The organism is Citrobacter sp. Igbk 14, from assembly GCF_028069825.1.
Lineage (GTDB): Bacteria > Pseudomonadota > Gammaproteobacteria > Enterobacterales > Enterobacteriaceae > Citrobacter.
This window is the reverse complement of record NZ_JANEWM010000024.1, coordinates 1-56,736: the sequence shown is the minus strand read 5'-3', so window position 1 is coordinate 56,736 and position 56,736 is coordinate 1. Positions and strand designations below refer to the sequence as shown.

The window sequence follows — 56,736 nt, the reverse complement described above, 5'->3', positions numbered from 1 at the left end:
CGCAATTATGCGCTCAGGTATTAACCAATATCGGTGCGCATAATACAATTCACCCACTCACAAAACAAAAAATTAACATTCAGATACAACTATAATTTCCCCAACACGCTAAACCACAGATAATCCAGCGGCAGCAGTATCAGATACGTTGCCGCCGCCAGCGTGATACACAGCAGCATTCCAGCTCTTGCCGGTACTTTTCCTAACGCCATTGCCACCACAATCGGTGATGCCTGATACGGCAATAGCGGTGTGGAATAGCCCAATACCTGAATCATAATCACCGAGAGTAGCGGGAAGCCGGTCGCATCTGAAAAACTTTGTGCCAGTGTGGTATACAGTGCCGGAACGCCGTTCGCCGTCATGATGAAATTAAGTGCGGTGGTAATGCCGGTCAATGCAAGGAAGCTGGTAAACGGTTTGTCCGCATCCAGCGGCATCACCTGTAACAGCGCCTCGCCTACCGCGCTACCGATACCGGTCTGCGTCACGGTGATGGCCAGTCCCAGGATACCCGCCACGTAAATGCAGGTACGGATATTCACCCCACTGGAAAATTCTTCGCCATTAATAAATCCTACGCGCGGCAACAGCGTAATCACCGCCGCCACCAGCCCGGTCCATGCCGGCCCCACGCCATGCCAGCTTTCGCTGACCCACAGAAACAGCACCACCGCTAACATCCAGGCCAGACGTTTTTCATCACGACTCATTGGTTCAGGCGGCGTCAGATCGCGCGGCGCATGAGGTTGGCCGGGAAACAGCCAGCAGATAAGACCAATGAGCACCGCACCTTTTAGCCAACCCAACACGGGTGTATGCAGCAGCAAATAGGGAAGATAATTCAAGTGGATACCCCAGGAACCTTCCGCTGCGCCACTCATCACCAGGTTTGGTACGTTAGCAGGTAAGATCGTGGCGGAAAGCTGGAAGGTACCAAAACCGACGGCAAGCGCCAGACCATACCAGGCGCGCGTGCCGTCGTGAATTCCAGCCCGTTTCGCCATCGCCGCCACAATCGGCATCAGCAGCGCAATACGTCCCATGTTGGACGGCATGACGAACGCCAGCGCGTAACTCAATAGCACCACGCTCGCGACCATTAATGGCCAGGAGTCCGTCAGCCTTGACGACAATGCCCTCGCTGCCCGGTCCGCCAGCCCCGTTTTACGAATCGCGATGCCCAGCACAAAACCACTGAAGACCAGCCAGAACGCCGATGAGGCAAAGCCACCAAAGATGACATCCGGTGGCGCGATTTTGGCCACCATCGCCACGGCAAAGAAAAGCAGCGCCGTGATAAATTCCGGCAACAGCGACGTCGCCCAAAGCAAAATGGTGACGCCGACCACCAGAGAGGGAATAAACAGAGGGTGTGAAAGCCAGAGCGACATGCCTGTCTCCTGTTGTTTTTTTCAACAAGAATACGGGGACAGGCAAAGAGAGTAAACGCCAGATTAAGGGGGGCTAACGCAGAATATCACATTGATGATCCTGGATTTCCTCAGAGGAGGCGAGATTCAGCGACAGCAGGTCACGCTGAGTCGCCAGCAGGACAAAGGATTCGTCGCTTTGACGCACCATCGCCAGCGCATAGCTTCCCATCCGCTCACGCGCATCCGGCACCTCTTCAGCCAGCATCATAAACGGGCCGCGCTGCGCCAGTTCGTTTTCCGTCACACGACGCGCCAGATATTCATGCCCGCGCAATCCGCCGGGCAATGGCAACCAGCGAGTGCTGATTTTCGCCATATTGTCATCCAGTTGCGTTCTGACGTCGGGTCGCAGGCAGGAGATATGAATGTGAAAGTGATTTTGCGTACGCCCGGTACGTGAGTTAATTGTCAGCGATACCGCCTTATCAGGGATCTCCTGACCGTATTTTTGACTCATAAAACTACGTGCCTGCCAGGCTAGCCAGAAAAAATTCGGTGTTCCAGATTCCAACAGCAACGGGCTCTCCGTGCCATTGATACGGTAGGTTGGCATCAACAGATATTGCAGCGGACCGTTACGGTCTTTTAACACCACATATCCGGCATCGGGTTTAACTTCAGTACACGGCGCGGGATTGTGCTGCTGCAACTGATGTGGCAGGCATTGCTCAAGGACTATCTGGCGTAACGCGTCCGGGTTACCGCTGAATTTCCAGTACCCTATGCCCGCAGCGGCGGCGACCACAATAACCGCCAGTAAAAGATAACCTGCTTTTTTCATTACGCGTTCCCTGTATCCCATTGAGGCGCAAGAGTAACGCAAAACGATGACAAATAAAAAACCCGGTCGCGCTATGCCACCGGGTTCTGCCGTGACCTCAACCTTTAGCGTTTGCTTATCTGGTCAAAGGTACCGCCGTTAGAAAAATGCGTTTTCTGCGCTTTCGTCCAGCCGCCAAACTCTTCATCAATGGTGAACAGTTTCAGTTTCGGAAATGCGCTTTCGTATTTCTTCGCGACGTCAGCATCACGCGGGCGATAGTAGTTTTTCGCCGCAATCTCCTGACCTTCCGGGGAATAGAGATACTTCAGGTAAGCTTCTGCCACCGCTTTGGTATCTTTCTTTTCCACGACTTTGTCGACAACGGAAACAGTCGGCTCAGCGAGGATAGATTCACTTGGGGTGACTATCTCGAATTTATCTTTGCCCAACTCATTCGTTGCCAGCAACGCTTCGTTTTCCCAGGCGATCAGCACATCGCCAATCCCTCGTTCAACAAACGTATTGGTTGAGCCCCGCGCACCGGAATCCAGTACTTCAACGTTTTTAAACAGTGCCTTGACGAAGTCCTGCGCTTTGGCCTGATCGTTGTTGTTGTTGTGCAGAGCGTAGCCCCATGCCGCCAGATAGTTCCAGCGTGCGCCGCCTGAGCTTTTCGGGTTTGGAGTAATCACTGACACACCCGGTTTGACCAGATCGTTCCAGTCATGAATTTGCTTTGGGTTGCCTTTGCGTACCAGGAAGACAATGGTGGAGGTGTAAGGCGCAGAATTGTCCGGCAGGCGTGTAATCCAGTTTTTATCGATACGGCCACGTTCAGCAATGGCATCCACATCGTAAGCCAGCGCCAGCGTCACGACATCGGCTTCGATACCGTTGATGACAGAGGTCGCCTGCTTACCAGAGCCGCCGTGCGACTGGCGGATAACGACGTTATCGCCTGTTTCCTGCTTCCAGTGTGCGCTGAATGCTTTGTTGTACTGTTCGTACAGTTCACGTGTTGGATCGTACGATACGTTAAGTAACTGAATATCCTTTGCCAGAACGCTGGTCGATGCCAGCAATAATGTTAACCCTACGCCCCATTTGTTCATCGCCCAGCTCTCTTATGTGGTGTTGTGATGAGCAAAGCGTGCCAGAAAGAGATCCAAACATTAAAGAATAAAAAAAGATTTGCTATAACTTCGAGGAATAAATCTGAGGGATTGCCGGATGGCGGCTAACGCCTTATCGGCCTATAAGTTTCTGCAACCTGTAGGCCTGATTAGCGTAGCGCCATCTGGCGCGCAAAAAATACAATCAGTACAGTTTTTTCGCGCAGTCCAGCCAGTCACCTTTGAACGGACGCTTCATGTTTTCGATAGCGTCGATAATGTCGTGGTGAACCAGTTGCTCGTTCTGAATACCGACGCAGCGACCGCCATGACCTGCCAGCAGCAGTTCAATAGCATATGCGCCCATTCGGGACGCCAGAATACGGTCGTAAGGAACCGGAGAACCACCACGCTGGATGTGACCCAGTACGGTAGAGCGCGTTTCACGGCCCGTTTCTTTTTCAATGTAATGTGCCAGTTCATCAACGTCACACATGTGCTCAGTGATCGCTACGATGGCGTGTTTTTTACCTTTTGCGATACCGGCTTTGATTTCAGCAACCAGATCGTCACGGCTAAATTCAACTTCCGGAACCACGACAAATTCACAGCCACCGGCAATTGCTGCAGCCAGGGTCAGGTCGCCGCAGTAACGGCCCATCACTTCAACGATGGAGATACGCTGGTGAGAAGAAGAAGTATCACGCAGACGGTCAATCGCTTCGACGACGGTACCCAATGCGGTGAAATAACCGATGGTGTAGTCGGTGCCTTTAATATCGTTGTCGATAGTGCCCGGCAAGCCGATGCACGGGAAGCCCATTTCAGTCAGGCGTTTTGCACCCATGTAAGAACCGTCACCACCGATAACAACCAATGCGTCGATGCCACGTTTCTTCAGATTTTCGATAGCCACTGCACGCACATTTTCGTCGCGGAATTCCGGGAAGCGAGCAGAACCGAGGAAAGTACCACCACGGTTGATCATATCGGACACGCTGTAGCGGTCAAGCTGGACCATACGGTCTTCATACAAACCCAGGTAGCCATCATGGATCCCCATGACTTCCAGTCCTTCCGTTAACGCTGCACGTACAACACCACGGATTGCTGCGTTCATGCCCGGCGCATCACCGCCGCTTGTCAACACACCGATTTTCTTAATCATGACTACCTCTGAACTTTGGAATGCAAAATGAAATCTGCTGCCGGAAGTCGATTCCGCATATCGAAACGATCCAACGAATATGCAGATAGTATAACAATCACTTCCTGCTGAATTGATTCAGGTCAGGCCAAATGGTGGTAATTTATACACAAAATGCTGGCCCGGCTCACTTTTTACAACGAATTATGAAAGCTCAAACATCTTGCCTTCCTTGGGTACGACTGAACAGGGATCCTGGTGAATAATCACATCCGATCCCGGGAAACGCCGTAAAATTGCCTGCTCCACCTGCTCAGCCACTAAATGCGCCTGAACGAGCGGCAGATTATCTTCCATTTCCAAATGAATCTGAATAAAGCGGGTCGGCCCTGACTGCCGCGTGCGAAGATCGTGAGCGCCGCTGACACCTGGCCATGACGTCACTATATCAATAATTTCCTGACGTTCCTCATCGGGTAAGGCGCGATCCAGCAAGGATTGCACTGCCTCATACCCCATGCGTAATGCACTATATAAAATATAGATGCCAATCCCGAGCGCAAACAAGGCATCCGCACGATGCCAACCATACCAGGCCAGTCCAAGCGCAACGAGAATCGCACCGTTCATCATAACATCAGACTGATAATGAAGCATATCTGCCCGTACAGCCTGACTTTGCGTACGTTTCACCACCCAGCGCTGAAACGTGACCAGAATGATAGTACAAATTAACGCAATAACGGTGACAACTACCCCGACACCCGGATCTTTCATCGGCGTCGGTTGGATGAGATGCTGAATCCCGGTCAGGAATAAAAACAACGCCGAACCGGAAATAAACATACTTTGCGCCAGCGCCGCCAGAGATTCAGCTTTCCCGTGCCCAAACGTGTGCTCATCATCTGCTGGCTGCAACGAATAACGCACCACCAACAGATTGGTTAGCGACGCAGCGATATCGACCAGGGAATCCACCAATGCCGCCAGAATACTGACCGATCCGGTGTACCACCACGCAAAAATTTTGATCAAAAGTAACAGAGAAGCCATCACGGTCGCAGCGATTGCCGCCCGACTGACCAGTCGCCCATAGGTTTGATTCATAAACACTCCTGCCAGGATATGCCGCTAGTATAACGGATGAAGTAAAACAGTCAGGCAATAACCGAGTGACAAATTTTGGGCAAAAAAAACCCCCACATCATGTGGGGGAAGACAGGGATGGTGTCTATGGCAAGGAAAACAGGGTTACTACTGGGAACGTGAGTTGCTACTACTCAATAAATTCAACGATGAGCTTTTTTGCCATTGCGTTACATCACGCAGTTGCTCCATTCGTTGTTCATGTTTCTCATTTAAAACCGCTTGCTGCTCGGGCGTTAACAGGCGATACATCTGGTTGCGGACCCTGGCTATTTCAACCTGGCGGGCAACCTGTTCTTGTGCCATTTTTTCTGCCTGAGCGCGCACAGCGCTTTCATCAAATTTCTCTGCGGTGACAAGACGATGCATTGTCTCCATTTCGCTAACATTTACAGGAGGCTGTTCGTGTCTTGCCTGCTGCATTAAATCTCGCATCTGTTGACGTTGATGTTCGGTTAAACTGATACCGTCAAACATGTGGCTCTGTACGCTGCGCTGCGATGAGCCTTCACCCAGGTGCCAGTGATCGCCTGTGACGACTTCAGCTGCATGGCTTAAAGTACTGAGTGCCAGCGTTGAGGCCATGACGGCAGCGGTAACTTTGCCCATCACTTGCTCCCAAAATCTTTTCTGTCGCGATTCAACGAGAGACAGTTTACGATTCGGGCTGCAAACATGCGTCAGGGGGTGTAAAACAACGTAAAGTCATAGATTAGCGACGCCTGATGACGTAATTTCTGCCTCGGAGGTACGTAAACAATGAATAAAATCCTGTTAGTTGATGATGACCGAGAGCTGACTTCCCTGTTAAAGGAGTTGCTCGAAATGGAAGGTTTCGATGTGCTGGTTGCCCATGATGGGGAGCAGGCACTTGAGCTTCTGGATGACAGCATCGATTTACTTTTGCTCGACGTCATGATGCCGAAGAAAAACGGCATCGATACACTGAAAGCGCTTCGCCAGACACACCAGACGCCCGTAATCATGCTGACCGCTCGCGGCAGCGAATTGGATCGCGTACTCGGCCTTGAGCTGGGTGCAGACGACTATTTACCCAAACCCTTTAACGACCGCGAACTGGTTGCGCGTATCCGCGCTATTCTGCGCCGCTCTCACTGGAGCGAACAACAGCAGACCAGCGATAATGGCTCGCCGACGCTGGAAGTGGATGCGTTAAGCCTGAATCCGGGTCGCCAGGAAGCCAGCTTTGATGGGCAAACCCTGGAGTTAACCGGCACCGAATTCACCCTGCTTTATTTACTGGCACAGCATCTCGGCCAGGTCGTTTCTCGTGAACACCTGAGTCAGGAAGTCCTGGGCAAACGCCTGACGCCGTTTGACCGCGCTATCGACATGCACATCTCGAACCTACGTCGTAAGCTGCCAGAGCGAAAAGACGGGCACCCGTGGTTTAAAACCTTGCGTGGTCGCGGCTACCTGATGGTCTCCGCTTCATGATAGGAAGCTTAACCGCACGCATCTTTGCCATTTTCTGGTTAACGCTGGCGCTGGTGTTGATGTTGGTACTGATGCTGCCCAAGCTCGACTCACGTCAGATGACCGAGCTACTGGACAGCGAGCAGCGCCAGGGGTTGATGATCGAGCAACACGTGGAAGCTGAGCTGGCAAACGACCCACCCAACGATCTGATGTGGTGGCGTCGCTTGTTCCGTGCTATCGACAAGTGGGCACCGCCAGGACAGCGGTTATTGCTTGTCACTACAGAAGGACGTGTAATCGGCGCAGAACGCAACGAAATGCAGATCATTCGTAACTTTATTGGTCAGGCTGATAACGCTGACCATCCGCAGAAGAAAAAATATGGTCGCGTTGAGATGGTCGGGCCCTTCTCCGTCAGAGATGGTGAAGATAACTACCAGTTGTATCTCATTCGACCTGCCAGCAGTTCACAGTCTGATTTCATCAACCTGTTGTTTGACCGGCCCCTGTTGCTGCTGATCGTCACCATGCTCGTCAGCTCGCCGCTGCTGCTTTGGCTGGCATGGAGCCTGGCAAAACCAGCGCGTAAACTGAAAAATGCGGCGGATGAAGTGGCACAGGGTAACCTGCGTCAGCATCCGGAACTGGAAGCCGGCCCGCAGGAATTTCTGGCGGCAGGTGCCAGTTTTAACCAGATGGTGACCGCGCTGGAACGCATGATGACCACGCAGCAACGCCTGCTGTCGGACATCTCTCACGAGTTGAGAACGCCACTAACACGTTTGCAACTGGGGACTGCGCTGCTGCGCCGTCGTAGCGGTGAGAGCAAAGAGCTGGAGCGCATTGAAACAGAAGCGCATCGGTTGGACAGCATGATCAACGACCTGCTGGTGATGTCGCGTAATCAGCAGAAGAACGCGCTGGTCAGTGAAACCGTGAAGGCTAATCAGCTATGGGGCGACGTGTTGGATAACGCCGCCTTTGAAGCCGAGCAGATGGGCAAATCGCTTACCGTGAATTTCCCGCCGGGACCGTGGCCGCTGTATGGCAACCCGAACGCACTGGAAAGCGCATTGGAAAACATTGTGCGTAATGCCCTGCGCTATTCACATACGAAGATTGAAGTTGGCTTCGCGGTGGATATTGACGGGATTACCATCACCGTAGACGACGATGGTCCAGGCGTGAGTCCTGAAGACAGAGAGCAGATTTTCCGTCCATTCTATCGCACCGATGAAGCGCGCGATCGTGAGTCCGGTGGGACAGGTCTGGGTCTGGCGATTGTTGAAACCGCTATTCAGCAGCATCGAGGCTGGGTGAAGGCAGAGGACAGTCCGCTGGGAGGTCTACGTCTGGTGCTTTGGCTACCGCTGTACAAACGTACCTAATCAATTTCGGCCTACATCGTGTAGGCCGATTTTTTATACACCATCACAGGTTTACGCCAGGCGGGAAATTTCTGGCGCGAGGATCCACTCTGCGCTGTCATTCCACACATCCATATGGGTAATTTTTCCCTCGCGGACTTCAAAGCGATCGATATAACGGTTGCCCGCAAACGCACGACCATCAGGCCATTCGCCATACAGCGTACCGTTCGAATAAACCACTACGCAGTCTTCGTGCGCTACCGCATCAAACTCACCCAGCGCTTTTTTTACCCACTTATAGCGTTCGCTATTAAAGCGGGCAATATCCGCTGCACCGGCCATTTCTCGCCGTCCGGTAAAGGTAATCTTCACCTCAGGATGCGTAAACGTCGCTGCACGCTCAGCATCGGGGATCATCGAGGCAACCAGAAACGCTTTAACAATTGCCACCGCATTTTCAGATTCAGTCATTACACTTCCGTCCTTTCCTGAGGGGGATGACTGCCCCATAACCGTCGGGCATTGTCTTCAATTTTGCCACTCAGGCGACGTTTCTGCATTGTCCTGGTCCAGCTTTTCGATAATCCTGCCGCTGACAGCAGGCGGTGATACTGGTCATCGTCAAACGGCATATGCCACGCAATGGCAATGGCCTCCCGCAGACTGACATCGCTCACACGCGACACCAGTTCCAGCGGCGCATCCGCGGACACTTGCCCCGGCGCGATAACACTGTACAACCAGCCTATCTTCCCCGAAGCCTGCATCTGACTGGCCATATCGCTAATGCCAAAATGGAAATTCAGCTTAAAACACGGTGAACGCGGCTGTGTGACCTGAATCAGCGCCTCGCCCCACTGGAAAATATCGCCGATATAGACATTCTCTTCTGTCAGCCCAAGCGTCGAGAGATTCTCCCCAAAGGCGGGGGCGACAAATAACTCCGCCTGTTCGGGGAATTCTTGTATCCAGTGCTGATAGTGTTCACGCGGATAGTGGCACAGCGCGCGATCCGGCCCGCCATGAATTTTAGTCTCCGCCTGTTCATCGCCCGTGAGCCCCAGATCGGTCAGCATCAACTCGCCATCGACCTGAACTTTAGCAATCGCGCTGGGACGGCTTCCCGTGTAGTCCCGAATCTTGCCTGTAAAAACATCGACCGGATATCGCATCTGTTCCCTCTCCCGATAAATTTCTCCCATTACACCATATTTATTTTACCCCAGTCGCTCAAAATGAGAGCACGGTTCACATGAAACTTAGGGACACATGCTATCAATGTAATCTTGTTTTGAAACATCATTTCAATTAAGGAGTCGACAACGTGACTGGTCAATCGCAATTTGCTGGCGTCTGGTGTCCTTCCATTACGCCAATGGACAATGATGGCAAGATCGATCTCAATGGTCTGAGCCAGCATCTCAAACGCCTTACTGAGGCAAAAATCGACGTTATTTTGTTGATGGGCAGCATTGGGGAATTTGCTTCCTTTACGCTCGAAGAAAGGCTGTTGCTGATCCGTGAAGCCCGTACGATGAGCTCGCTGAAGATGGTCGCGAACGTCTCATCCACCTGCCAGAATGATGTTTTGTTGATGGCCCAGGAGGCGCATCGCGCCGGTTACGATGCCGTCATGATCCTGCCGCCATACTACTACGGTCAAACGTCGAAGCAGCTACTAAGCTACTTTCGCCAGTTGGGACAGAAGCTCAGCGGCAAATGGTTTGCCTATAACTTCCCGGCGCGAACTGGCTGCGATTTAACCCCTGAACTGGTTGCCACGCTGGCAGCGGAATTCCCGAACTTTGCTGGCATTAAAGACACCGTGGACTGCCAGTCCCACACCCGCAGCATGATCCAGACAACCCGTGCCGTGCGGGAAGATTTTGCAGTGCTGTCGGGTTATGACGAATACTACATTCCTAACCTGCTGGCTGGCGGCGCGGGGATCATCTCAGGCCTCAACAACGTTATGCCTGAGCTGTTTGTCAGCGCACGCGAGGCGTTTAAGCAGGGCGATCTGGCGGCGCTGCGTGAGATTCAGGATAAGATTGGCACCTACATGTCCATCTACGCCATCGGCGAGGATTTTGTCACTACCATCAAGACCGTTGTGTCACGGAAGTTTGGCTATTGCACCGGAGTATCACGAAACGCGGGTGGAGAGTTGAACGAGAGTGAGTGTCGGACTATTGATGAGGTGTTCGTCGTCAAAGGTTAACGCATTAAGCCGGATGGTGCAGACCATCCGGCAAAAGAGGCTTACTTCACGGTACCGCGAAGATCAATTTCCGCCGCTCTGGCTTTGGCTCTTTTCGACCAGATGGACGTGATAATCGGTACGAGGATCGAGGTTACAATCACCGAGGTCGCCACCAGGGAGGTGGCCGCTGGTGCCATCGGTTTGAACGCCGGAACCATTTCAGCAATCAGCACCGGTGTGGCAACGGCCGCGCCAGCAGAACTGGACGCCGCAATCCCCGCAGTACCATCCCCACCACCAATCAGTTTATCGGCAATAATCAACGGAATACCGGTAATGATAATGACCGCTACGCCCAACAGAATACCCAGAACGCCAGTCTGCGCAATGACGCTCAAATCAATAGTGTTACCCAATGCGAAGGCAAAGAAAGGGATCAGCGTCTGCACGGCTTTACTGAAGAATTCCCGCAGCTCAGGATCCAGATTACCCAGCGCAAAACCAATCAGGAACGGCAATACCGCCCCCACAAATACATGCGGTTCAAACGACGCAATCCCGGCGGTTCCCAGAATGACCATGGTCATCAGTGGACCTGACTCCAGCGACATCAGGACAAACGCCCCAGCCTCTTCTTTGGTGCCGTATTGCTGCATGATCGAAGCATACAGCCCGCCGTTAGTCATATCCATTGCGGCCACCAGCGCCAGCGTGGACAACCCGGCGAAGAACCCCACTTCCACACCATGTTCAGGAAGAATGCGCGATGCGATCGCCGCTACCACCCATGCGACCAGGATCTTGGTTATCACTAGCGTGCCGGATTTACGCAGTACGGTTCCGGTAGCGCTCAGCTTAATCGACGCCCCCATGCAAAAGAACCAGACGGCCAGAATCGGCACCGTACCGGTGATCATGCCGTTGGTAAATGAGCCGAAGTATTTCCCGGCGCCGGGTGAAAAGGTGTGACATAACGCGCCCAGAAAAAGTGGTACCAACATCATACCGCCTGGGATTTTCTCTATCGTACGTTTGATCTGCATTTCCATCACCTGTAGACATAAAAATGGGGCAATTTTTATGGGCGACTGCATCTTGCTTTTGAGATGCGCCCGTCTTGATGAAAAGAAGATAGACATTCAGAGAAACTATAAAAGTGATCCCACTCGCATAATAAAACCTTGTTTCAATTTAAATGGATCAATGTTCCTATGTTGATTTTGATCACAAAAAAGCCCCCACAGGCATCGCTTGCAGGGGCTGTATCACGTCATCAGATCCCGACCCGATCAGCATAACGCTCTCAGGTTTCAGGCATCATTAAACTTATTTTTTTGCGGCAAAACGCGCTGCGGCTTCGTCCCAGTTCACTACGTTCCAGAACTCTTTGATGTAGTCCGGGCGACGGTTCTGGAATTTCAGGTAGTAAGCGTGTTCCCAGACGTCCAGGCCCACAATTGGGAAGCCGGAAGCACCAGAGATAGCTTCACCCATCAGCGGGGAATCCTGGTTAGCGGTGGAAACAACAGCCAGTTTGTCACCTTTCAGAACCAGCCACGCCCAGCCGGAACCGAAACGAGTGGCTGCTGCTTTTTCAAATTCAGCTTTGAAGTTGTCAACGGAACCGAAGTCACGTTCGATAGCCGCTTTCAGGTCGCCCTGCAGCGTGGTACCGGTTTTCAGGCCTTTCCAGAACAGGCTGTGGTTAGCGTGACCGCCAGCGTTGTTACGCAGAACGGTTTTCTTATCCGCAGGCAGCTGATCCAGTTTGGTAATCAGCTCTTCAGCAGACAGGCTCGCGAATTCAGGCAGGCTTTCCAGCGCAGCATTAGCGTTGTTTACGTAAGCCTGGTGGTGTTTGGTATGGTGGATTTCCATCGTCTGCTTATCGAAGTGCGGTTCAAGGGCATCATAAGCGTACGGCAGGGATGGCAGTGTATAACTCATAATCATCTCCAGTATTGTCGGGCGGCCAGTGTTAACGCCGCGTAAGCAGTTGGGTCATTATAGTTAATTAAATGATATTGAAAATGATTATCAATGCCGTACTTTTTACAGGGTCTTAATTATTCATCACCATTACTGAAGATGTGAGCCAAATCACCCAGTTAACGTGATGATTGCCAACAAGAGGACAAAGGCGGCAATCGTCAAAAGGTTAATCATCTGCGTAATTTTTAAACTCGTTGTGTCGGAGGGGTTATGACCGACGATAAAAAATAACGAGGATTCAGTCATGAGTAACGCGATTACGATGGGTATTCTTTGGCATTTGATAGGCGCAGCCAGTGCAGCCTGTTTCTATGCCCCGTTCAAACAAGTTAAACATTGGTCATGGGAAACAATGTGGTCGGTGGGCGGGATCGTCTCCTGGCTTATCCTGCCATGGACCATCAGCGCCATGTTACTTCCCAATTTCTGGGCCTACTTCAGCTCTTTTAGCCTCTCCACGCTGGCACCGGTATTCCTGTTTGGCGCGATGTGGGGGATCGGTAATATCAACTATGGCCTGACCATGCGCTATCTCGGCATGTCGATGGGGATTGGTATTGCGATTGGTATTACCCTGATTGTCGGCACGCTGATGACCCCTATCATCAACGGTAACTTTGATGTGCTGATCAACACCAATGGCGGACGCATGACGCTACTGGGCGTATTGGTCGCGCTGATCGGCGTGGGCATTGTGACCCGCGCAGGGCAGTTGAAAGAACGTAAAATGGGCATCAAAGCAGAAGAGTTCAACCTGAAGAAGGGGCTGGTACTGGCGGTAATGTGCGGCATTTTCTCTGCCGGGATGTCCTTTGCGATGAACGCGGCGAAACCCATGCACGATGCTGCTGCCGCGCTGGGCGTCGATCCGCTGTACGTCGCGCTGCCAAGCTATGTCGTCATCATGGGCGGCGGTGCTTTAGTCAACCTGGGCTTCTGTTTTATTCGTCTGGCAAAAGTGAAAGATCTTTCGATAAAAGCCGACTTCTCGTTAGCCAAACCGCTGATCATCACCAACGTGCTGCTGTCCGCGCTCGGTGGTCTGATGTGGTATCTACAATTCTTCTTCTACGCCTGGGGCCACGCTCGCATTCCGGCGCAGTATGATTATGTCAGCTGGATGCTGCACATGAGCTTCTATGTCCTGTGCGGTGGTATTGTTGGTCTGGTGCTGAAAGAGTGGAAAAACGCGGGCCGCCGCCCGGTCAGCGTACTGAGCCTCGGCTGCGTGGTCATTATTCTCGCGGCAAATATTGTCGGTCTGGGGATGGCCAGTTAATCATTCGGGCTACTGAGATGACGCCACTGGCTCGGCGTCATCCCGGTTTCTCGCGTGAATACCACCGAAAAGTAATTACTGTCTTCAAAGCCACAGCGCATAGAAATTTCACCGATCATCAGTCTGCTGTGCTTGAGCAGATACTGAGCATGGCAAACCCGCACCTGGCGGAGATACTGGTTGATGGTCATTCCGGTCTGGCTGCGAAACTGCTGACGCAAAACTCGCTCACTGCACTGTTCCTGCTCGCAGAATTTATCCAGCGCAAAGGCATGTTCATGACTCCCGGCCAACGCGGTAATCAACTTATCCAACAACGTTTCACTTGATGTCGCTGGCAGCGTATCCGTGGCATAGCGATGCCGTTTGAAATGAGTCACCAGTTGCCCAAACAGCAATTCAGCCATTTCAAAAGCCAGCGGGTCACGCTGATTACTCTCGTGTTCAAGCTGACTAATTATCTGCCGGGCCTGGGACATACCAGCGCTGCCGAGCCGCCAGTGAGGCTGTCGCGGCGAGCCGTTAAATCCTGGGATCGCGCTTTCCCAGCCGACATTCAGCGTCAGCCGTTCCGGGCAGTAAATGATATTTTGCAGGACGAGATCGTTAACTGAGGTGTAGGAGTGTTTGTCTTCGGCACGGATATAAAACAGATCGCCACGGGTTATCCGGTACGGGCGATCGTTGAGAACATGCAGGCCATTGCCGCGCCACACCATCACCAGCTCGCAAAACTCATGAGTATGTTCGGCAAACACATCCTGCGGGTAACGATCGGCCACCGCGACGGCCTGGTGGTCATTCGCAAAAAAGTCTGATTTCAGAAGGACCAGATGATTCACCATCACATCACCTCAACCTGAACGCTTGTCGGATGCGCTACGTTTATCCGGTCTACAGGGCATCCACGTAGGCCGGATAAGGCACAGCCGCCATCCGGCATAAAAGGGTATGATTATCAGCAAACGGACGGAAAAAAACGTTGATAGCTTTCGCGTTACTGGAGGCTGCTTCCAGTAATGACATCGCGCCCCTGTCTGATATCGCGCGGCGACCAGTTAAACTCCCGGCGAAACAGTGTCGAAAAATGGTTACTGTCACCAAACCCGCAGCGATAAGCGATGTCCGTCACGCTGTCATCACTGTGACGTAGCAAATGGCGGGCTTTGATAAGCCGTAGGCGGTTAAGATAGCGCTGTGGCGTCAGCCCGGTCTGTTGTTTAAGCTGGCGATGTAAAGTACGTAAAGAGAGCGAAAACTGCTCGGCTACGGCTTCCCAGCACACTTCGTCGGCAAAGTTGTCCTCCAGCCATGCCAGTAGTTGGTTCAGTCGCGCATCATTATCTGTTGCCGCTTCCATCAGGCTACTTTTACGCAACAGCACCAGCAACTGCATGAACAAGATCTCACGATTTGCCGCCGTTGGGGTATCCATTGCCTCACCAAGATTTTCCATTTGTCCCACCAGATGCCGAACCTGCTGCAGCACGCTCTGATTCACCCGCCAGTGCGATGGATATTGCCCATTCAGCTCCTGGGGTAACAACTGATTCAGCCCGGCCAAAAACTGAAACGCATCCGGGGAACGATACAGAATATTGGTCAGACACAGGTTGTCAGTATGTTCATATAAGTGTCTGTCATGATCGCGGACAAAACACACCGTTCCCCCGCTAATGGTATAAGGCTGTCCATTGAATACATGGATTCCCGTACCATGCTCAACCACTACAATTTCATGAAAATCATGATGATGCTCTGGAAAAGCAGGCTGAGGAAGCCGGGGTTCAATCGCCACGGGCGCTTTACCTGTCGGAAAAAAATCCACGCAATGCAATACGGTCATGATGACATCCACCCCGATCAAATGAACATGGCTGAATAGTAATTAAGGGTTATCACCCTCACCTTAAATTTTTGACGCCAAAGTGCGTAAACACGGTCAATTCTTCAAGAAATAGCGGGAAAGATCGGGAATTGCGAAAGGGCTCACATCAGAAGAAACCATCCCTATTAGTAGAAACTGTGAACGCTATCACGTTCACCTTTGCCATGCTGCCAGCCGCCTATTGTCGTTGTCATTAACAAGAAGGTACGCCATTTCACGGGTTCTTAGACTGAGTGCAATGAAACTCAGAAGGACCTCGCTATGACTCTTCGCCATTGTGTCGCTGTTGATCTCGGTGCATCCAGTGGACGCGTAATGTTGGCGCGTTACGACAGTGAACACCGTACCCTGACACTGCGTGAAATCCACCGCTTTGTTAACTGCCTGCAAAAAACAGACGGTTTTGACACCTGGGACATCGACAGCCTGGAAAACGACATTCGCCTCGGTCTGCAGAAAGTCTGCGATCAAGGCATTCGGATCGACAGCATCGGCATTGATACCTGGGGCGTGGATTATGTCCTGATCGATAAAAACGGTCAGCGTGTCGGATTGCCAGTCTCTTATCGCGATAGCCGCACCAACGGCATTATGTCGCGGGCCATGACGCAGCCAGGTAAAAGTGAAATCTATCGCCGTAGCGGCATTCAGTTTCTGCCCTTTAATACCCTGTATCAGTTCCGCGCGCTGGTCGAACAGCAACCGGAACTGATCCCCCAGGTGGCGCATGCCCTGCTGATCCCCGATTACTTCAGCTATCGCCTGACCGGAGAAATGAACTGGGAATACACCAACGCCACCACCACCCAGTTAGTCAATATCAACACCGACGACTGGGACGAAACCCTACTGGCCTGGAGCGGTGCCGACAAAGCGTGGTTTGGCCGCCCCACGCATCCGGGGAACGTAATTGGTCACTGGATTTGCCCGCAGAAAAATCAAATCCCGGTGGTTGCCGTCGCCAGCCATGACACCGCCAGTGCGGTGATCGCTTCACCGCTGGCCGATAAACACAGCGCATACCTCTCTTCAGGCACCTGGTCACTGATGGGTTTTGAAAGCCGAACCCCATATGCCAACGATGCGGCACTGGCGGCGAATATCACCAACGAAGGCGGCGCGGAAGGACGCTACCGCGTGCTGAAAAACATCATGGGGCTGTGGCTACTCCAGCGCGTGTTAAAAGAGCGGCAGATAACCGACCTGCCTGCGCTTATCGCCCAAACCCAGGCGCTGCCGGCCTGCCAGTTTCTGATTAACCCCAACGACGAGCGCTTTATCAATCCTGACGACATGAGCGCGGAAATTCAGGCAGCCTGCCGCGAATCTGGCCTGCCAGTGCCGATGCAGGATGCCGAACTGGCGCGCTGCATTTTCGACAGTCTGGCGTTGCTGTACGCCGATATCCTGCAGGAACTGGCTGAGCTTCGCGGCGAAGCATTTCACCAACTGCACATCGTCGGTGGTGGGTGCCAGAACGCATTACTCAACCAACTTTGCGCGGATGCCTGCGGTATTCGCGTCATATCCGGGCCTATTGAGGCCTCCACGCTCGGCAATATTGGCGTCCAGTTGATGACGCTGGATGAGCTAAACAACGTCGATGATTTCCGCCAGGTGGTACGCGCTAACTACGACCTGACAACCTTCATCCCCAATCCTGAAAGTGAAATTGCCCGCCACAAAGCGCAGTTTCAACCATTACGACAGACAAAGGAGCTTTGCGCATGACCACTCAACTTGAACAAGCCTGGGAACTGGCAAAACTGCGTTTCGCAGCGGTAGGTATTGATGTCGAGGAAGCATTACGCCAGCTCGATCGTCTGCCGGTCTCCATGCACTGCTGGCAGGGCGACGACGTAGCCGGATTCGAAAACCCGGAAGGTTCGCTCACGGGTGGAATTCAGGCAACCGGTAACTATCCGGGCAAAGCGCGTAACGCCAGCGAACTGCGTGCCGATCTGGAGCAGGCACTCAGTCTGATCCCTGGCCCTAAACGTCTGAATCTGCATGCCATTTATCTGGAATCAGAGACGCCGGTTGCCCGCGACCAAATCAAACCTGAACACTTCAAAAACTGGGTGGAATGGGCAAAAGTGAACCGCTTAGGGCTGGATTTCAACCCATCTTGCTTCTCACACCCGCTGAGTGCCGACGGTTTCACGCTGGCGCACGCCGACGACCATATCCGCCAGTTCTGGATTGACCACTGTAAAGCCAGCCGCCGCGTTTCTGCGTATTTCGGCGAGCAACTGGGTACGCCGTCGGTGATGAACATCTGGATCCCCGATGGCATGAAAGACATCACTGTTGACCGTTTAGCGCCGCGCCAGCGTCTGCTGGAAGCGCTGGATGACGTGATCAGCGAGAAGTTCGACCCGGCGCACCATATTGATGCCGTCGAGAGCAAGCTATTTGGTATCGGCGCTGAAAGCTACACCGTCGGCTCTAACGAGTTCTATATGGGTTATGCCACCAGCCGCCAGACAGCATTGTGCCTGGATGCAGGTCACTTCCATCCGACTGAAGTCATTTCCGACAAGATCTCCGCCGCCATGCTGTACGTGCCGCGCCTGCTGCTGCATGTCAGTCGTCCGGTTCGTTGGGACAGCGACCACGTGGTGCTGCTGGATGATGAAACTCAGGCGATTGCCAGTGAGATCGTGCGCCACAACCTGTTCGACCGCGTACACATTGGCCTCGACTTCTTCGACGCCTCAATCAATCGCATTGCCGCATGGGTTATCGGTACCCGCAACATGAAAAAAGCGCTGTTACGTGCGCTGTTAGAACCAACCGAACAGTTGCGTCAGCTCGAAGCCAGCAGCGACTACACCGCCCGTCTGGCCCTGCTGGAAGAACAAAAATCGCTGCCGTGGCAGGCCGTCTGGGAGATGTACTGCCAGCGTCACGACACCCCAGCCGGTAGCCAGTGGCTGGAAAGTGTGCGCGCTTATGAAAAAGAGATTCTGAGCAAACGTAGCTAAGCGTGACGCCAGGCTTGTAGGCCGGATAAGACGCCCTGCGTCGCCATCCGGCAGTGAATGAAACACGATTGCCGGATGGCGCTGCGCTTATCCGGCCAGCGTAAGACCCGATAACGTTCGGGCAATAAACAGGAACACCGACATGCAAAACATTACCACGTCCTGGTTCGTCCAGGGGATGATCAAAGCGACTTCTGATGCCTGGCTGAAAGGCTGGGATGAACGCAACGGCGGTAACCTGACGTTACGTCTTGATGAAGCAGATATTGCGCCATTTAGCGCCGATTTCCACGAAAAACCGCGCTATATTGCGCTGAGTCAGCCTATGCCGATGCTGGCGAACACATCATTTATCGTCACGGGTTCCGGCAAGTTCTTCCGTAATGTTCAGCTCGACCCGGCCGCCAATTTAGGCGTGGTGAAAATTGACAGCGACGGCGCGGGTTATCACATCCTGTGGGGTCTGACCCATGAAGCCGTACCGACTTCAGAACTGCCGGCCCATTTCCTCTCTCACTGTGAACGCATTAAAGCCACCAACGGCAAAGACCGCGTCATCATGCACTGCCACGCCACCAATCTGATCGCACTGACCTACGTACTGGAAAACAACACGGCACTGATTACCCGTAAGCTGTGGGAAGGCAGCACCGAATGTCTGGTCGTGTTCCCGGATGGCGTCGGCATTCTACCGTGGATGGTACCGGGTACCGATGAGATCGGTCAGGCTACCGCGCAGGAAATGCAGCAACACTCGCTGGTACTGTGGCCGTTCCACGGCGTATTCGGCAGTGGGCCAACGCTTGACGAAGCGTTCGGCTTGATCGACACCGCAGAAAAATCCGCTGAGGTGTTAGTCAAAATTTATTCGATGGGCGGTATGAAGCAAACCATCACACGTGAAGAGCTGATCGCACTCGGCAAACGTTTTGGCGTGACCCCGCTGACCAGTGCAATAGAGCTGTACTGATACCTCCCCACTCAACGCCGGATGCGGCTTCGCCTTATCCGGCCTACAGGATTTTATTGTTAAGGAGAATAGTGATGAGCTTTATGTTGGCATTACCAAAAATCAGTCTGCATGGCGCAGGGGCAATCCGCGATATGGTGAGCCTTGTGGCGAACAAACAATGGGGCAAAGCGCTGATCGTCACCGATGGCCAACTGGTGAAGCTGGGTTTGCTGGATAGCCTGTTTGCCGCGCTGGATGAACATCAGATGTCTTACCACCTGTTTGATGAGGTGTTCCCGAACCCGACAGAGGAGCTGGTGCAGCAGGGTTTTGCAGCATATCAGGCCGCAGAATGTGACTACATTATCGCATTCGGCGGTGGCAGCCCGATCGATACCGCTAAGGCAGTGAAGATCCTGACCGCTAACCCGGGTCCCTCCACGGCGTACTCCGGGGTGGGAAAAGTGAAAAATGCGGGCGTACCGCTGGTTGCCATTAACACCACCGCAGGTACGGCGGCGGAAATGACCAGCAATGCAGTCATTATTGATTCCGCGCGTAAGGTCAAAGAGGTCATTATCGACCCGAACATCATTCCGGATATCGCCGTGGATGATGCCAGCGTGATGCTGGAGATACCGGCGTCCGTGACTGCCGCGACCGGTATGGATGCCCTGACCCACGCTATTGAAGCCTATGTCTCCGTCGGCGCACATCCATTGACCGATGCCAACGCGTTAGAAGCGATTCGCCTGATTAATCTGTGGTTGCCAAAAGCTGTCGACGATGGGCATAACCTTGATGCCCGTGAGCAGATGGCGTTTGGCCAGTATCTCGCGGGCATGGCGTTCAACAGTGCCGGTCTTGGCCTGGTGCATGCGCTGGCGCACCAGCCGGGCGCGACACACAACCTGCCGCACGGCGTTTGCAATGCCATCCTGCTGCCAATAATCGAGAATTTTAATCGCCCCAACGCCGTGGCACGCTTTGCCCGCGTGGCGCAGGCAATGGGTGTCGATACCCGCGACATGACCGATGAGGCAGCAAGTATGGAAGCCATCAACGCGATCCGCGCATTGAGCAAACGCGTAGGTATTCCTGTCGGCTTTAGTTCGCTTGGGGTAACCAAAGAAGATATCGAAGGTTGGCTGGACAAAGCATTGGCCGATCCGTGTGCGCCTTGTAACCCACGCACAGCCAGCCGCGATGAAGTCCGCGAGCTGTATCTGGAGGCGTTATGATCCGCAAAGCCTTTGTGATGCAGGTGAATGCCGATGCACACATTGAGTATCAACGTCGTCATAACCCCATCTGGCCCGAGCTGGAAGCAGTGCTGAAAGCCCACGGCGCACATCACTACGCGATTTATCTCGATGAGACGCGCAACCTGCTGTTTGCCACAGTCGAGATCGAGTCCGAAGCGCGCTGGAATGCCGTCGCCGAGACTGAGGTTTGCCAGCGCTGGTGGAAGTATATGCGTGACGTAATGCCCACCAATGCAGACAACAGCCCGGTCAGCTCAGCGCTAAAAGACGTATTTTATCTGCCGTAAGTTAAATGCCCGGTAGCGCAAGCTTACCGGGCCTACAGTTTTATTTTTTGTAGGTCGGATAAGCGATAGCGCCATCCGACAATTCAATTTTGCTCAGTCTTATAGGCCGGATAAGGCGCTAACGCGCCGCATCCGGCACAACGCAACATAACAGTTAGTTCTGCTCAGAAACCAGAATCGCCTGGGTATCCGGCTCCAGTGCTTTAAAGATATGGGCTTGATCGGCGGGATAACAGATATAGTCTCCCTCACCCAACTCTTCCGGTGCCTCAGTCAACCCGACCAGCGCCTTCCCCTGCGTCACAATAATATGCTCCACCGATCCCGGTGGATGTGGCTGTGAAATGCGGTCTGCACCGGGTTGCGTCAGCAGCAGGTAGATATCCCGTCGAGCGCCTGGAGGGCAAGCTGCCAATAAAATCGCCTGATAATGGGCCTGTTCCGCCACCACTTTTGTCCCTTCACCGCGGCGAATCACCTGCGTTTTTTGCTCCTGCGGTTCCAGTAATCGGGCAAAGGGGATATCCAGCGCCACACACAGTGACCACAGCGTTTCCAGGCTAGGATTTCCATTACCGGCTTCCAACTGGGAAAGCGTAGATTTTGCAATCCCCGCACGACGTGCAATCTCTGCCAACGACAAACCGGTACGCTGACGTTCGCGCACCAGACTTTTGGCAATCATACTGATGGGTTGGGTCATATTCGACTCTGTGTTTTTTATATCGAACGAATCGTTCGACTTGTAAAGCGATTCTGTTCCGTTCATTATAATGGAAATTCGTTCGATATGGCTAAAACAGTATGAAACATTATTTCTCCAGCCTCAAAGGCGACACGATAAAAGCAATTTTTTTAGTGTGCCTGGCCGTCGGTGTGGTGGGCATGTCCTACGGCTCGCTGGCAATGGCTTACGGCTTCCCGATTTGGGTGCCCTTTGTACTCTCGATTACCGTGCTGGCCGGGGCTTCTGAATTTATGTTCATCGGTATTATCGCCAGCGGCGGAAATCCGTTGGCGGCAGCGGCGGCCGGGTTACTGGTGAATGCCCGACATGTGCCGTTTGGCGTGACGGTACGCGATCTGGTCGGTACTCGCGCCGCCAGCTTTCTCGGCTGCCATATCATGAACGATGAAAGCGTGGTGTTCGGCCTGTCGCAGAAGACACCGGAACAACGTAAAGCTGCCTACTGGTTATGCGGTCTGGGCGTCGCCATTTTCTGGCCAATTGGCACACTGATCGGTGCCGGTGTCGGTAAGCTGCTCCCGGCACCTGAAACCATTGGGCTGGATGCCGTTTTCCCTGCCATTCTGCTGGCCTTAGTGGTTCCGGCCTTTAAAAACCGCACCACGCTCATCCGTGCCTGTAGCGGGGCCGCATTGTCACTCGCGTCCGTACCTTTCGCACCGGTAGGCTTGCCGGTACTGCTCTCACTGTTTGGCTTACTGGCGAGGAAAAAATAATGGGTAATATGACGCTGTTTATCGTCGGAATTGCCGTGCTGTCTTTGGGTACATATTTAATGCGCTTAGGGGGAGCAAAACTGGGAGGGCGTTTAGCCTTTTCTGAACGTTCACAGGCGTTGCTTTCTGATGCTGCAACGGTATTACTGTTCTCCGTCGCGCTGGCAACCACCTTTTATGAAGGCGAACACTTTGCCGGCATGGCGCGCGTACTCGGTGTGGGTTTCGCGGTCTTTCTCGCCTGGCGCAAAACGCCATTGATTGTGGTGATTATCGCTGCAGCAGTGGTAACCGCACTGCTGAGAATGGCGGGTATAAACTAAAAAAGCGCCCCTGGGGCGCTCTTTCTACCGTACTGAGATAACTTATTTCAGCAGTTCAGCGGTCATATGCACACGGTTACCGGTGTAAGCCTGAGTGATTTTATAATCGCTGGCACCCGCACGTTCAGCCTGAGCGGCAATTTTAGCTTCAGCGCTTTCCAGTGTGGAGCCGGTCGCTGTAACAGTCTGGGCAGCGAAAGAACCGAAAGAAGTAGCGAGAGCGATAACTGCGACAAAAGTTTTGATGCTTTTCATGATATAAACCCTTTCACTTAGTTGTTTGAGTAAGGCACTGTGCCTTGATGTGATAAATAGTAGCCTTCATATCACACAACTAAAAGCGGAAGGATTTGCCAGTCTTATTCAAATTATTTGAGAGATAAGATGTCACATAATCGGGAATCACAGTGGCTTGCAGGCAGCCGAAGAAAAACGCAACCGGCGGGAAGTTGGTTACTGCGTCAGGGTGAACCGCAAAGTAAAATTCATCTTTTACATCATGGCGTTGCACGTGCGGTGTATCACGCAGACAGCGGCGTTGAAAGGGTTAAAGAGTTCTACTTTGCCGGGGAGTACTGCTTTCTGTACCTGAACTGGCTAACCAACACGCCTGCTGATTACAGTCTGCAAATGATCGCCGCTGGTGAAACCACTGAAATCCCCTTGGCGTTGCTGGATGCGCCGGAAAATCAGGATATTAAGACCCAGCTACTGGTCCAGCAGTTGATCTACAAAGAGAAAAAAGAACAAATGCTGCTGCTCAATACCCCAGAACAGCGCTACCAGTATGTACAAACACACTTCCCGGACTGGGAGTCGCAACTCACTCAGCGCGATCTCGCCAACTATATCGGCATTACCCCCGTTAGCCTGTCTCGTATTCGCCAGCGTCTTAACAAAGGTTAACGCCTTACGCTGATGCGTCGATTATTGTCCCGTCACTCTTTCATAGATGGCGACCACAATGAACGCATTTCTTCTCTCTCAGATGCTGGCTGGCATCAGCTTCTTACTGGATATTTCCGCTTTTCATTTTCAGCGCCGGGCTATCACTTTATCTCTGCTCACCAGCTCCACTTCCCTGTTGGCTATCCATTTCTATCTTTTGGATCAACACGCTGCGGCTGGGTTAATGATCATTGCCGCATGCCGCTACGCGACGGCCATCGTCACGTTTCACCGCTGGGCGATGTGGGGATTTATGCTGGGATCGCTGCTGTGTAGCGTTTATCTTTGGCAAAATCTGTCGAGTATTTTGCCGCTGATGGGAAGCCTGCTGATGACCTTTGCGTCGTTTCAAAAACACAGCGGAAAACTACGGAGTTACACATTGTGCGGTAGCCTGTGTTGGCTACTGAACAATGTGATTGTCGGCTCGCCAGTTGCCGTAATCATGGAGCTGGCATTTTCAGGCAGCATTCTGGCCGCCTGGTGGCGTCACAGCGCGATCAGACGTTGCGGATGCGTGTAGACCGTCGCCCTGCCCGGTTTGCAAAAACCCACCAGCGTCAGGTTACAACGTTCGGCAACTTCCACGGCAAGCGTCGTGGCGGCTGAAACAGCAAACAGGATCTCCACGCCACACATCGCCGACTTTTGCACCATCTCGTAGCTGGCGCGGCTGGAAACTAGCACCGCGCCCTGTTGCCAGCTTTCCCCTTCCACTGCGCGTCGTCCCAGCAGTTTATCCAGCGCAACGTGGCGACCCACGTCTTCATGGCCCCCCGTCAAATGGCCTGATGGCTGTACCCAGGCCGCAGCGTGCGTACAGCCTGTGAGCTGTCCCACGGGCTGATAATCGTGCAAATGCCGTAATGCGGTATCGAGGTTCGCCAGGTTAAATGTCTGGGTAAACGGCAGAGGCTGGACCGGTTTGCCAATGTCATTGAGCTGCTCCACGCCACAAACGCCGCAACCGGTACGTCCGGCCAGCGCGCGACGACGCTCCTTCAGCCCCATAAAACGACGGCTGGACAGTTCAACCTGGACTTCCAATCCATTGCAGGAAGGCACCACATCCATGCCAAAAATATCCTGCGGGGATTCAATAATGCCTTCAGACAGCGAAAAACCCATCGCAAAGTGCTCAAGATCTTTCGGTGATGCCATCATCACCACGTGCGAAATTCCGTTGTAAACCAACGCAACGGGCACTTCTTCAGCGACTTCATCTGGCTGAGGATGTTGCAAATCCTCACGCTTCCAGAGGGTCAACTGACGCGATCCTGCACAATTCATCACATTTTTGACTTCTTCTTGATGGATTTTATTCACTTTCTTTTAACCATATTGGAACACACATACCAACATTGTGGTATTCTTTACAAACCCCTCCTGGACGGAGGGAAATTCACCCAATTCTGGACCTTTGCGGTCCCGTCCGCAAAGAAAAATAACAACCACTTCCCTCGCGTTCGCGTTAAAGAAAAGCGAAGGGAATGTGACAATGTCGAAACAAGGAGCGAACCATGCAGGTCAGCAGAAGGCAGTTCTTTAAGATCTGCGCTGGCGGTATGGCAGGCACCACGGCAGCGGCACTGGGCTTTGCGCCCGGCGTAGCGCTCGCGGAAACACGGCAATATAAATTGCTGCGCACCCGCGAAACCCGTAACACCTGCACTTACTGTTCCGTTGGCTGTGGACTGTTGATGTACAGCCTCGGTGACGGCGCAAAAAATGCCAAAGCATCCATCTTCCATATCGAAGGGGACCCGGATCACCCGGTCAACCGTGGCGCGCTCTGCCCTAAAGGGGCCGGTCTGGTGGATTTCATCCACTCCGAAAGCCGCCTGAAATTCCCGGAATACCGCGCACCAGGCTCTGATAAGTGGCAACAAATTAGCTGGGATGAGGCATTTGACCGCATCGCGAAGCTAATGAAAGAAGACCGCGACGCTAACTACGTTGCGCAGAACGCTGAAGGCGTGACCGTTAACCGCTGGCTTTCCACCGGGATGTTGTGTGCTTCCGCGTCCAGTAACGAAACCGGCTATTTAACACAAAAATTCTCCCGCGCGCTGGGTATGCTCGCGGTCGACAACCAGGCACGCGTCTGACACGGACCAACGGTAGCAAGTCTTGCTCCAACATTTGGTCGCGGTGCGATGACCAACCACTGGGTCGACATTAAAAACGCCAACCTCGTTGTGGTGATGGGCGGTAACGCCGCTGAAGCTCACCCGGTCGGGTTCCGCTGGGCGATGGAGGCCAAAATTCACAACGGCGCGAAGCTGATTGTGATCGATCCTCGCTTTACGCGAACCGCAGCGGTGGCTGATTTCTATGCTCCTATTCGCTCTGGTACTGACATTGCCTTCCTGTCAGGCGTCTTGCTGTACCTGCTAAATAACGAAAAATTCAACCGCGAATATACCGAAGCCTACACCAACGCCAGCCTGATCGTGCGTGAGGATTATGGCTTCGAAGATGGCCTGTTCACGGGCTATGACGCGGATAAACGCAAGTATGACAAAACCAGCTGGAACTACGAGCTGGATGAAAAAGGCTTCGCCAAACGCGATGTTACGCTGCAACACCCGCGCTGCGTGTGGAATCTGCTGAAACAGCACGTTTCCCGCTACACGCCGGACGTGGTGGAAAACATCTGCGGTACACCGAAGGCTGATTTCCTGAAAGTCTGTGAGTACATCGCAGAAACCAGCGTAAAAGATAAAACCGCGTCGTTCCTGTACGCATTGGGCTGGACGCAGCACTCCGTTGGTGCGCAGAACATCCGCACCATGGCGATGATCCAGTTACTGCTTGGCAATATGGGGATGGCTGGCGGCGGTGTTAACGCCCTGCGCGGTCACTCGAATATCCAGGGTCTGACTGACTTAGGCCTGCTGTCACAAAGCCTGCCAGGCTACATGACGCTGCCAAGCGAGAAACAAACCGACCTGCAAACCTACCTTGCCGCCAACACGCCAAAACCGTTGCTGGAAGGCCAGGTGAACTACTGGGGCAACTACCCGAAATTCTTCGTTTCGATGATGAAAGCCTTCTTTGGCGATAAGGCGACAGCGGAAAACAGCTGGGGCTTTGACTGGCTGCCGAAGTGGGATAAAGGGTACGACGTGCTGCAGTACTTCGAGATGATGAACCAGGGCAAAGTAAATGGTTATATCTGCCAGGGCTTTAACCCGGTCGCGTCATTCCCGAACAAAAACAAGGTTGTGGCTTCACTGTCTAAACTGAAGTTCCTGGTGACCATCGATCCGCTCAATACCGAGACGTCCACCTTCTGGCAGAACCACGGTGAGTCGAACGATGTTGATCCGTCGAAAATCCAGACTGAAGTGTTCCGCCTGCCATCCACCTGCTTTGCCGAAGAGAACGGTTCTATCGTGAACTCCGGTCGCTGGTTGCAGTGGCACTGGAAAGGCGCGGATGCCCCAGGGATTGCCGTTACCGATGGTGAAATCCTCGCCGGTATCTTCCTGCGTCTGCGTAAGATGTACGCCGAACAAGGTGGTGCGAACCCGGAACAGGTGCTGAGCATGACCTGGAACTACTCCACCCCGCACGAACCGGCTTCAGAAGAAGTGGCAATGGAGAGCAACGGTAAGGCGCTGGCCGATATTACCGATCCGGCAACTGGCGCGGTTATCGTGAAGAAAGGCCAACAGCTGAGCTCGTTCGCCCAACTGCGTGACGATGGTACCACCTCCAGCGGTTGCTGGATTTTCGCCGGCAGTTGGACGCCGGAAGGCAACCAGATGGCCCGTCGCGATAACGCCGACCCGTCAGGTCTTGGCAATACGCTGGGCTGGGCATGGGCATGGCCGCTCAACCGACGCATTCTGTATAACCGCGCCTCCGCTGACCCACAGGGGAATCCGTGGGATCCAAAACGTCAGATCCTGAAATGGGACGGGGCGAAATGGAGCGGAATGGATATTCCGGACTACAGCGCCGCCGCGCCGGGCAGCAACGTTGGGCCATTCATCATGCAGCCTGAAGGGATGGGACGTCTGTTTGCTATCGATAAGATGGCGGAAGGTCCGTTCCCGGAACACTACGAGCCGTTTGAAACGCCGCTGGGAACTAACCCGCTGCACCCGAACGTTATCTCTAACCCTGCCGCCCGTATCTTTAAAGGCGACGAAGAAGCACTGGGTAAAGCAGATAAGTTCCCGTACGTCGGAACAACCTATCGTCTGACCGAACACTTTCACTACTGGACCAAACATGCGTTGCTTAACGCCATCGCACAGCCGGAACAGTTTGTGGAAATTGGCGAGAAACTGGCAAATAAGCTGGGCATCTCCCACGGCGATACCGTCAAAGTCTCCTCTAACCGCGGCTACATTAAAGCCAAAGCAGTGGTGACCAAACGTATTCGCACGTTGAAGGCAAACGGTAAGGATATCGACACTATCGGTATTCCTATTCACTGGGGCTACGAAGGCGTAGCTAAAAAAGGCTTTATCGCCAACACGTTAACGCCATTCGTCGGTGATGCGAACACGCAAACACCGGAATTTAAGTCCTTCCTCGTGAACGTGGAAAAGGTGTAACGGAGACGACCTATGGCTTATCAATCGCAAGACATCATTCGTCGTTCCGCCACTAACGGTTTCACTCCCGCGCCTCAGGCGCGGGACCATCAGGAAGAGGTGGCGAAGCTTATCGACGTCACCACCTGTATCGGCTGTAAAGCGTGTCAGGTGGCGTGTTCGGAGTGGAACGACATCCGTGATGAGGTGGGTAACAACGTTGGGGTGTACGACAACCCGGCTGATTTGACCGCCAAATCCTGGACGGTGATGCGCTTCTCGGAAGTGGAACAAGACGACAAACTCGAATGGCTTATCCGTAAGGATGGCTGTATGCACTGTGCCGATCCGGGCTGTCTGAAAGCATGCCCGGCTGAAGGGGCAATCATTCAGTATGCCAACGGTATCGTCGACTTCCAGTCCGAGCAGTGTATCGGCTGCGGCTATTGTATTGCAGGCTGCCCGTTCGACGTACCGCGCCTCAACCCGGAAGACAACCGCGTCTATAAATGTACGCTGTGTGTTGACCGCGTGGTGGTGGGCCAGGAACCGGCCTGTGTAAAAACTTGCCCAACCGGTGCCATTCATTTCGGCACCAAAGAGTCGATGAAAACGCTGGCGGGCGAGCGTGTCGCGGAGCTGAAAACACGTGGTTACGAAAATGCGGGTCTGTACGATCCGGCAGGCGTTGGCGGTACGCACGTGATGTATGTGCTGCACCATGCTGACAAGCCGAACCTGTATCACGGCTTGCCAGAGAACCCGGAAATCAGCGCCACCGTCAAATTCTGGAAAGGCATCTGGAAACCCCTCGCAGCGGTCGGCTTTGCAGCGACATTTGCGGCCAGTATCTTCCACTACGTCGGTGTAGGCCCAAACCGTGCGGAAGAGGAAGAAGACAATCTGCATGAAAAAGACGACGAGGTGCGCAAATGAAACGACGTGACACCATCGTGCGCTACACGGCGCCGGAACGCATCAACCACTGGGTAACCGCCTTCTGCTTCATTCTGGCGGCGGTGAGCGGGATGGGTTTTCTCTTCCCGTCGTTTAACTGGCTGATGCACATCATGGGCACTCCGCAACTGGCGCGAATTGTGCACCCGTTTGTCGGCGTGATTATGTTTGCCTCGTTTATCATCATGTTTTTCCGATACTGGCACCACAATCTAATCAATCGGGATGATATCTTTTGGGCGAAGAATATTCGTAAGATTGTCGTCAACGAGGAAGTAGGTGACACGGGACGTTATAACTTCGGCCAGAAATGCGTATTCTGGGCGGCGATTATCTTCCTGGTCCTGTTGCTGGTGAGCGGAGTGATCATCTGGCGTCCGTATTTTGCGCCTGCTTTCTCAATCCCGGTGATCCGATTCGCGTTAATGCTGCATTCATTTGCCGCAGTAGCGTTAATTGTGGTTATCATGGTGCACATTTACGCCGCCCTTTGGGTGAAAGGCACCATTACCGCGATGGTGGAAGGATGGGTTACCAGTTCATGGGCGAAGAAACATCACCCACGCTGGTACCGTGAAGTCCGAAAGACAACGGAAAAGAAAACTGAATGAGTATTCGCATAATCCCGCAAGATGAGCTGGGTTCGAGCGAGAAACGCACGGCGGATATGATTCCGCCGTTGTTATTCCCCAGACTCAAAAATTTGTATAACCGCCGCGCCGAACGTCTGCGCGAGCTGGCCGAGAACAACCCGCTGGGTGATTATCTGCGCTTTGCCGCGCTGATCGCCCACGCGCAGGAAGTAGTGCTGTATGACCATCCGCTGCAGATAGATCTGACCGCTCGCATCAAAGAAGCGAACGATCAGGGTAAACCACCGCTGGATATCCACGTCCTGCCGCGCGATAAACACTGGCAAAAACTGCTGCAGTCGTTAATTGCAGAGCTGAAGCCAGAAATGAGCGGCCCTGCACTGGCGGTGATCGAAAATCTGGAAAAAGCCTCAGAGCAGGAACTTGAGCTGATGGCCAGCGCGCTGTTTGCCTCTGATTTTGCCTCTGTCAGCAGCGACAAAGCACCGTTCATCTGGGCGGCCTTGTCGCTCTACTGGGCGCAGATGGCAAGTCTGATCCCTGGCAAAGCACGTGCGGAGTACGGTGAACAACGCCAGTACTGCCCGGTATGTGGTTCAATGCCTGTTTCCAGCATGGTGCAAATTGGCACTACTCAGGGGCTGCGCTATCTGCACTGCAACCTGTGTGAAACCGAGTGGCACGTCGTGCGCGTGAAATGCAGCAACTGCGAACAGAGCCGTGATTTGAACTACTGGTCACTGGATAACGAGCAAGCGGCAATTAAAGCAGAAAGCTGCGGCGACTGTGGTACTTACCTGAAGATTCTCTATCAGGAAAAAGACCCGAAAGTAGAAGCTGTTGCTGACGATCTTGCTTCACTGATGCTGGACGCGCACATGGAACAAGAGGGCTTTGCCCGCAGCTCCATCAACCCGTTCCTGTTCCCAGGTGAAGGGGAGTAAGTACTCCGCACCACCGGGCGGCGTAAGTCGCCCGGGTTATAACGTATATGGCGTGACCACGCCTGATATGCCTGCAAAATCCTTGGTATTACGCGTAACCAGTGTAAGACGATGAATCTGCGCAGTGGCCAAAATAATGGCATCCGGCAATTTCATCCCATGCTCCTGCCTGATACTCACGCTTCGTTCAGCAATATCCTGTGAAACGCCGATCACGTTAAAAGCGCCTAGCGCAACGCGAGTACGGGCTTCCTGATGGTATTTTTTTGCGCCCACCATCACCTCCATCCATGTAATGAGGCTGATTGCGTTCTGTGGCGACCATGTTTCTATCGCTAGTTTTGCTTCATTTCTCCCGCTAAACAGGTCGATGAGGATGTTGGTATCAAAAAGCGCTAATCCTTTGACCATTACCATTCCTCACGAAGTTTACGCTGGTATTCAACACCATCTTCCTCACAGCCTTGCCACAGCCCAAGAGCACGTGAAATAGCTGTTTCAGCCTGATCCTGCCTTTCAAGATATTGTTCAACGGCCTCCCGTAAGAGTTCTGCTCGCGGCAGGTTGCGCTGAACCTTGAGGTCATCAAGGCGTTTAATCACCTCATCTGATAAATCGAGTAAAATTCTGCCCATATCCATTCCAGCCATCATACTCACATATACCTCCAGTATATCATCGGCGATTAATTTCCACACAACATACACTTGAGAAAAGCGGGAAAATAGCCTTCACACTAACGATTTTTACTTTTGCGAGCCACTTTCCAGAATCATACACCCCCCTACTTTTCCGATTTTCATCCGTGGTAATCCAGGTTATAAAGCTGTATATCCATACAGATAAGAGAAATAATAAATGGCACTGGAAAGCGGGATTGCACAGCGGGTTGAGGCGTTTATTGCGGCGGGGCGTCCTTCTGCACGCGAGCAGAATATTGATGACCGGAGGGCTGGCTACATCGCCAGTACGGTACTGGCCGGGGAAACTGAATCCCGCGTGCAAGTTGAAGATATTGAACTCGAAACCATGACGTTTCGCGTTGTTTCGCCACGGGGCGCCATGGGAAACCTACCCTGCGTGATTTATTATCACGGCGGCTGCTTTGTCAGCGGTGGATTCGCTACACATGATAACCAGCTAAGGCAACTCGCCTGGTACAGCGGCTGTCGGGTCATTGCGGTACAATATCGCCTCGCACCAGAGCATACTTTCCCAGCAGCACACGACGATGCCGAAAAAGGCGCTAACATCATTTGGAAGTATGCAGAGAAACTGGGTGTCGATCGCACGCGCATCACGCTCGCTGGCGACAGTGCTGGCGGACATCTGGCGTTCGTTTGCGCCTTGCGCCTGAAAGCCGCACAGCAATGGCAACCTGCACAACTCGTGCTGATTTATCCCATGCTCGACGCAACCGCCGGATTTGAGAGCTACACCCGCAATGGACAGGATTACATCATCACACGTGACACACTGCTGTCTGGTTACGAGATGTATATGCCACAGACTGACCTATACCATCCGGAAGTCAGCCCGCTGTGGCGCGACGATTTCAACGGGTTACCGCCGACCCACATCATTACCGCTGAATTTGACCCACTGTGCGATGAAGGAGAAGCCCTGTATCACAGGCTTCAGAAGCAAGCCGTGGACTGCACCTGCCAGCGCTATCTCGGCGTCATCCACGGATTTTTTCAGTTAGGAGGCGTAAGCCAGACGGCACGAAACGCAATGCGCGACGTGGCCTGGCGAGTTGCAACACGCGAGTAAAACGCGAATCGGGTAGCGTGAAGAGTAGGGATTTCCTCCTACTCTTCTTCATTCCCACCTTCGACGTAAGGACCAAACGGCTTCGCAGGCAATACGATATACGTGCCTTCAAACACCACGCCCGCCGTATCGTCACCAAAAAGCTCCACCTGCATCTGCACACGTGCCTTGCGGCCTCTTGCCAAACGGTCAAGATCGCCACTCAATGAGCCCAGATCGGCGATAGCAGTAGGCTTCCCGGTGATCGGCTTGCTGTAGCGGATATGTGCATCGGCGAGGATAATCGTTCCTCCCAGATGACGCTCACGCAACATCAGCCAGATAAGCCCCCAACCGGTAAGCGTTGCCAGCGAGAACAGGCTTCCGGCAAACAGGGTGTGGTGCGGATTCTGGTTCCCTGTCTCGGGCATCGTGGTAATAAATTTCTGCCCGGTATATTGCTGAATACGCACGCCCATTTTCTCGCTTAACGGAATATGTTCGTACCAGGCCTGCTGTAGTTGCCCACACCAGTCACCACGATGAAGAATATCGTCCAGCGTCGCAATGGGCTTAATCATCAGGAAGTGGCGGACCGGTGTGGTTTGCGGCGTGGTGATTTCCCCCTGACTTACAAACCCCAGCTTGGCGAAAAATTCCACCGCATCCTCACGAGCGCTACAGGTGACGCGCTTCACCCCTTCCTGGCGTGCCACGGATTCAAGGGTCATCGCCATCAGTGTTCCGAGCCCCTTTTCTTGCACCGAGGGGTCAACAGCCATAAAGCGTATGGAGGCTTCGTTATCCGCATTGATATACAGACGCCCTACCGCGACCAAATTACCTTCTTCGTCCACCACCATCTGATGGTGTGCCATTGCGTCCCAGGCATCCCGTTCGGAGCCTTTTGGCTGGTGCAGGGGTTTACGCAGCATTTCCCAGCGAAACTGGTAGTAACGCTCCAATTCTTCTTCTGTTTGCGGTACTCGAAGGTGATACATAGTTGTATTCTCTCTTGTTACCCGCGACCACGCCGGAAGCTGGTTCATACTTGTAACCAGAACGTCACGGGGCCATCATTAACCAGCGAAACCTGCATATCAGCAGCGAACCGCCCGGTTTGCGTGTTCATCTCCTGTTGGCGGCAGCGCTCTACAAAATATGTGTAAAGCGCCTCTGCCCGATCGGGTGCTGCGCCTTTTGAAAAACCGGGGCGCATGCCGCGTTCGGTATCGGCCGCCAGTGTAAACTGTGAAACCACCAGCACGCTGCCACCTGACTGCTGCACATTCAGGTTCATTTTGCCTTCGGCATCGCTAAAGATTCGATAGCCGAGTACGCGTTCGCACAGGCGGTTCGCTTTCTGTTCGTCATCATCCCTTTCGACACCTAACAGGACCAAAAGTCCTGGGCCAATTTCACCCGTCACCTCACCCTCCACGGTGACGCTGGCACGGGTTACGCGCTGAATTAATGCAATCATGGTTGCTCTGCTTCTTCTTGTTCTGCGGCTTGTTTAAGTTTGCGGTATTCCCCGAGAGTGACAGTTATTTCCGCGCCTAGCAAGACGATACACCACGTCCAGTAAACCCAGACGAATAAAATAGGGATCACCGCCAGGACACCGTAAATGAGCTGATAAGACGGGAACATCGTGATATAGAGCGCAAATCCTTTCTTTCCGGCTTCGAACAGCACAGCAGCAACAAAGGCACCGATTACCGCATCGCGATTGGGGACTCGCGTGGTGGGTACAATGCTGTAAAGCAGCCAGAACGACAGCCAGGAAAGTACCAACGGGAAAATACGCAGTACGTTATCAATCACCGTGTTGAGATCGCTGGCCCAGCGCAACGACAGCAAATAAGAACTGATTGCCAGGCTGGCTCCCGCCAGCAGCGGTCCCAGCGTTAATATCATCCAGTAAACGGCAAAAGAGTACACTTTGGGCCGCGTGCGCTTACTGCGCCAGATGGTATTCAACGCGCTATCGATGGCATACATCAGCAATAAGGCGGTTACAATCAGCCCGCATGCCCCAACAGCAGTCATTTTGTTCGAGTTTGCGACAAACTGTTCGATATACCGCTGGATGACATCGCCAGTCGCCGGAATAAAGTTAGCGAAAATGAAATGACGGAGTTGAATGCTAACATCGGAAAACATCGGAAATGCAGCGAAAAGAGCAAAAACAACGGCGATAAGCGGCACTAATGAGAGCAATGAAACGTAGGCAAGATTTCCTGCCAGCGTTGTCATATGGTCCTCATCAATGCGCTGCCATAGTAGCTTCAGCCAGGCCCATACAGGACGCGTATGATGCCTGGCTTTTTGATGCAAAAATTTTAGCATAACAACTTCGCGAAATAGTCAGGGATGGTCGTTTTATCGACGACCTGGATACTGGTGATCCCTAACTGGTTAGCCCCTTCAATATTATCGGCGTTGTCATCAAAAAAGACCGCATCGTGCGCAGAAAAACCTTCTGACTGCAGAACGTGCTGGTAAATCCGTGCTTCCGGTTTACGCATGCCCAGTTCCTGAGAAAGATAAATGTGATCGGCTGCCTGGCGGATTTCGGGATACTCATCCGGCCAAAACGTTGTGTGCAGGCGGTTAGTATTCGATAACACAACGACACGATGCCCTTGCTCGCGCAGCTTATGCATGATGTCGATAACTTCGGGGCGTAATGCGACAAAAACGGCCTGCCAACCGTGGGAGAATTGCTCATAACTCAAAGGCAACGCCATGTCATGACACAGCGCCTCGGCGAAGGCCTCATCAGTTATTTCGCCTCGCTCATGCTGGCGAAAAGCCTCCCCCATCGTGAAACTTTGCTTTAGTGAAGCCAACGGTACACGGCTCAAATCGCTCCATGTGCCTAACACGCGATTGAAGTCGATATCGACAATCACATTACCCAAATCAAAGATATAGAGCATGTCCTTCTCCTTTCTCGCCGTGGATGAATAACTGTAGCGGGAAAGGAGAAGTTTGACTATGCGTGCGTGATGACTTCGAACGAATCAGAGCATCAAAGAGCGAGATCACATGGCCAGCGCGTCATCCTGAGAAGGACTCACTTGCACAATTTCAACCTGCTGTGACTGCAGGAGATTGTGCAACGCTGGGCCAGGATACTCATCGGTGAACAGCGCAGTTACCTGCGACACATTACCAATCTCTACCGCTGCAGAGGCCGTGTATTTCGTATGATCCGCTGCCAGCAGAATGTGCCGGGAATGAGACATCATCGTTTTTACTACACTGGCCTCGTTAACATCAAATTCCAGCAGCGCGCCATCGCTTTCAATCGCGCCCACACTGGTCACCAGATAATCGGCGCGAAAGTCAGCGACAAACGCTGTAGCAGAAGGACCGATAATACCGCTGTTATGCGGGCGCAGCGTCCCTCCGGGAACCATTACTTCAAAACGCGGGTTGTTATACAGAATATGCGCCACGCGCAGGCTGTTGGTGATGATGCGCAAATGGTTATGATTTAACAGCGCCCGCGCAACCTGCTCAACGGTAGTACCAATGGTAATGAACACCGTTGAGCCGTCGGGAATGTAATCCGCTACCGCTTCCGCGATGGCTTTTTTCTCTTCCGTCCAGGAGACTTCACGCTGTTCGAACGCCGTATTGACCACGCTGGAGGCTCTGCCTGCTCCGCCGTGATGACGCGTAATTAATCCCTGTTCGCTTAACTTACGAATATCACGACGCACGGTCTGGGTGGAAACATCCAGCAGACTGGCAAGTTCGTCAATATTCATATAACCGCGCTCGCTAATCAGCATCAGCAGTTGATCGTGTCGCGGGTTACCGGTCAGTTCGGTAAGACTCATGAAATTTCCTCGAAAAACCATTGCCCTGGCATTTTATACAAAAAGTGACAGAAAAGATCGGGTTTGATCACAGTCAGGGATCCCCGCACGTCCACCCGGACGCGTACACTTCAGTGCCGCGACGCCACTGGCGAACCTGACGGCCTCTTCCTGTGCGGTCCCACAGGCCAGACTAAATGCCAGCGCACCATGAAAAACATCACCGGCACCGGTGGTATCGACCACATCGACTGAAAATCCTGGCTGATGCTGCACTGCATTATCTTTTATCCAGTCACACCCCTCACTGCCACGCGTCACATAAACATGACCATTTGTGAGCATTTGTGCTTTTTTCAGTCCAGAATCAGTCTCCGTTGTCCCTGTCAGTCGCGCCAGCCCCGGTTCAGAGAACGCAGCATGATCGCTCAATGCCACCAGTTCACTGATGTTCTGCGGCGTAACGTCGCCATCCAGCACGGTCATCACCCCTGACTGACGCGCCAGCGTGAAGGCCTGTTTTGCCCCTTCGTGCCAGCGCACGTCCGCCAACACCACATCCCACTGAGAAAAATCGATCTCCTTCAGCCAATCAGCATCCGGCAGTAAATCCGGGCTGGGATAGTTAACGATAATTCGCTCTCCCTTCGCGTCGACCATAATCGCCGACTGTGAAGAGTTCGCCCCTGCATAGCGCCGGGTGTAACGCGTGTTTACCCCCAGGGATTCCAGCTCTGCCAGCAGGCTGTTTCCGGTGTCGTCATCGCCCACACGGCCAATAAAGTCCACCTGTGCGCCCAGCTTCGCCGCAGCCACAGCCGCAGTCGCAGCAGGCCCACCGCCCACTTCGGTATACCGCTTCGCCACATATTTACCTCCTTCAGTCGGTAAACCTTCTACGTAATAGATGCGATCCATCACGGTAATACCCACACAAGCAATACGAATCATGGTCATTCCTTAGGCGTTTCAAGATGGGATCATTTTAATTTCACAAAATGTTTAAAAAGTGACGGCTGTCAATTTTTTGACCATAAATTACAAATACGATCAAAAACAGACAGAAACAGACGATTTTAAATGACAGAAAATGACATCCACGTCTCAGGAGAACGTTATGGCAGTTATAGCATTTATCGGATTAGGTCAGATGGGTTCCCCCATGGCGAGCAACTTGCTAAAGCAGGGTCATCAACTCAGCGTCTTTGACGTTAACCCGGATGCTGTTCAGTGCCTGGTGGAAAAAGGAGCACAGCCTGCCAGCAGCCCGGCTCAGGCAGCAAACGGCGCGGAGTTTGTCATCACGATGCTGCCAAACGGCGATCTGGTGCGCTGCGTCTTGTTGGGTGAACAAGGCGTTTGCGAGAGCCTGTCGCCACAAGCGCTGGTCATTGATATGTCCACTATCCATCCGCTGCAGACCGACAAACTGATTAGCGACATGGAGGCCAGAGGTTTCGGCATGATGGATTGCCCTGTCGGGCGCACCTCCGATCATGCGATCGCAGGCACGCTACTGCTGCTGGCTGGCGGAACGGCTGAGCAGGTAGAACGCGCCACACCGGTTCTGATGGCGATGGGTAATGAATTAATCAATGCCGGCGGCCCCGGTATGGGTATCCGCGTCAAACTCATCAACAACTACATGAGCATTGCGCTAAATGCGCTCTCCGCCGAAGCCGCCGTGTTGTGCGAAGCACTCGGCCTCTCCTTCGATGTGGCCCTGAAAGTGATGAGCGGGACGCCTGCCGGAAAAGGTCACTTCACCACCTCCTGGCCGAACAAAGTGCTGAAAGGCGATCTTTCCCCGGCCTTCATGATCGACTTAGCCCACAAGGATCTTGGCATCGCCCTGGATGTGGCGAATCAACTGCACGTGCCGATGCCGCTTGGTGCGGCCTCCCGCGAAGTCTATAACCAGGCTCGCGCCGCTGGCCGTGGTCGGGAAGACTGGACGGCCATTCTTGAACAGGTTCGCGCATCCGCCGGGCTAAATAAACACACAGATAAGTAAGGACTGAACAATGACGAAGTACACCCTGAAAGACATCACCCGAGCTTCCGGCGGTTTTGCCATGCTGGCAGTCGATCAGCGCGAAGCCATGCGCTTAATGTTTGCCGCTGCGGGTGCGAAATCCCCGGTGAGCGACAGCGTGCTGACTGATTTCAAAGTAAATGCAGCGAAGATCCTTTCTCCCTATGCCTCTGCGATCCTGGTCGATCAGCAGTTCTGCTACCGCCAGGTTGTGGAACAACATGCCATCGCGAAAAGCTGCGGCATGATTGTGGCCGCGGATGAGTTCATTCCGGGTAATGGTATTCCGGTCGATAGCGTGGTGATTGATAAAAAAATCGACCCGCAGGCCGTGAAACAGGACGGCGCGAAGGCGCTGAAGCTGCTGGTACTGTGGCGCAGCGACGAAGATGCCCAACAGCGTCTTGATATGGTGAAAGAATTCAATGAGCTATGCCACGTCAACGGCCTGCTGAGCATTATCGAACCGGTTGTGCGTCCACCGCGCCGTGGCGATAAGTTCGATCGTGAACAGGCCATTATCGAGGCCGCAAAAGAGCTGGGTGACAGCGGCGCCGATCTCTACAAGGTCGAAATGCCGCTGTACGGCAAAGGTACCCAACAAGAACTGCTTAGCGCCTCCCAGCGCCTGAATGAAAACATCAACATGCCGTGGGTCATTCTCTCCTCTGGTGTGGATGAAAAACTGTTCCCGCGCGCGGTCAGCGTGGCCATGACGGCAGGTGCATCCGGCTTTCTCGCCGGACGTGCGGTCTGGTCATCCGTGGTTGGCCTGCCGGATACCGAACTGATGCTGCGTGATGTTTCCGCACCTAAATTGCAACGTTTAGGTGACATTGTCGATGAAATGATGGCCCGTCGCCGCTAATACGAGGATCAAAGAATGAAATGGTTTAACACATTGAGCCACAACCGCTGGCTGGAGCAGGAAACCGACCGCATCTTTAACTTTGGTAAAAACGCGGCGGTACCCACCGGGTTTGGCTGGCTGGGCAATAATGGTCAGGTCAGAGCGGAGATGGGGACGCATTTATGGATCACCGCTCGTATGCTGCACGTTTATTCCGTGGCCGCATCAATGGGCCGCCCCGGCGCATATCAGCTCGTCGATCACGGAATTAAGGCGCTGAATGGCGCATTGCGTGACACGCGCTACGGCGGTTGGTACGCCTGCGTGAATGATGAAGGGGTCATGGATGCCTCCAAGCAGGGATATCAGCATTTCTTCGTGTTGCTCGGTGCGGCAAGCGCTGTAACAACCGGTCATCCGCAGGCGCGAGTGTTGCTTGATGATGCCATCGAAGTGATTGAGAAGTACTTCTGGAGTGAAGAGGAGCAGATGTGCCTTGAGTCCTGGGATGAAGCCTTCAGCCAGACGGAAGATTATCGTGGCGGCAATGCCAACATGCACGCAGTCGAAGCCTTCCTGATTGTCTATGACGTTACCCACGACCGTAAGTGGCTCGATCGCGCACTGCGTATCGCTTCAGTGATTATTCACGATGTTGCCCGCAGCGGTGAGTATCGCGTCAACGAGCACTTCGATTCGCAGTGGAACCCGATCCGCGATTACAACAAAGATAACCCTGCGCACCGCTTCCGCGCCTACGGTGGCACGCCAGGTCACTGGATCGAGTGGGGCCGTCTGATGCTACATCTGCACGCCGCACTGGAAGCGCGCTTCGAAACCCCTCCCGCCTGGCTGCTGGAAGATGCCAAAGGCTTGTTCCACGCCACCATTCGTGATGCCTGGGCACCGGATGGTGCGGATGGGTTTGTCTACTCGGTGGACTGGGACGGTAAACCCATCGTTCGCGAAAGAGTGCGCTGGCCGATAGTCGAAGCGATGGGTACCGCCTACGCCCTGTATACCCTCACTGGTGATAGCCAGTACGAAGCCTGGTACCAGAAGTGGTGGGATTACTGCATCACCTACCTGATGGACTACGAGACGGGTTCATGGTGGCAGGAGTTGGACACCGACAACAAGGTGACCACCAAAGTCTGGGACGGCAAGCAGGATATTTACCACCTGTTGCACTGCCTGGTGATCCCACGTCTACCGCTGGCACCGGGGTTGGCTCCTGCCGTTGCCGCCGGCCTGCTGGATATCAACGCTAAATAAGCCAGGAGATAAGCAGCCATGCATAGCGGTGGAAAAACCCTTCATCTTCAGGCCGGGCACTACCAGGCAAAAATTGTCACGGTTGGCGCGGGGTTGGCGGAACTGACACATCGTGGGCGTCACGTCGTTATTCCGCATAAACCTGAAGAGATGCCGTTGGCACATATGGGGAAAGTACTCATTCCCTGGCCAAATCGCGTGGCAGACGGCTGCTATCAACATAACGGCAAGATCTTTCAGCTTGCCGTTAACGACCTTGTTTCGCATACCGCCATTCATGGATTGCTGGCCTGGCGAGACTGGCAGATTGACCAACAGTCGGCATCGGAAGTGGTGCTGACTATTTTTCTGCCGCCCTCGTATGGCTATCCCTTTGCGCTGATTTCAGAGGTGATTTACCGGCTGGACGCCACCAGCGGGCTGCATGTCTTTATTCATACACAAAATGTGGGTGACGAAACGGCACCGTATGGCGCGGGCGCACACCCCTATTTGACCTGCAACCTGCACAGTATTGATGACTGTGAATTAGTACTGCCGTCGTGTGAAGCCACACAGGGAGAGTGGGATTTCACAACACCGCAGGTCATCGCGAAAACCTCGCTTGATCATACGTTCAAGGTCTTACCGTCCGGGAATGAGTGGGAAGTCAGAATGACCAACCCGGCACAAAACATGTCCACATACCTGCGTAGCCACCAGCCCTGGCTGCAGGTTTATACCGGTGAAAAATTAGCACGCCGTGGCCTGGCAGTTGAGCCGATGACCTGCCCGCCCGACGCCTTTAATTCCGGGGTTAGCCTGATTCATCTCGCGCCCGGAGAAGCACACCGAATGCATTTTGTAATCGGCTGTGAATAACAGACTACCGAATTACCCTACATTTACGGAGACTATAATGAATTCGTTACTACAGCGGTCAGCCGCCTTAGAACTCAAAGCATTACAGGACGGATTTACCTTAACGTATCAACAGCGTCTGATTTTACGCCATAGTGCCGAAAACCCCTGCCTGTGGATCGGCACAGGGGTTGCCGATATTGATATGTTCCGCGGTAACTTCAGTATTAAAGACAAGCTCAATGAGAAAATTGCCCTAACTGACGCCACGGTCAGCGAATCCCCGAACGGCTGGCGGGTAGATTTCAGCCGCGGTAATACCATCACTGCCACACTACACATTTCCACCGATGAACAGGGTCGACTGAAGCTGGATCTGCATAACGACGATCTCAGCCATAACCGCATTTGGTTACGTCTGGCCGCCAGGGCGGACGACCACATCTACGGCTGCGGTGAACAGTTCTCTTACTTCGACTTACGCGGTAAACCGTTCCCGCTGTGGACCAGCGAACAGGGCGTGGGCCGTAACAAAAACAGCTATGTCACCTGGCAGGCGGATTGCAAAGAGAACGCCGGTGGCGACTATTACTGGACCTTCTTCCCGCAACCGACCTTTGTCAGCACGCAGAAGTACTACTGCCACGTTGATAACAGCTGCTACATGAATTTCGACTTCAGCGCGCCGGAGTATCACGAGCTGGCGCTGTGGGAAGACAAAACCACCCTGCGCGTTGAGTGCGCCGAGACTTACATTTCTCTGCTGGAGAAACTAACCGCATTGTTAGGTCGCCAGCCAGAACTGCCGGACTGGATTTACGATGGAGTGACACTCGGTATCCAGGGCGGTACTGAGGTTTGCCAGAACAAACTGGATACCATGCGTAATGCGGGCGTGAAGGTAAACGGCATCTGGGCGCAGGACTGGTCCGGGATCCGCATGACTTCCTTTGGCAAGCGCGTGATGTGGAACTGGAAGTGGAACAGCGACAACTATCCGCAACTGGATAGCCGTATTAAGCAGTGGAAAGAAGAAGGCGTGCAGTTCCTCTCTTATATCAACCCCTATGTTGCCAGCGATAAAGACCTGTGCGCGGAAGCCGCAGCACGTGGGTATCTGGCGAAAGATGCCTCCGGCGATGACTATCTGGTTGAGTTCGGCGAGTTTTATGGCGGCGTGGTCGACCTGACCAACCCCGAAGCCTACGACTGGTTCAAAGAGGTCATCAAAAAGAACATGATCGCGCTGGGCTGCGGCGGCTGGATGGCGGACTTCGGTGAATATCTGCCGACCGACACGTACCTGCATAACGGTGTCAGCGCCGAGATCATGCACAACGCCTGGCCCGCGCTGTGGGCGAAATGTAACTACGACGCACTGCAGGAAACCGGCAAACTTGGTGAAATCCTGTTCTTTATGCGCGCGGGTTACACCGGTAGTCAGAAGTATTCCACCATGATGTGGGCTGGCGATCAGAACGTTGACTGGAGCCTCGACGATGGTCTCGCCTCAGTTGTTCCTGCTGCATTGTCGCTGGCCATGACCGGCCACGGCCTGCACCACAGCGATATTGGCGGTTACACCACCCTGTTTGACATGAAACGCAGCAAAGAGCTGTTGCTGCGCTGGTGTGATTTTAGCGCCTTCACGCCGATGATGCGCACCCACGAAGGTAACCGCCCCGGCGATAACTGGCAGTTTGATGGTGATGCTGAAACCATTGCCCACTTTGCCCGTATGACCACCGTGTTCACCACCCTGAAACCGTACCTCAAACAGGCCGTCGCACAAAACAGCGCCACCGGGCTACCGGTTATGCGCCCATTGTTCCTGCACTACGAAAACGATACGCAAACCTACACCCTGAAATATCAGTACCTGCTGGGACAGGATCTGCTGGTCGCACCGGTTCATGAGCAGGGTAAGCACGACTGGACGCTGTATCTACCAGAGGATAACTGGGTCAACGTCTGGACAGGGGAAACTTATCAGGGCGGTGACATCACCGTGGAAGCGCCAATCGGCAAGCCTCCGGTGTTTTACCGCGCGAAGAGTGAGTGGGCGTCACTGTTTGCCACGTTACGCAACATCTAATACGGCTCGCCCGTGGGGAAACTCACGGGCAAATGGAGAATAACAATGAGTCAAAATACAGCCAATCCGGCAACCCTACGCTTGCCGTTTAAAGAAAAACTTGCCTATGGGATGGGTGATTTGGGCTCCAATATCCTGCTGGACATTGGTACGCTCTATTTACTCAAGTTTTATACTGATGTCCTTGGCTTGCCGGGGACTTACGGCGGTATCATTTTCCTTATCGCCAAGTTTTTTACCGCGTTTACCGATATGGGCACTGGGATTATGCTCGATTCGCGACGCAAAATTGGTCCGAAGGGTAAATTCCGCCCATTCGTGCTCTACGCTGCCTTCCCCGTCACCTTGCTGGCGATTGCTAACTTTGTCGGCACACCGTTTGAAATAACCGGCAAAACGGTGATGGCAACGGTGCTGTTTATGCTGTACGGACTGTTCTTCAGCATGATGAACTGCTCTTACGGCGCGATGGTTCCTGCCATTACTAAAAACCCGGATGAGCGCGCTTCGCTGGCCGCCTGGCGGCAAGGTGGCGCAACCCTGGGTTTGTTACTGTGTACCGTCGGCTTTGTTCCAGTGATGAATCTGATCGAAGGTAACTCGCAGTTGGGTTATATCTTCGCCGCCACATTATTTTCCCTGTTCGGCCTGCTGTTTATGTGGCTGTGCTATGCCGGTGTGAAAGAACGCTATGTAGAAGTGAAATCCGTGGATGCGGCAGCGCAAAAACCGGGATTACTGCAATCCTTCCGCGCTATCGCCGGTAACCGACCGCTGTTTATTCTGTGCGTTGCCAACCTTTGTACACTTGGTGCTTTCAACGTCAAGCTGGCAATTCAGGTGTATTACACCCAATACGTACTGAACGACCCAATTCTGCTTTCCTGGATGGGCTTTTTCAGCATGGGCTGTATCTTCATCGGCGTCTTTTTAATGCCGGGAATGGTCAGACGCTTTGGTAAGAAGAAGGTCTATATCGGCGGCCTGCTGATTTGGGTAGCGGGCGATCTGCTTAATTACTTCTTTGGCGGCGGCTCCGTCAGTTTTGTTGCCTTCTCCTGCCTGGCGTTCTTCGGCTCAGCATTCGTTAACAGCCTGAACTGGGCGCTTGTTTCCGACACAGTGGAATATGGCGAATGGCGTACCGGCGTACGTTCAGAAGGGACGGTGTACACCGGATTTACCTTCTTCCGTAAAGTGTCGCAGGCGCTGGCGGGATTCTTTCCTGGTTGGATGCTGACGCAAATTGGTTACGTCCCAAACGTGGTGCAATCGGCCAATACAGTCGAAGGCTTGCGTCAGCTGATCTTTATTTATCCCTGCGCATTAGCAGTGATCACCATTGTGGCCATGGGCTGTTTCTACAACCTTAACGAGAAGATGTATGTCCGTATCGTTGAAGAGATAGAAGCGCGTAAACAACCTGTTTGATAATAATAATGAATAGCGCCTTACGGGGCGCTATTAAGGAGCGATTATGTCTGACCATGATCCGCTAACGCTAAAACTGAGCCTGCGTGAAAAATTCGCCTACGGAGTGGGTGACTTCGGCTCAAATTTGATGCTGTGTATCGGCACGCTGTATCTGCTTAAATTTTATACCGATGAACTAGGGATGCCGGCCTGGTACGGCGGAGTAATCTTTCTGGTGGCGAAATTCTTCACTGCCTTCACCGATATGCTGACCGGTGTATTGTTGGACTCTCGACGCAATATTGGTGCCAAGGGGAAATTCAGACCCTTTATTTTGTATGCGTCGTTTCCCGTCGCATTGGTTGCCAGCGCGCAGTTTTTAGCCACAGACTTTACCTTGACGGTGAAAACAGGTCTGGCGACGGTGTTGTTTATGCTGTTCGGTTTGTTCTATAGCCTGATGAACTGCTCCTACGGCGCAATGGTTCCTGCGATCACCAAGAATCCGCATGAGCGCGCTCAGCTCGCGGCCTGGCGCCAGGGCGGCGCAACTGTTGGGCTATTACTGTGTACCGTTGGCTTTATGCCCATTCAGGCGTTATTTATCCATTCGCCTTCGCTTGGCTACCTGATTGCCGCGCTGCTCTTCTCTGTGTGTGGGCTGTTCAGCATGTGGTGGTGCTTTAGCGGTGTGAAGGAGCGCTATATCGAAATCGTGCCGGATCACCATAAACCCAGCATGCTCAAATCGTTCTGTGCAATTTTCCGTAACCCCCCCCTGTTGGTGCTATGCCTTGCCAACCTGTGTACGTTGGCAGCATTCAATATCAAGCTGGCGATTCAGGTTTATTACACCCAGTACGTGCTCAATGATATCCACCTGCTCTCCTGGATGGGGTTTTTCAGCATGGGGTGCATTCTGGTTGGCGTACTGCTGGTGCCCGCAGCCGTGAAACGTTTCGGTAAAAAGCAGGTTTATCTTGGTGGCCTGGCGCTATGGGCTCTCGGTGACATCCTGAATTTTCTCTGGGGCAGCACATCACTTCTCTTTGTCACTTTCTCGTGCATGGCCTTCTTTGGGACGGCATTCGTAAACAGCCTGAACTGGGCGCTGGTCCCGGATACGGTGGATTATGGGGAGTGGAAAACGGGGATACGTGCTGAAGGTTCCGTCTATACGGGTTATACCTTTTCACGCAAAATTTCTGCGGCGCTGGCCGGTTTCCTGCCAGGTATTATGCTGACGCAAATCGGTTATATCCCCAATATCGTCCAGAGTGATGCAACCTTGCTGGGTTTGCGCCAGCTTATTTTTCTCTGGCCCTGTGGGTTGGCAATTATTGCGGCCATCACGATGGGATTTTTTTATAAACTTAGCGAAGCCCGTTTTGCTTTTATCATTGAGGAAATCAGCCAACGGAAGAAAAATAACATTCAACCAGAACGCATTAGCCATAAAAAGAAAGCCTCTGCTGTAAACATATAAAAATAATTGCCGCTTATTCCATCTTAATGGATGGCGGCCTCCCTGCGCTTAAAAAATGGATTTATTATGAAAAAATTAAATACAATAATTCTCTTATCCTCTGTGGCATCCACCTCTGTTTTCGCCGGCGCTTATGTAGAGAACCGTGAAGCTTACAATCTGGCCTCCGATCAGATGGAGGTCATGCTGCGCGTCGGCTATAACTCCGATATGGGTGCGGGTATCATGCTCACCAACACCTACACCATGCAACGCAAAGATGAGTTAAAACATGGTTATAACGAAATAGAGGGCTGGTATCCGTTATTTAAACCGACAGATAAATTAACCATCCAGCCCGGCGGACTGATAAACGATAAGAGTATTGGTTCGGGTGGTGCCGTTTACCTGGATGTTAACTATAAATTCACCCCGTGGTTTAATCTGACAGTACGTAACCGATATAATCATAATAACTACAGTTCCACTGATTTAAACGGAGATCAGGATAACAATGACACCTATGAGATAGGTAACTACTGGAACTTCACTATTACCGATAAATTTTCCTACACTTTTGAGCCGCACTATTTTATTCGAGTGAATGACTTCAATAGTAGTAACGGTAAAGATCATCACTGGGAAATTACGAATACCTTCAAGTATCGTATCAATGAACACTGGTTACCCTACCTGGAACTACGCTGGTTAGATCGCAATGTGGAACCTTATCACCGCGAACAAAATCAAATTCGTGTCGGGGCTAAGTATTTCTTCTAATCCTTCCGAAATAAAAAAAGCCGCTGATAATCAGCGGCTTTTTTGTGCTTACCTGAAAAAGAGCGTTAATTACTCTTCTTTCGCGCCACGCATTGCACGGCGACGATCGTTTTCAGTCAGGTGACGTTTACGAATACGGATAGAAGTTGGTGTTACTTCTACCAGTTCGTCGTCATCGATGAATTCCAGAGCCTGCTCCAGAGTCATCTTAACCGGCGGAACCAGAACCGTTGCTTCGTCAGTACCGGACGCACGCATGTTGGTCAGTTTCTTACCGGTCAGGCAGTTTACAGTCAGGTCGTTAGAACGACTGTGAATACCGATGATCTGGCCTTCGTAAACTTCAGCACCGTGACCCAGGAACAGCTTACCGCGGTCCTGCAGGCTGAACAGTGCGAACGCAACTGCTTTACCCTGGCCGTTGGAGATCAGTACGCCGTTCTGACGCTGACCCACATCACCCGCACGAACGTCGTCGTAGTGGCTGAAAGTGGAGTACAGCAGACCGGTACCGGAAGTCATGGTCATGAATTCTGAACGGAAGCCGATCAGACCACGGCTTGGGATCACGTAGTCAAGACGTACGCGGCCTTTGCCATCTGGATTCATGTTTTTCAGGTCGCCTTTACGCTCACCCAGAGCCTGCATCACAGACCCCTGATGCTGTTCTTCGACGTCCAGCGTTACGTTCTCGAACGGCTCTTGTTTACGGCCATCGATTTCGCGGAAGATTACTTTCGGACGGGAAACCGCCATTTCGAAACCTTCACGACGCATGTTTTCGATCAGAACTGACAGGTGCAGCTCACCACGACCGGATACACGGAACGCATCCGCATCTTCGGTTTCTTCAACGCGCAGCGCAACGTTGTGCACCAGCTCTTTGTTCAGGCGGTCAAGGATCTGACGAGAGGTAACATATTTACCTTCTTTACCACAGAACGGAGAGGTGTTTACGCAGAAGAACATGGTTACGGTCGGTTCATCAACGGACAGAGCCGGCAGCGCTTCGACGTTCTGCGGGTCGCAGATGGTGTCGGAGATGTTCAGTTCGCCCAGACCAGTGATCGCGATGATATCGCCTGCTTCGGCAATATCACTCTCGATACGTTCCAGACCCAGATGGGTCAGAACTTTACCGACTTTACCGTTACGGGTTTTGCCTTCGCTATCAATGATAGTGATCTGCTGGTTCGGTTTAACTTTACCGCGTTTGATGCGGCCGATACCGATTACGCCAACGTAGTTGTTGTAGTCCAGCTGGGAGATTTGCATCTGCAGCGGGCCATCAAGGTCTACGTTCGGAGCCGGTACGCGATCAACGATGGTCTGATACAGCGGAGTCATGTCTTCAGCCATGTCTTCGTGATCCAGACCAGCGATACCGTTCAGCGCGGAAGCGTAAACGATCGGGAAGTCCAGCTGCTCGTCGGTAGCGTCGAGGTTAACGAACAGGTCAAATACCTGGTCAACAACCCAGTCAGGACGCGCACCAGGACGGTCAACTTTGTTGATAACAACAATTGGCTTCAGGCCATGGGCAAAGGCTTTTTTGGTCACGAAGCGCGTCTGCGGCATCGGACCGTCCATTGCATCCACCACCAGCAGCACGGAGTCGACCATGGACATTACACGTTCAACTTCACCACCGAAGTCGGCGTGCCCTGGGGTATCAACGATGTTGATACGGTAGTCATTCCATTTGATAGCGGTGTTTTTAGCGAGGATGGTAATCCCACGCTCTTTCTCCAAATCGTTGGAGTCCATCACGCGCTCTTGGGTTTCAGCACGTGCATCGAACGTACCGGATTGTTGGAGCAGCTTGTCTACCAGGGTCGTTTTACCATGGTCTACGTGCGCGATGATGGCGATGTTACGCAAATTTTCGATCACAACTTTGCCTCAGGCATTTTAGAAATAGCGCGTTATTGTACACGGATTAATCGCAGTACAAAACAGGATCACAAACATCCTCCGCAAACAAGTATTGCAGAGTTTCTTTGTGATCACATTCACGGAGCGTTAAAAGGGGTAATCTGAGGTGCTTTGCACCAATATGGTGCTTAATGTTCACATTGAAGCACTATAATGGTGCAACACAACCTTCATGGTGCAGCCCCTTTGCACGATGGTGCGCATGATAACGCCTTTTAGGGGCAATTTAAAAGTTGGCACAGATTTCGCTTTATATTTTTTACGGCGACACGGCCAATTTTTGCAGAATTGAAGACTTCGTTACCACGACGACAATGACCAATCCGGGAGAGTAAGTATGTCCGCTGAACACGTTTTGACGATGCTGAACGAACACGAAGTGAAGTTTGTTGATTTGCGCTTCACAGATACTAAAGGTAAAGAACAGCACGTCACTATTCCTGCTCACCAGGTAAATGCCGAATTCTTTGAAGAAGGCAAAATGTTTGACGGCTCCTCAATCGGTGGCTGGAAAGGCATTAACGAATCAGACATGGTTCTGATGCCAGATGCTTCTACTGCACTCATCGACCCGTTCTTTGAAGAGTCTACCCTGATCATCCGTTGCGATATCCTGGAACCAGGTACGCTGCAGGGTTACGACCGCGACCCGCGCTCCATTGCGAAACGCGCTGAAGAATACCTGCGCGCTACCGGCATCGCAGACACCGTTCTGTTCGGGCCAGAGCCAGAGTTCTTCCTGTTTGACGACATCCGTTTCGGCGCGTCTATTTCCGGTTCCCACGTGGCTATCGATGATATCGAAGGCGCATGGAACTCCTCCACCAAATACGAAGGTGGCAACAAAGGTCACCGTCCTGGCGTCAAAGGCGGTTACTTCCCGGTTCCTCCGGTAGATTCTTCTCAGGACATCCGTTCTACCATGTGTCTGATCATGGAAGAGATGGGTCTGGTTGTTGAAGCGCACCACCACGAAGTCGCGACCGCTGGTCAGAACGAAATCGCAACCCGCTTTAACACCATGACTAAAAAAGCGGACGAAATTCAGATCTACAAATATGTCGTTCACAACGTTGCGCACCGTTTCGGTAAAACTGCGACCTTTATGCCAAAACCTATGTTTGGCGATAACGGTTCCGGCATGCACTGCCACATGTCCCTGTCCAAGAACGGCGTAAACCTGTTCTCTGGTGACAAATATGCAGGTCTGTCTGAGCAGGCGCTGTACTACATCGGCGGCGTTATCAAGCACGCTAAAGCGATCAACGCCCTGGCGAACCCGACCACCAACTCTTACAAGCGTCTGGTCCCGGGTTACGAAGCACCGGTCATGCTGGCTTACTCTGCCCGTAACCGTTCTGCATCCATTCGTATTCCGGTAGTTGCTTCTCCGAAAGCGCGTCGTATCGAAGTGCGCTTCCCGGACCCGGCAGCTAACCCGTACCTGTGCTTCGCTGCACTGCTGATGGCTGGCCTGGACGGTATTAAGAACAAGATCCACCCAGGCGAAGCCATGGACAAAAACCTGTACGACCTGCCGCCGGAAGAAGCGAAAGAGATCCCACAGGTTGCAGGCTCTCTGGAAGAAGCACTGAAAGAACTGGATCTGGACCGCGAGTTCCTGACCGCAGGCGGCGTGTTCACCAATGAAGCGATCGATGCGTACATTGCGCTGCGTCGCGAAGAAGATGACCGCGTGCGCATGACTCCGCACCCGGTAGAGTTTGAGCTGTACTATAGCGTTTAATCTTATATTAAAAATCCGACGAATTTCACGTTGCGGCAAGGCGGCAACTGAGCAAGTCCCCAGGAGCATAGGTAGCTATGTGACTGGGGTGAGCGAAGGTAGCCAACGCAGCAGCGGCGCGAAAGACGTCAGGAGTTTTTGAGTTGCCGTGGAACTTTTAGCCTGCTCAGGCAGGCTTGAGATCGATGGCGAATGATAGGACGCCTGATGGCGCAAACTTATCAGGCCTGGAGGGTAGCATTACCTTGTAGGCCGGATAAGGCAAAGCCGCCATCCGGCATCTATGTTTGCCAGTCATCTGTAGCCCATCCCAGGATGGGCTTTTTTCTCCACTAACAACCTGCTTTTTCGCGCTTTTTTGATGTAAAAAGCTATAATGCACTAAATTGGTGCAACACTTTTCAGGAGACTGCTGAATGGCAACCGGCACGCTGCCCGATGCTGGGCAGATCCTCAATTCGTTAATCAACAGCATTTTACTCGTCGACGATGAGCTGGCGGTGCATTACGCCAACCCGGCGGCGCAACAGCTGCTCGCGCAAAGTTCCCGCAAACTGTTTGGCACACCGCTTCCCGATCTGTTGAGTTATTTCTCCTTAAACATCGGACTGATGCGAGAGAGCCTGCAAGCGGGTCAGGGCTTCACGGATAACGAAGTGACGCTGGTGATAGACAGCCACTCACATATCCTCTCTGTGACCGCGCAGAGGCTGCCTGATGGCCTTATCCTGCTGGAGATGGCGCCAATGGATAACCAGCGTCGTCTGAGCCAGGAACAACTCCAGCATGCCCAGCAAATCGCCGCGCGCGATCTGGTGCGTGGTCTGGCACACGAAATTAAAAATCCGTTGGGCGGCCTGCGCGGAGCGGCTCAGCTTCTTAGCAAGGCGCTTCCGGACCCAGCGCTGACGGAATATACCAAAGTCATTATTGAGCAGGCTGACCGCCTGCGTAATCTGGTTGATCGCCTGTTGGGGCCGCAACAGCCAGGTATGCATATCACGGAAAGCATTCATAAAGTGGCAGAGCGCGTGGTGGCGCTGGTGTCGATGGAGCTTCCCGAAAACGTCACGCTGATTCGTGATTACGACCCTAGCCTGCCAGAACTGCTGCACGATCCGGATCAGATAGAACAAGTTCTGCTGAATATCGTGCGTAATGCGCTACAGGCGCTGGGACCGGAAGGCGGAGAAATTATTCTGCGCACCCGCACCGCGTTTCAGCTCACGCTGCACGGTATGCGTTACCGTCTGGCGGCACGTATTGATGTTGAGGACAACGGTCCGGGCATTCCCTCGCATTTGCAGGATACGCTGTTCTACCCAATGGTCAGCGGCCGCGAAGGCGGTACCGGACTTGGATTATCCATCGCCCGTAATTTGATCGATCAACATTCCGGCAAAATTGAATTTACCAGTTGGCCGGGTCATACCGAATTCTCGGTTTACCTGCCTATCAGGAAATAAAGGTGACGTTTATGCAACGAGGAATAGTCTGGGTCGTTGATGACGATAGTTCCATCCGTTGGGTGCTTGAACGTGCGCTCGCAGGGGCAGGACTAAGCTGCACCACATTTGAAAGTGGTAAAGAGGTGCTGGATGCGCTGGCCAGCAAAACACCGGATGTGCTGTTGTCGGATATCCGCATGCCGGGTATGGATGGTCTGACGCTGTTAAAACAGATTAAGCAGCGTCACCCGATGCTTCCGGTCATCATAATGACTGCCCATTCCGATCTGGATGCCGCCGTCAGCGCTTACCAGCAAGGGGCGTTCGACTATCTGCCCAAACCTTTTGATATTGACGAAGCGGTAGCACTGGTCGAGCGCGCCATCAGCCATTATCAGGAACAGCAGCAGCCGCGTAATATTCAGATCAACGGCCCGACCACCGATATCATCGGCGAAGCGCCCGCGATGCAGGATGTATTCCGCATCATTGGCCGCCTCTCCCGCTCGTCAATCAGCGTGCTGATAAATGGAGAGTCCGGGACGGGTAAAGAGTTGGTCGCCCACGCCCTGCACCGCCACAGCCCGCGCGTCAAAGCACCGTTTATCGCACTTAACATGGCAGCCATTCCGAAAGATTTGATTGAGTCTGAGCTATTTGGCCACGAAAAAGGGGCGTTTACCGGGGCGAATACCATTCGTCAGGGGCGTTTCGAACAGGCTGATGGCGGCACCCTCTTCCTTGATGAAATTGGCGATATGCCGCTGGACGTGCAGACACGCTTGTTGCGCGTATTAGCCGATGGACAGTTTTACCGCGTTGGCGGATACGCGCCCGTAAAGGTAGATGTTCGGATTATCGCGGCCACCCACCAGAACCTGGAATTGCGCGTGCAGGAAGGCAAATTCCGTGAGGATTTATTCCACCGTCTGAACGTAATTCGCGTCCATTTGCCCCCGCTGCGTGAGCGTCGGGAAGATATCCCCCGTCTGGCACGTCATTTCCTGCAGGAAGCCGCCCGCGAGTTGGGTGTGGAAGCCAAGCAACTCCACCCTGAAACCGAAGCGGCACTTACACGTCTGGCCTGGCCAGGTAACGTTCGTCAGCTTGAAAACACCTGTCGCTGGCTGACCGTAATGGCTGCCGGGCAGGAAATGCTGATTCAGGACTTACCGGCCGAACTGTTTGAAGCCAGCGTGCCCGATGCGCCTTCGCATATGCAGCCAGACAGCTGGGCAACCCTGTTGGCACAGTGGGCAGACCGGGCATTGCGTTCCGGTCATCAAAACTTGCTGTCAGAGGCTCAACCGGAGATGGAGCGGACGCTGTTGACCACTGCGCTGCGTCATACCCAGGGACACAAACAGGAAGCGGCACGTTTGCTCGGCTGGGGGCGTAATACCTTGACGCGCAAGTTAAAAGAACTCGGAATGGAGTGACGAAAAGTCACTGTGTAAAGATTGATAATTGAGCGCAAATTGCTGCTATTTTGCGCTTTACTGTTCCGATGAGTTAAGTATGATCGTGCCCGGCTAACGGGGGGAAGTCATCATGCTGGAATCAATGATTAATCTGCTGTCGAGCGGTGCGGTCGAAAGCCATACGCCACAAACTGCGGTTGCCGCAGTGCTGTGCGCGGCGCTGGTTGGGCTGTTCAGCTGAAGGCGCGCCGGATGGCGCTAACGCTTATCCGGCCTACAGGTTATCGCAACGTGTAGGCCCGGTAAGCAAAGCGCCACCGGACAACGTCATTAAATCACCCGAGAGAACTGCTGCATCCGCGCTTTCTGGCGTAGATAAGCATCAAAGCACATGCAAATATTACGGATCAACAGGCGACCCTTCGGCGTAACCTGAATTCCCTTCTCATCCACATCCACCAGCCCATCTTTCGCCAGTGGTGCCAACAGCTTCAGATCTTCAGCAAAATAATCCGCAAAGTTCAAATCCCATTGCTGTTCCACAGCAGCATAGTCGAGGCGGAAGTTGCAGATCAGCAGCTTAATAACATCCCGACGAATGCAGTCATCGCGGGTCAGCGCAATACCGCGCCACAGTGCATTCCCTTGTTCATCAACCTGCTGATAATAGTGTTTCAGCTCTTTTTGGTTCTGTGCGTAGTTGTCGCCAATCATACTGATGGCGGATACGCCCATACCCAGCAAGTCGGTATCGCCCTGGGTGGTATAGCCCTGGAAATTCCGATGCAGAACACCTTCGCGCTGGGCAATTGCCAGTTCGTCGTCCGGGCGAGCGAAGTGATCCATTCCAATGAACTGATAGCCGGTTTCGGTTAGTGAAGAGATGGTTTCCTGCAGGATATCCAACTTTTGCTGTGCGCTGGGCAGGTCAGCATCTTTGATCTTACGCTGGGCTGCGAAAAGCGTTGGCAGGTGCGCATAGTTAAAGACGCTCAGACGATCTGGATTCAACTCCGCCACCCGCTTCAGGGTGAAAGCAAAGCTTTCCGGCGTCTGTTTTGGCAGGCCGTAAATAAGGTCGATATTCGTCGAGGTGAAACCGATCTCACGCGCATGGTTAAGTAGCGCAAAGATAAATTCCTCGTCCTGCTCACGGTTCACCAGGCGCTGAACTTCTTTGTTGAAGTCCTGCACCCCCATGCTCAGGCGATTAAACCCTTCAGCACGTAAATGATCGAGAACATCCAGCTCGATTTCACGCGGATCCACTTCGATCGAAATTTCGGCATCCGCGTTAAACTGAAAGTTAGCCCGCAGTAGCGTCATTAAGCGGCTGATTTGCGCTTTATTTAAGTAAGTTGGTGTACCGCCACCCCAGTGTAGCTGGCTGACATGCCGTCCAGAAAACAACGGTGCGCGGTGAATAATTTCTTGTTCCAGGGCATCGAGGTATTGATCGGCTTTATGCTGCTGACGGGTCACAATCTTATTGCAGCCACAGAAGTAACACAGTTTATGGCAGAACGGGATGTGAACGTATAACGAAAGTGGGCGCTCAGGGTAACGCGCCACGGCGTGCAAAAACGCTTCTGCACCGTAGTCTTCAGAGAACTCCAGCGCGGTCGGGTACGAGGTATATCGTGGCCCGGAATAGTTATATTTCTGGATCAGGGCCAGGTCCCAGTCTATTAGCTGTTCAGACATGCTCACTCCTTCCGATGGCGTCTCTGGCGGGTACGGCGTACCGGCTTAACCCCAGTGCGGGTGATAAGCCGGTTGCGCAGCCACTTCTGTCGCCGCGACAACCGCTGTAGTTTAACGAATAACCACACCAGATAACATATAACCGGAAGGGTTATAAGCAGGACGGGAAGACCCACGGTGTAAAACCGTTAGTTGCCGCCTTTCAGCAGGCGCATCATATCTTCCTGCTTTTCTTCCTCATCCTCTTCTTCGTCATCCTCGTAAGAGAGACCCAGCTTTTGCATCAGCTCGTCGATGCGATCCAGTTTGGCATCTACCCAGGCCTGATCTTCTGCGCTCAGGGTTTCTCCGGTTTCAAGACGTTCCAGCAGCGCATCCAGGCGCTCATCCGTTTCCAGTAAATCCAACTCAGCCTGTGGTGAAAGCATAGGTTTCTCACTTTTCGGTTTGTGCTGTTTGGTGACTTTTTCGGTCACACCCAATGGAATGGGGGTTTTACTGCCAATACGAGGATCTTTTTGTTTGTTTTGGTTTCCGCCACCTGATGCGCCATCACTACCGGACGCACGACTACCCGCCGCATGACCACGGTGTTTTTTCTGGCGCTTACGGTCGCGAGCTTCCTGGTTAATTTCTTCGCGTGTTTTACGACGCGCTTTTGCAGGACCTTTACCGCGTGGTGTAGAAGTTGGTTTCATCATGATTCGTCTTTGGCTGTTTTTATTCAGTATATATTTGCGCCGGAATCTAGCAGAAATAAAGAAAAAAGGCGACAGAGTAATCTGTCGCCTTTTTTCCTGACTCTCAACCCTCAGCGGGCTCTACAATCCCTGTCGGCTATCAACACACCCTGTTTTTCCCTTAGCCTGCAACATTCCGTGTTGTTTCCATTTCCTTTTACTAACGTCTCCGGACGTTTGTCTTCCTGACAATCCTGTGTCTTCGCCTCCTGGCGCTCCTGACCCTCATCCTGAGTCGTTTATCCTGTCAGCTTCCTCGCTATGGACACTACTTTACCTTTTTAAGGTAAACGCACAAGTAAGCCAGGTAACAGTTTCCATTAATCAGAATTCCAATAAAGATATAATCATATGATT

At 52.8% G+C, this 56,736-nt stretch carries 56 protein-coding genes and 1 pseudogene; 30 read left to right on the top strand and 27 right to left on the bottom strand.

The window, feature by feature from the left end; genetic code table 11:
• Positions 1-89: 89 nt before the first annotated feature.
• The 6 genes from NNN64_RS11605 to cpxP all read right to left on the bottom strand — a co-directional run bounded on the left by NNN64_RS11605 (position 90) and on the right by cpxP (position 6,213).
• Positions 90-1,394 (bottom strand): SLC13 family permease, encoded by a 1,305-nt coding sequence (locus tag NNN64_RS11605; protein WP_271441482.1) that lies wholly within the window; start codon positions 1,392-1,394, stop codon positions 90-92.
• 73 nt (positions 1,395-1,467) lie between these two features.
• Complete coding sequence (locus NNN64_RS11600) at positions 1,468-2,217, bottom strand: CDP-diacylglycerol diphosphatase (RefSeq protein WP_271441481.1); 750 nt, start codon at positions 2,215-2,217, stop codon at positions 1,468-1,470.
• A gap of 104 nt (positions 2,218-2,321) precedes the next feature.
• Positions 2,322-3,311 carry a sulfate/thiosulfate ABC transporter substrate-binding protein Sbp gene (sbp, locus tag NNN64_RS11595; protein ID WP_271441480.1) on the bottom strand — a complete coding sequence of 330 codons (990 nt, stop codon included), beginning with the start codon at positions 3,309-3,311 and terminating at the stop codon, positions 2,322-2,324.
• Between the two features lie 205 nt (positions 3,312-3,516).
• Positions 3,517-4,479 carry a 6-phosphofructokinase gene (gene pfkA / locus NNN64_RS11590; protein ID WP_003028778.1) on the bottom strand — a complete coding sequence of 321 codons (963 nt, stop codon included), beginning with the start codon at positions 4,477-4,479 and terminating at the stop codon, positions 3,517-3,519.
• Between the two features lie 183 nt (positions 4,480-4,662).
• Positions 4,663-5,565 (bottom strand): CDF family cation-efflux transporter FieF, encoded by a 903-nt coding sequence (fieF, locus tag NNN64_RS11585; RefSeq protein ID WP_137381453.1) that lies wholly within the window; start codon positions 5,563-5,565, stop codon positions 4,663-4,665.
• A gap of 147 nt (positions 5,566-5,712) precedes the next feature.
• Positions 5,713-6,213, bottom strand: coding sequence for a cell-envelope stress modulator CpxP (gene cpxP, locus NNN64_RS11580; RefSeq protein ID WP_137381452.1), 501 nt, complete (start codon positions 6,211-6,213; stop codon positions 5,713-5,715).
• Between the two features lie 150 nt (positions 6,214-6,363).
• Here cpxP and cpxR point away from each other — a divergent pair, with 150 nt between their 5' ends.
• Positions 6,364-7,062 (top strand): envelope stress response regulator transcription factor CpxR, encoded by a 699-nt coding sequence (gene cpxR / locus NNN64_RS11575; protein ID WP_048214010.1) that lies wholly within the window; start codon positions 6,364-6,366, stop codon positions 7,060-7,062.
• Positions 7,059-8,432 carry an envelope stress sensor histidine kinase CpxA gene (gene cpxA, locus NNN64_RS11570; RefSeq protein ID WP_137381451.1) on the top strand — a complete coding sequence of 458 codons (1,374 nt, stop codon included), beginning with the start codon at positions 7,059-7,061 and terminating at the stop codon, positions 8,430-8,432. Before cpxR ends, cpxA begins: the two co-directional genes overlap by 4 nt.
• Before the next feature lie 51 nt (positions 8,433-8,483).
• On the opposite strand, the gene NNN64_RS11565 is transcribed toward cpxA, so the two are convergent.
• Positions 8,484-8,885 carry a nuclear transport factor 2 family protein gene (locus NNN64_RS11565; protein WP_271441479.1) on the bottom strand — a complete coding sequence of 134 codons (402 nt, stop codon included), beginning with the start codon at positions 8,883-8,885 and terminating at the stop codon, positions 8,484-8,486.
• Complete coding sequence (gene yiiM, locus NNN64_RS11560) at positions 8,885-9,586, bottom strand: 6-hydroxyaminopurine reductase (RefSeq protein WP_271441478.1); 702 nt, start codon at positions 9,584-9,586, stop codon at positions 8,885-8,887. Before yiiM ends, NNN64_RS11565 begins: the two co-directional genes overlap by 1 nt.
• Before the next feature lie 152 nt (positions 9,587-9,738).
• On the opposite strand from yiiM, the gene NNN64_RS11555 reads away from it, so the two are divergent.
• Positions 9,739-10,635, top strand: a complete 897-nt coding sequence (locus NNN64_RS11555; protein ID WP_271441477.1) for a dihydrodipicolinate synthase family protein — start codon at positions 9,739-9,741, stop codon at positions 10,633-10,635.
• A 41-nt stretch (positions 10,636-10,676) separates the two neighbouring features.
• Here the strand turns inward: NNN64_RS11555 and kdgT are convergent, their stop codons facing one another.
• Both kdgT and sodA read right to left on the bottom strand, forming a co-directional pair.
• Complete coding sequence (kdgT, locus tag NNN64_RS11550; protein WP_003028743.1) at positions 10,677-11,660, bottom strand: 2-keto-3-deoxygluconate transporter; 984 nt, start codon at positions 11,658-11,660, stop codon at positions 10,677-10,679.
• Positions 11,661-11,943: 283 nt separating this feature from the next.
• Positions 11,944-12,564: a superoxide dismutase [Mn] gene (sodA, locus tag NNN64_RS11545; protein WP_003840480.1), complete on the bottom strand. Its 621-nt coding sequence runs from the start codon at positions 12,562-12,564 to the stop codon at positions 11,944-11,946.
• 289 nt (positions 12,565-12,853) lie between these two features.
• Here sodA and rhaT point away from each other — a divergent pair, with 289 nt between their 5' ends.
• Complete coding sequence (rhaT, locus tag NNN64_RS11540) at positions 12,854-13,888, top strand: L-rhamnose/proton symporter RhaT (protein ID WP_137381447.1); 1,035 nt, start codon at positions 12,854-12,856, stop codon at positions 13,886-13,888.
• Here rhaT and rhaR read toward each other — a convergent pair.
• Positions 13,885-14,733, bottom strand: coding sequence for an HTH-type transcriptional activator RhaR (gene rhaR, locus NNN64_RS11535; protein ID WP_137381446.1), 849 nt, complete (start codon positions 14,731-14,733; stop codon positions 13,885-13,887). The genes rhaT and rhaR overlap by 4 nt on opposite strands.
• A 152-nt stretch (positions 14,734-14,885) precedes the next feature.
• A complete protein-coding gene (gene rhaS / locus NNN64_RS11530) occupies positions 14,886-15,734 on the bottom strand; it encodes an HTH-type transcriptional activator RhaS (RefSeq protein WP_048214016.1) in 849 nt (282 codons plus the stop codon).
• A 303-nt stretch (positions 15,735-16,037) separates the two neighbouring features.
• On the opposite strand from rhaS, the gene rhaB reads away from it, so the two are divergent.
• The 5 genes from rhaB to rhaM all read left to right on the top strand — a co-directional run bounded on the left by rhaB (position 16,038) and on the right by rhaM (position 21,267).
• Positions 16,038-17,507 (top strand): rhamnulokinase, encoded by a 1,470-nt coding sequence (gene rhaB, locus NNN64_RS11525; protein ID WP_271441476.1) that lies wholly within the window; start codon positions 16,038-16,040, stop codon positions 17,505-17,507.
• Positions 17,504-18,763, top strand: a complete 1,260-nt coding sequence (rhaA, locus tag NNN64_RS11520) for an L-rhamnose isomerase (protein WP_271441475.1) — start codon at positions 17,504-17,506, stop codon at positions 18,761-18,763. The genes rhaB and rhaA overlap by 4 nt, the downstream gene beginning before the upstream one ends.
• A gap of 142 nt (positions 18,764-18,905) precedes the next feature.
• Positions 18,906-19,733 (top strand): rhamnulose-1-phosphate aldolase, encoded by an 828-nt coding sequence (rhaD, locus tag NNN64_RS11515; RefSeq protein ID WP_271441474.1) that lies wholly within the window; start codon positions 18,906-18,908, stop codon positions 19,731-19,733.
• Between the two features lie 74 nt (positions 19,734-19,807).
• A complete protein-coding gene (gene fucO, locus NNN64_RS11510; RefSeq protein ID WP_271441473.1) occupies positions 19,808-20,956 on the top strand; it encodes a lactaldehyde reductase in 1,149 nt (382 codons plus the stop codon).
• Positions 20,953-21,267 (top strand): L-rhamnose mutarotase, encoded by a 315-nt coding sequence (gene rhaM, locus NNN64_RS11505; RefSeq protein WP_271441472.1) that lies wholly within the window; start codon positions 20,953-20,955, stop codon positions 21,265-21,267. The genes fucO and rhaM overlap by 4 nt, the downstream gene beginning before the upstream one ends.
• A gap of 154 nt (positions 21,268-21,421) precedes the next feature.
• Here rhaM and NNN64_RS11500 read toward each other — a convergent pair whose 3' ends face one another.
• Positions 21,422-21,970 (bottom strand): helix-turn-helix domain-containing protein, encoded by a 549-nt coding sequence (locus NNN64_RS11500; RefSeq protein WP_271441471.1) that lies wholly within the window; start codon positions 21,968-21,970, stop codon positions 21,422-21,424.
• 101 nt (positions 21,971-22,071) lie between these two features.
• On the opposite strand from NNN64_RS11500, the gene NNN64_RS11495 reads away from it, so the two are divergent.
• Together NNN64_RS11495 and NNN64_RS11490 are read left to right on the top strand one after the other, a co-directional pair.
• Complete coding sequence (locus NNN64_RS11495; RefSeq protein ID WP_271441470.1) at positions 22,072-22,731, top strand: AzlC family ABC transporter permease; 660 nt, start codon at positions 22,072-22,074, stop codon at positions 22,729-22,731.
• On the top strand, positions 22,731-23,054 hold the full coding sequence (locus NNN64_RS11490) for an AzlD domain-containing protein (RefSeq protein WP_137381438.1): 324 nt from the start codon (positions 22,731-22,733) through the stop codon (positions 23,052-23,054). The genes NNN64_RS11495 and NNN64_RS11490 overlap by 1 nt, the downstream gene beginning before the upstream one ends.
• 42 nt (positions 23,055-23,096) lie before the next feature.
• Here the strand turns inward: NNN64_RS11490 and NNN64_RS11485 are convergent, their stop codons facing one another.
• Positions 23,097-23,309 (bottom strand): DUF1471 domain-containing protein, encoded by a 213-nt coding sequence (locus NNN64_RS11485; protein ID WP_003825262.1) that lies wholly within the window; start codon positions 23,307-23,309, stop codon positions 23,097-23,099.
• 129 nt (positions 23,310-23,438) lie between these two features.
• On the opposite strand from NNN64_RS11485, the gene NNN64_RS11480 reads away from it, so the two are divergent.
• The gene (locus NNN64_RS11480) at positions 23,439-23,960 is read left to right on the top strand and encodes a Crp/Fnr family transcriptional regulator (protein ID WP_271441469.1); all 522 of its coding nucleotides are present in this window, start codon (positions 23,439-23,441) and stop codon (positions 23,958-23,960) included.
• 58 nt (positions 23,961-24,018) lie between these two features.
• Positions 24,019-24,525 (top strand): YgjV family protein, encoded by a 507-nt coding sequence (locus NNN64_RS11475; protein WP_271441468.1) that lies wholly within the window; start codon positions 24,019-24,021, stop codon positions 24,523-24,525.
• Here the strand turns inward: NNN64_RS11475 and fdhD are convergent.
• A complete protein-coding gene (gene fdhD / locus NNN64_RS11470) occupies positions 24,492-25,292 on the bottom strand; it encodes a formate dehydrogenase accessory sulfurtransferase FdhD (RefSeq protein WP_416348271.1) in 801 nt (266 codons plus the stop codon). The two genes, NNN64_RS11475 and fdhD, sit on opposite strands and share 34 nt — an antisense overlap.
• A 230-nt stretch (positions 25,293-25,522) precedes the next feature.
• Between fdhD and fdnG the strand changes: the two genes are divergently transcribed.
• The 4 genes from fdnG to fdhE are packed head-to-tail and all read left to right on the top strand — an operon-like array spanning position 25,523 to position 31,046.
• Positions 25,523-28,573 (top strand): formate dehydrogenase-N subunit alpha, encoded by a 3,051-nt coding sequence (fdnG, locus tag NNN64_RS11465; protein WP_158654566.1) that lies wholly within the window; start codon positions 25,523-25,525, stop codon positions 28,571-28,573.
• 12 nt (positions 28,574-28,585) lie between these two features.
• Positions 28,586-29,488, top strand: coding sequence for a formate dehydrogenase O subunit beta (fdoH, locus tag NNN64_RS11460; RefSeq protein WP_202037268.1), 903 nt, complete (start codon positions 28,586-28,588; stop codon positions 29,486-29,488).
• Complete coding sequence (gene fdoI / locus NNN64_RS11455) at positions 29,485-30,120, top strand: formate dehydrogenase cytochrome b556 subunit (protein WP_271441466.1); 636 nt, start codon at positions 29,485-29,487, stop codon at positions 30,118-30,120. The genes fdoH and fdoI overlap by 4 nt, the downstream gene beginning before the upstream one ends.
• Positions 30,117-31,046, top strand: a complete 930-nt coding sequence (gene fdhE, locus NNN64_RS11450) for a formate dehydrogenase accessory protein FdhE (RefSeq protein ID WP_271441465.1) — start codon at positions 30,117-30,119, stop codon at positions 31,044-31,046. Before fdoI ends, fdhE begins: the two co-directional genes overlap by 4 nt.
• A 36-nt stretch (positions 31,047-31,082) precedes the next feature.
• Here the strand turns inward: fdhE and NNN64_RS11445 are convergent, their stop codons facing one another.
• Positions 31,083-31,457: a type II toxin-antitoxin system VapC family toxin gene (locus NNN64_RS11445; protein WP_271441464.1), complete on the bottom strand. Its 375-nt coding sequence runs from the start codon at positions 31,455-31,457 to the stop codon at positions 31,083-31,085.
• Positions 31,457-31,699: a CopG family transcriptional regulator gene (locus NNN64_RS11440; protein WP_003825279.1), complete on the bottom strand. Its 243-nt coding sequence runs from the start codon at positions 31,697-31,699 to the stop codon at positions 31,457-31,459. Before NNN64_RS11440 ends, NNN64_RS11445 begins: the two co-directional genes overlap by 1 nt.
• 205 nt (positions 31,700-31,904) lie before the next feature.
• Between NNN64_RS11440 and NNN64_RS11435 the strand changes: the two genes are divergently transcribed.
• Positions 31,905-32,819, top strand: coding sequence for an alpha/beta hydrolase (locus NNN64_RS11435; RefSeq protein WP_271441463.1), 915 nt, complete (start codon positions 31,905-31,907; stop codon positions 32,817-32,819).
• A gap of 38 nt (positions 32,820-32,857) precedes the next feature.
• On the opposite strand, the gene fabY is transcribed toward NNN64_RS11435, so the two are convergent.
• From fabY to NNN64_RS11405, 6 genes are all read right to left on the bottom strand, one after another.
• Entirely contained in the window at positions 32,858-33,799 is a 942-nt protein-coding gene (fabY, locus tag NNN64_RS11430) for a fatty acid biosynthesis protein FabY (protein ID WP_170974333.1), read from the bottom strand.
• Between the two features lie 44 nt (positions 33,800-33,843).
• Positions 33,844-34,281, bottom strand: a complete 438-nt coding sequence (gene dtd, locus NNN64_RS11425) for a D-aminoacyl-tRNA deacylase (RefSeq protein WP_137381428.1) — start codon at positions 34,279-34,281, stop codon at positions 33,844-33,846.
• Positions 34,278-35,150 (bottom strand): virulence factor BrkB family protein, encoded by an 873-nt coding sequence (locus NNN64_RS11420; protein ID WP_137381427.1) that lies wholly within the window; start codon positions 35,148-35,150, stop codon positions 34,278-34,280. The genes dtd and NNN64_RS11420 overlap by 4 nt, the downstream gene beginning before the upstream one ends.
• Entirely contained in the window at positions 35,144-35,743 is a 600-nt protein-coding gene (gene yihX, locus NNN64_RS11415; protein ID WP_137381426.1) for a glucose-1-phosphatase, read from the bottom strand. The genes NNN64_RS11420 and yihX overlap by 7 nt, the downstream gene beginning before the upstream one ends.
• A 105-nt stretch (positions 35,744-35,848) precedes the next feature.
• On the bottom strand, positions 35,849-36,652 hold the full coding sequence (locus NNN64_RS11410; RefSeq protein ID WP_202037272.1) for a DeoR/GlpR family DNA-binding transcription regulator: 804 nt from the start codon (positions 36,650-36,652) through the stop codon (positions 35,849-35,851).
• Between the two features lie 33 nt (positions 36,653-36,685).
• The gene (locus tag NNN64_RS11405) at positions 36,686-37,582 is read right to left on the bottom strand and encodes a sugar kinase (RefSeq protein WP_271441462.1); all 897 of its coding nucleotides are present in this window, start codon (positions 37,580-37,582) and stop codon (positions 36,686-36,688) included.
• Positions 37,583-37,748: 166 nt separating this feature from the next.
• Between NNN64_RS11405 and yihU the strand changes: the two genes are divergently transcribed.
• From yihU to ompL, 8 genes are all read left to right on the top strand, one after another.
• Complete coding sequence (yihU, locus tag NNN64_RS11400; RefSeq protein WP_271441461.1) at positions 37,749-38,645, top strand: sulfolactaldehyde 3-reductase; 897 nt, start codon at positions 37,749-37,751, stop codon at positions 38,643-38,645.
• 10 nt (positions 38,646-38,655) lie between these two features.
• Entirely contained in the window at positions 38,656-39,534 is an 879-nt protein-coding gene (yihT, locus tag NNN64_RS11395) for a sulfofructosephosphate aldolase (RefSeq protein ID WP_137381422.1), read from the top strand.
• Between the two features lie 15 nt (positions 39,535-39,549).
• Positions 39,550-40,791, top strand: a complete 1,242-nt coding sequence (yihS, locus tag NNN64_RS11390; RefSeq protein ID WP_271441460.1) for a sulfoquinovose isomerase — start codon at positions 39,550-39,552, stop codon at positions 40,789-40,791.
• An 18-nt stretch (positions 40,792-40,809) separates the two neighbouring features.
• The gene (locus NNN64_RS11385) at positions 40,810-41,652 is read left to right on the top strand and encodes an aldose-1-epimerase (RefSeq protein ID WP_271441459.1); all 843 of its coding nucleotides are present in this window, start codon (positions 40,810-40,812) and stop codon (positions 41,650-41,652) included.
• A gap of 37 nt (positions 41,653-41,689) precedes the next feature.
• A complete protein-coding gene (locus tag NNN64_RS11380; RefSeq protein ID WP_271441458.1) occupies positions 41,690-43,726 on the top strand; it encodes an alpha-glucosidase in 2,037 nt (678 codons plus the stop codon).
• 45 nt (positions 43,727-43,771) lie between these two features.
• The gene (locus tag NNN64_RS11375) at positions 43,772-45,157 is read left to right on the top strand and encodes an MFS transporter (protein WP_271441457.1); all 1,386 of its coding nucleotides are present in this window, start codon (positions 43,772-43,774) and stop codon (positions 45,155-45,157) included.
• 46 nt (positions 45,158-45,203) lie between these two features.
• Positions 45,204-46,625 (top strand): MFS transporter, encoded by a 1,422-nt coding sequence (locus NNN64_RS11370; protein ID WP_271441456.1) that lies wholly within the window; start codon positions 45,204-45,206, stop codon positions 46,623-46,625.
• 66 nt (positions 46,626-46,691) lie between these two features.
• Entirely contained in the window at positions 46,692-47,384 is a 693-nt protein-coding gene (gene ompL / locus NNN64_RS11365) for a porin OmpL (RefSeq protein ID WP_271441455.1), read from the top strand.
• Positions 47,385-47,453: 69 nt separating this feature from the next.
• Here the strand turns inward: ompL and typA are convergent, their stop codons facing one another.
• A complete protein-coding gene (gene typA, locus NNN64_RS11360) occupies positions 47,454-49,277 on the bottom strand; it encodes a ribosome-dependent GTPase TypA (protein ID WP_003028641.1) in 1,824 nt (607 codons plus the stop codon).
• 379 nt (positions 49,278-49,656) lie between these two features.
• Here typA and glnA point away from each other — a divergent pair, with 379 nt between their 5' ends.
• The 4 genes from glnA to NNN64_RS11340 all read left to right on the top strand — a co-directional run bounded on the left by glnA (position 49,657) and on the right by NNN64_RS11340 (position 54,176).
• Entirely contained in the window at positions 49,657-51,066 is a 1,410-nt protein-coding gene (gene glnA, locus NNN64_RS11355) for a glutamate--ammonia ligase (RefSeq protein WP_137381412.1), read from the top strand.
• A gap of 416 nt (positions 51,067-51,482) precedes the next feature.
• Complete coding sequence (gene glnL, locus NNN64_RS11350; protein ID WP_271441454.1) at positions 51,483-52,532, top strand: nitrogen regulation protein NR(II); 1,050 nt, start codon at positions 51,483-51,485, stop codon at positions 52,530-52,532.
• 11 nt (positions 52,533-52,543) lie between these two features.
• Positions 52,544-53,953, top strand: coding sequence for a nitrogen regulation protein NR(I) (gene glnG / locus NNN64_RS11345; protein ID WP_271441453.1), 1,410 nt, complete (start codon positions 52,544-52,546; stop codon positions 53,951-53,953).
• Between the two features lie 112 nt (positions 53,954-54,065).
• Complete coding sequence (locus NNN64_RS11340; RefSeq protein WP_003028631.1) at positions 54,066-54,176, top strand: YshB family small membrane protein; 111 nt, start codon at positions 54,066-54,068, stop codon at positions 54,174-54,176.
• Between the two features lie 89 nt (positions 54,177-54,265).
• Here the strand turns inward: NNN64_RS11340 and hemN are convergent, their stop codons facing one another.
• From hemN to NNN64_RS11325, 3 genes and pseudogenes are all read right to left on the bottom strand, one after another.
• A complete protein-coding gene (hemN, locus tag NNN64_RS11335) occupies positions 54,266-55,639 on the bottom strand; it encodes an oxygen-independent coproporphyrinogen III oxidase (protein ID WP_271441452.1) in 1,374 nt (457 codons plus the stop codon).
• A 188-nt stretch (positions 55,640-55,827) separates the two neighbouring features.
• On the bottom strand, positions 55,828-56,337 hold the full coding sequence (yihI, locus tag NNN64_RS11330; RefSeq protein ID WP_271441489.1) for a Der GTPase-activating protein YihI: 510 nt from the start codon (positions 56,335-56,337) through the stop codon (positions 55,828-55,830).
• A gap of 113 nt (positions 56,338-56,450) precedes the next feature.
• Positions 56,451-56,648 (bottom strand): annotated as a pseudogene (locus tag NNN64_RS11325) (hypothetical protein).
• Positions 56,649-56,736 lie beyond the last annotated feature (88 nt).

What these genes read in the sequence shown, in the direction of transcription:
- NNN64_RS11605 (WP_271441482.1), bottom strand. Translation starts at nt 1,394, where the DNA reads ATGTCGCTCTGGCTTTCACACCCTCTGTTTATTCCCTCTCTGGTGGTC.
- NNN64_RS11600 (WP_271441481.1), bottom strand. Translation starts at nt 2,217, where the DNA reads ATGAAAAAAGCAGGTTATCTTTTACTGGCGGTTATTGTGGTCGCCGCC.
- sbp (WP_271441480.1), bottom strand. Translation starts at nt 3,311, where the DNA reads ATGAACAAATGGGGCGTAGGGTTAACATTATTGCTGGCATCGACCAGC.
- pfkA (WP_003028778.1), bottom strand. Translation starts at nt 4,479, where the DNA reads ATGATTAAGAAAATCGGTGTGTTGACAAGCGGCGGTGATGCGCCGGGC.
- fieF (WP_137381453.1), bottom strand. Translation starts at nt 5,565, where the DNA reads ATGAATCAAACCTATGGGCGACTGGTCAGTCGGGCGGCAATCGCTGCG.
- cpxP (WP_137381452.1), bottom strand. Translation starts at nt 6,213, where the DNA reads ATGGGCAAAGTTACCGCTGCCGTCATGGCCTCAACGCTGGCACTCAGT.
- cpxR (WP_048214010.1), top strand. Translation starts at nt 6,364, where the DNA reads ATGAATAAAATCCTGTTAGTTGATGATGACCGAGAGCTGACTTCCCTG.
- cpxA (WP_137381451.1), top strand. Translation starts at nt 7,059, where the DNA reads ATGATAGGAAGCTTAACCGCACGCATCTTTGCCATTTTCTGGTTAACG.
- NNN64_RS11565 (WP_271441479.1), bottom strand. Translation starts at nt 8,885, where the DNA reads ATGACTGAATCTGAAAATGCGGTGGCAATTGTTAAAGCGTTTCTGGTT.
- yiiM (WP_271441478.1), bottom strand. Translation starts at nt 9,586, where the DNA reads ATGCGATATCCGGTCGATGTTTTTACAGGCAAGATTCGGGACTACACG.
- kdgT (WP_003028743.1), bottom strand. Translation starts at nt 11,660, where the DNA reads ATGCAGATCAAACGTACGATAGAGAAAATCCCAGGCGGTATGATGTTG.
- sodA (WP_003840480.1), bottom strand. Translation starts at nt 12,564, where the DNA reads ATGAGTTATACACTGCCATCCCTGCCGTACGCTTATGATGCCCTTGAA.
- rhaT (WP_137381447.1), top strand. Translation starts at nt 12,854, where the DNA reads ATGAGTAACGCGATTACGATGGGTATTCTTTGGCATTTGATAGGCGCA.
- rhaR (WP_137381446.1), bottom strand. Translation starts at nt 14,733, where the DNA reads ATGGTGAATCATCTGGTCCTTCTGAAATCAGACTTTTTTGCGAATGAC.
- rhaS (WP_048214016.1), bottom strand. Translation starts at nt 15,734, where the DNA reads ATGACCGTATTGCATTGCGTGGATTTTTTTCCGACAGGTAAAGCGCCC.
- rhaB (WP_271441476.1), top strand. Translation starts at nt 16,038, where the DNA reads ATGACTCTTCGCCATTGTGTCGCTGTTGATCTCGGTGCATCCAGTGGA.
- rhaA (WP_271441475.1), top strand. Translation starts at nt 17,504, where the DNA reads ATGACCACTCAACTTGAACAAGCCTGGGAACTGGCAAAACTGCGTTTC.
- rhaD (WP_271441474.1), top strand. Translation starts at nt 18,906, where the DNA reads ATGCAAAACATTACCACGTCCTGGTTCGTCCAGGGGATGATCAAAGCG.
- fucO (WP_271441473.1), top strand. Translation starts at nt 19,808, where the DNA reads ATGAGCTTTATGTTGGCATTACCAAAAATCAGTCTGCATGGCGCAGGG.
- rhaM (WP_271441472.1), top strand. Translation starts at nt 20,953, where the DNA reads ATGATCCGCAAAGCCTTTGTGATGCAGGTGAATGCCGATGCACACATT.
- NNN64_RS11500 (WP_271441471.1), bottom strand. Translation starts at nt 21,970, where the DNA reads ATGACCCAACCCATCAGTATGATTGCCAAAAGTCTGGTGCGCGAACGT.
- NNN64_RS11495 (WP_271441470.1), top strand. Translation starts at nt 22,072, where the DNA reads ATGAAACATTATTTCTCCAGCCTCAAAGGCGACACGATAAAAGCAATT.
- NNN64_RS11490 (WP_137381438.1), top strand. Translation starts at nt 22,731, where the DNA reads ATGGGTAATATGACGCTGTTTATCGTCGGAATTGCCGTGCTGTCTTTG.
- NNN64_RS11485 (WP_003825262.1), bottom strand. Translation starts at nt 23,309, where the DNA reads ATGAAAAGCATCAAAACTTTTGTCGCAGTTATCGCTCTCGCTACTTCT.
- NNN64_RS11480 (WP_271441469.1), top strand. Translation starts at nt 23,439, where the DNA reads ATGTCACATAATCGGGAATCACAGTGGCTTGCAGGCAGCCGAAGAAAA.
- NNN64_RS11475 (WP_271441468.1), top strand. Translation starts at nt 24,019, where the DNA reads ATGAACGCATTTCTTCTCTCTCAGATGCTGGCTGGCATCAGCTTCTTA.
- fdhD (WP_416348271.1), bottom strand. Translation starts at nt 25,292, where the DNA reads ATGAATTGTGCAGGATCGCGTCAGTTGACCCTCTGGAAGCGTGAGGAT.
- fdoH (WP_202037268.1), top strand. Translation starts at nt 28,586, where the DNA reads ATGGCTTATCAATCGCAAGACATCATTCGTCGTTCCGCCACTAACGGT.
- fdoI (WP_271441466.1), top strand. Translation starts at nt 29,485, where the DNA reads ATGAAACGACGTGACACCATCGTGCGCTACACGGCGCCGGAACGCATC.
- fdhE (WP_271441465.1), top strand. Translation starts at nt 30,117, where the DNA reads ATGAGTATTCGCATAATCCCGCAAGATGAGCTGGGTTCGAGCGAGAAA.
- NNN64_RS11445 (WP_271441464.1), bottom strand. Translation starts at nt 31,457, where the DNA reads ATGGTCAAAGGATTAGCGCTTTTTGATACCAACATCCTCATCGACCTG.
- NNN64_RS11440 (WP_003825279.1), bottom strand. Translation starts at nt 31,699, where the DNA reads ATGATGGCTGGAATGGATATGGGCAGAATTTTACTCGATTTATCAGAT.
- NNN64_RS11435 (WP_271441463.1), top strand. Translation starts at nt 31,905, where the DNA reads ATGGCACTGGAAAGCGGGATTGCACAGCGGGTTGAGGCGTTTATTGCG.
- fabY (WP_170974333.1), bottom strand. Translation starts at nt 33,799, where the DNA reads ATGTATCACCTTCGAGTACCGCAAACAGAAGAAGAATTGGAGCGTTAC.
- dtd (WP_137381428.1), bottom strand. Translation starts at nt 34,281, where the DNA reads ATGATTGCATTAATTCAGCGCGTAACCCGTGCCAGCGTCACCGTGGAG.
- NNN64_RS11420 (WP_137381427.1), bottom strand. Translation starts at nt 35,150, where the DNA reads ATGCTAAAATTTTTGCATCAAAAAGCCAGGCATCATACGCGTCCTGTA.
- yihX (WP_137381426.1), bottom strand. Translation starts at nt 35,743, where the DNA reads ATGCTCTATATCTTTGATTTGGGTAATGTGATTGTCGATATCGACTTC.
- NNN64_RS11410 (WP_202037272.1), bottom strand. Translation starts at nt 36,652, where the DNA reads ATGAGTCTTACCGAACTGACCGGTAACCCGCGACACGATCAACTGCTG.
- NNN64_RS11405 (WP_271441462.1), bottom strand. Translation starts at nt 37,582, where the DNA reads ATGATTCGTATTGCTTGTGTGGGTATTACCGTGATGGATCGCATCTAT.
- yihU (WP_271441461.1), top strand. Translation starts at nt 37,749, where the DNA reads ATGGCAGTTATAGCATTTATCGGATTAGGTCAGATGGGTTCCCCCATG.
- yihT (WP_137381422.1), top strand. Translation starts at nt 38,656, where the DNA reads ATGACGAAGTACACCCTGAAAGACATCACCCGAGCTTCCGGCGGTTTT.
- yihS (WP_271441460.1), top strand. Translation starts at nt 39,550, where the DNA reads ATGAAATGGTTTAACACATTGAGCCACAACCGCTGGCTGGAGCAGGAA.
- NNN64_RS11385 (WP_271441459.1), top strand. Translation starts at nt 40,810, where the DNA reads ATGCATAGCGGTGGAAAAACCCTTCATCTTCAGGCCGGGCACTACCAG.
- NNN64_RS11380 (WP_271441458.1), top strand. Translation starts at nt 41,690, where the DNA reads ATGAATTCGTTACTACAGCGGTCAGCCGCCTTAGAACTCAAAGCATTA.
- NNN64_RS11375 (WP_271441457.1), top strand. Translation starts at nt 43,772, where the DNA reads ATGAGTCAAAATACAGCCAATCCGGCAACCCTACGCTTGCCGTTTAAA.
- NNN64_RS11370 (WP_271441456.1), top strand. Translation starts at nt 45,204, where the DNA reads ATGTCTGACCATGATCCGCTAACGCTAAAACTGAGCCTGCGTGAAAAA.
- ompL (WP_271441455.1), top strand. Translation starts at nt 46,692, where the DNA reads ATGAAAAAATTAAATACAATAATTCTCTTATCCTCTGTGGCATCCACC.
- glnA (WP_137381412.1), top strand. Translation starts at nt 49,657, where the DNA reads ATGTCCGCTGAACACGTTTTGACGATGCTGAACGAACACGAAGTGAAG.
- glnL (WP_271441454.1), top strand. Translation starts at nt 51,483, where the DNA reads ATGGCAACCGGCACGCTGCCCGATGCTGGGCAGATCCTCAATTCGTTA.
- glnG (WP_271441453.1), top strand. Translation starts at nt 52,544, where the DNA reads ATGCAACGAGGAATAGTCTGGGTCGTTGATGACGATAGTTCCATCCGT.
- NNN64_RS11340 (WP_003028631.1), top strand. Translation starts at nt 54,066, where the DNA reads ATGCTGGAATCAATGATTAATCTGCTGTCGAGCGGTGCGGTCGAAAGC.
- hemN (WP_271441452.1), bottom strand. Translation starts at nt 55,639, where the DNA reads ATGTCTGAACAGCTAATAGACTGGGACCTGGCCCTGATCCAGAAATAT.
- yihI (WP_271441489.1), bottom strand. Translation starts at nt 56,337, where the DNA reads ATGAAACCAACTTCTACACCACGCGGTAAAGGTCCTGCAAAAGCGCGT.